Annotated in this window: 48 protein-coding genes and 6 tRNA genes (1 of these 54 running past the window's edge); 16 read left to right on the top strand and 38 right to left on the bottom strand. The window is 58.0% G+C overall.

Annotated elements, in window-relative coordinates; all coding sequences use genetic code 11:
* The 4 genes in view from lpxK to GHN92_RS06395 are tightly spaced (at most 48 nt apart) and all read right to left on the bottom strand, a layout consistent with a single transcriptional unit that may run on beyond the window.
* Nucleotides 1-46, bottom strand: partial view of a tetraacyldisaccharide 4'-kinase gene (lpxK, locus tag GHN92_RS06410; RefSeq protein ID WP_133144876.1) — the beginning only. Its footprint begins 965 nt before the window's first position; only the first 46 of its 1,011 coding nucleotides appear in the window; the start codon lies at nucleotides 44-46; the stop codon falls past the left edge of the window.
* Entirely contained in the window at nucleotides 46-474 is a 429-nt protein-coding gene (locus tag GHN92_RS06405) for a biopolymer transporter ExbD (RefSeq protein ID WP_095003145.1), read from the bottom strand. The genes lpxK and GHN92_RS06405 overlap by 1 nt, the downstream gene beginning before the upstream one ends.
* Entirely contained in the window at nucleotides 471-1,106 is a 636-nt protein-coding gene (locus tag GHN92_RS06400; RefSeq protein ID WP_095003171.1) for a MotA/TolQ/ExbB proton channel family protein, read from the bottom strand. Before GHN92_RS06400 ends, GHN92_RS06405 begins: the two co-directional genes overlap by 4 nt.
* Nucleotides 1,107-1,154: 48 nt before the next feature.
* Nucleotides 1,155-3,371, bottom strand: a complete 2,217-nt coding sequence (locus GHN92_RS06395; protein ID WP_178102604.1) for a DNA internalization-related competence protein ComEC/Rec2 — start codon at nucleotides 3,369-3,371, stop codon at nucleotides 1,155-1,157.
* 133 nt (nucleotides 3,372-3,504) lie between these two features.
* Between GHN92_RS06395 and GHN92_RS06390 the strand changes: the two genes are divergently transcribed.
* Entirely contained in the window at nucleotides 3,505-4,020 is a 516-nt protein-coding gene (locus GHN92_RS06390; protein ID WP_095003143.1) for a DUF2062 domain-containing protein, read from the top strand.
* 46 nt (nucleotides 4,021-4,066) lie between these two features.
* Here GHN92_RS06390 and GHN92_RS06385 read toward each other — a convergent pair whose 3' ends face one another.
* The 3 genes from GHN92_RS06385 to GHN92_RS06375 all read right to left on the bottom strand — a co-directional run bounded on the left by GHN92_RS06385 (nucleotide 4,067) and on the right by GHN92_RS06375 (nucleotide 6,535).
* Nucleotides 4,067-4,846 carry an ABC transporter permease gene (locus GHN92_RS06385; protein WP_095003142.1) on the bottom strand — a complete coding sequence of 260 codons (780 nt, stop codon included), beginning with the start codon at nucleotides 4,844-4,846 and terminating at the stop codon, nucleotides 4,067-4,069.
* Nucleotides 4,843-5,775 carry an ABC transporter ATP-binding protein gene (locus GHN92_RS06380; RefSeq protein WP_095003141.1) on the bottom strand — a complete coding sequence of 311 codons (933 nt, stop codon included), beginning with the start codon at nucleotides 5,773-5,775 and terminating at the stop codon, nucleotides 4,843-4,845. The genes GHN92_RS06385 and GHN92_RS06380 overlap by 4 nt, the downstream gene beginning before the upstream one ends.
* 133 nt (nucleotides 5,776-5,908) lie before the next feature.
* Nucleotides 5,909-6,535: a glutathione S-transferase gene (locus GHN92_RS06375; RefSeq protein ID WP_095003140.1), complete on the bottom strand. Its 627-nt coding sequence runs from the start codon at nucleotides 6,533-6,535 to the stop codon at nucleotides 5,909-5,911.
* A 151-nt stretch (nucleotides 6,536-6,686) separates the two neighbouring features.
* Here GHN92_RS06375 and GHN92_RS06370 point away from each other — a divergent pair, with 151 nt between their 5' ends.
* Nucleotides 6,687-9,134, top strand: a complete 2,448-nt coding sequence (locus GHN92_RS06370) for an acyl-CoA dehydrogenase (RefSeq protein ID WP_095021014.1) — start codon at nucleotides 6,687-6,689, stop codon at nucleotides 9,132-9,134.
* Nucleotides 9,135-9,197: 63 nt separating this feature from the next.
* Entirely contained in the window at nucleotides 9,198-9,614 is a 417-nt protein-coding gene (locus GHN92_RS06365) for a PA2817 family protein (RefSeq protein ID WP_083369822.1), read from the top strand.
* A gap of 114 nt (nucleotides 9,615-9,728) precedes the next feature.
* Here GHN92_RS06365 and GHN92_RS06360 read toward each other — a convergent pair whose 3' ends face one another.
* The gene (locus GHN92_RS06360) at nucleotides 9,729-10,670 is read right to left on the bottom strand and encodes a LysR family transcriptional regulator (protein WP_095019651.1); all 942 of its coding nucleotides are present in this window, start codon (nucleotides 10,668-10,670) and stop codon (nucleotides 9,729-9,731) included.
* Nucleotides 10,671-10,758: 88 nt separating this feature from the next.
* On the opposite strand from GHN92_RS06360, the gene GHN92_RS06355 reads away from it, so the two are divergent.
* Nucleotides 10,759-11,385, top strand: coding sequence for a hypothetical protein (locus GHN92_RS06355; RefSeq protein ID WP_095021013.1), 627 nt, complete (start codon nucleotides 10,759-10,761; stop codon nucleotides 11,383-11,385).
* A gap of 5 nt (nucleotides 11,386-11,390) precedes the next feature.
* Here GHN92_RS06355 and GHN92_RS06350 read toward each other — a convergent pair whose 3' ends face one another.
* From GHN92_RS06350 to GHN92_RS06290, 13 genes are all read right to left on the bottom strand, one after another.
* Nucleotides 11,391-16,115: a dermonecrotic toxin domain-containing protein gene (locus GHN92_RS06350; RefSeq protein WP_130871950.1), complete on the bottom strand. Its 4,725-nt coding sequence runs from the start codon at nucleotides 16,113-16,115 to the stop codon at nucleotides 11,391-11,393.
* Between the two features lie 113 nt (nucleotides 16,116-16,228).
* Complete coding sequence (locus GHN92_RS06345; protein ID WP_095003136.1) at nucleotides 16,229-17,050, bottom strand: glycine betaine/L-proline ABC transporter ATP-binding protein; 822 nt, start codon at nucleotides 17,048-17,050, stop codon at nucleotides 16,229-16,231.
* Nucleotides 17,047-17,898 carry a proline/glycine betaine ABC transporter permease gene (locus GHN92_RS06340; RefSeq protein WP_095003135.1) on the bottom strand — a complete coding sequence of 284 codons (852 nt, stop codon included), beginning with the start codon at nucleotides 17,896-17,898 and terminating at the stop codon, nucleotides 17,047-17,049. Before GHN92_RS06340 ends, GHN92_RS06345 begins: the two co-directional genes overlap by 4 nt.
* A gap of 21 nt (nucleotides 17,899-17,919) precedes the next feature.
* Complete coding sequence (locus GHN92_RS06335; RefSeq protein ID WP_095003134.1) at nucleotides 17,920-18,939, bottom strand: ABC transporter substrate-binding protein; 1,020 nt, start codon at nucleotides 18,937-18,939, stop codon at nucleotides 17,920-17,922.
* A complete protein-coding gene (locus GHN92_RS06330; protein ID WP_095003133.1) occupies nucleotides 18,936-19,484 on the bottom strand; it encodes a sigma-70 family RNA polymerase sigma factor in 549 nt (182 codons plus the stop codon). Before GHN92_RS06330 ends, GHN92_RS06335 begins: the two co-directional genes overlap by 4 nt.
* A gap of 130 nt (nucleotides 19,485-19,614) precedes the next feature.
* Nucleotides 19,615-20,406, bottom strand: coding sequence for a phosphate/phosphite/phosphonate ABC transporter substrate-binding protein (locus GHN92_RS06325; RefSeq protein WP_130871948.1), 792 nt, complete (start codon nucleotides 20,404-20,406; stop codon nucleotides 19,615-19,617).
* 18 nt (nucleotides 20,407-20,424) lie between these two features.
* Nucleotides 20,425-21,366, bottom strand: coding sequence for a fatty acid desaturase (locus GHN92_RS06320; RefSeq protein ID WP_153379716.1), 942 nt, complete (start codon nucleotides 21,364-21,366; stop codon nucleotides 20,425-20,427).
* Between the two features lie 185 nt (nucleotides 21,367-21,551).
* Nucleotides 21,552-21,627: transfer RNA gene (locus tag GHN92_RS06315), tRNA-Gly, on the bottom strand.
* A 5-nt stretch (nucleotides 21,628-21,632) separates the two neighbouring features.
* A tRNA-Glu gene (locus tag GHN92_RS06310) sits at nucleotides 21,633-21,708 on the bottom strand.
* Nucleotides 21,709-21,809: 101 nt separating this feature from the next.
* A tRNA-Gly gene (locus GHN92_RS06305) sits at nucleotides 21,810-21,885 on the bottom strand.
* Between the two features lie 5 nt (nucleotides 21,886-21,890).
* Nucleotides 21,891-21,966 (bottom strand) — tRNA-Glu (locus tag GHN92_RS06300).
* Nucleotides 21,967-22,067: 101 nt separating this feature from the next.
* A tRNA-Gly gene (locus GHN92_RS06295) sits at nucleotides 22,068-22,143 on the bottom strand.
* 2 nt (nucleotides 22,144-22,145) lie between these two features.
* Nucleotides 22,146-22,221 (bottom strand) — tRNA-Glu (locus tag GHN92_RS06290).
* Nucleotides 22,222-22,552: 331 nt separating this feature from the next.
* On the opposite strand from GHN92_RS06290, the gene GHN92_RS06285 reads away from it, so the two are divergent.
* A complete protein-coding gene (locus tag GHN92_RS06285; protein WP_095003130.1) occupies nucleotides 22,553-23,311 on the top strand; it encodes a hypothetical protein in 759 nt (252 codons plus the stop codon).
* Between the two features lie 118 nt (nucleotides 23,312-23,429).
* Here the strand turns inward: GHN92_RS06285 and GHN92_RS06280 are convergent, their stop codons facing one another.
* Nucleotides 23,430-23,774, bottom strand: a complete 345-nt coding sequence (locus GHN92_RS06280; RefSeq protein WP_095003129.1) for a YggL family protein — start codon at nucleotides 23,772-23,774, stop codon at nucleotides 23,430-23,432.
* 233 nt (nucleotides 23,775-24,007) lie between these two features.
* Here GHN92_RS06280 and dacB point away from each other — a divergent pair, with 233 nt between their 5' ends.
* Nucleotides 24,008-25,474 (top strand): D-alanyl-D-alanine carboxypeptidase/D-alanyl-D-alanine-endopeptidase, encoded by a 1,467-nt coding sequence (gene dacB / locus GHN92_RS06275; protein ID WP_095003128.1) that lies wholly within the window; start codon nucleotides 24,008-24,010, stop codon nucleotides 25,472-25,474.
* A gap of 190 nt (nucleotides 25,475-25,664) precedes the next feature.
* On the opposite strand, the gene rlmKL is transcribed toward dacB, so the two are convergent.
* The gene (gene rlmKL, locus GHN92_RS06270) at nucleotides 25,665-27,935 is read right to left on the bottom strand and encodes a bifunctional 23S rRNA (guanine(2069)-N(7))-methyltransferase RlmK/23S rRNA (guanine(2445)-N(2))-methyltransferase RlmL (RefSeq protein WP_095025762.1); all 2,271 of its coding nucleotides are present in this window, start codon (nucleotides 27,933-27,935) and stop codon (nucleotides 25,665-25,667) included.
* A 540-nt stretch (nucleotides 27,936-28,475) separates the two neighbouring features.
* Here rlmKL and rmf point away from each other — a divergent pair.
* Nucleotides 28,476-28,691, top strand: a complete 216-nt coding sequence (gene rmf, locus GHN92_RS06265; protein WP_095003125.1) for a ribosome modulation factor — start codon at nucleotides 28,476-28,478, stop codon at nucleotides 28,689-28,691.
* Between the two features lie 117 nt (nucleotides 28,692-28,808).
* On the opposite strand, the gene GHN92_RS06260 is transcribed toward rmf, so the two are convergent.
* The 9 genes from GHN92_RS06260 to ppsA form a co-directional block, all read right to left on the bottom strand.
* Nucleotides 28,809-29,831 (bottom strand): quinone-dependent dihydroorotate dehydrogenase, encoded by a 1,023-nt coding sequence (locus GHN92_RS06260; protein ID WP_095003124.1) that lies wholly within the window; start codon nucleotides 29,829-29,831, stop codon nucleotides 28,809-28,811.
* Between the two features lie 121 nt (nucleotides 29,832-29,952).
* Complete coding sequence (locus tag GHN92_RS06255; protein ID WP_095003123.1) at nucleotides 29,953-30,927, bottom strand: OmpA family protein; 975 nt, start codon at nucleotides 30,925-30,927, stop codon at nucleotides 29,953-29,955.
* 106 nt (nucleotides 30,928-31,033) lie between these two features.
* The gene (gene sigX / locus GHN92_RS06250; protein ID WP_153379741.1) at nucleotides 31,034-31,624 is read right to left on the bottom strand and encodes an RNA polymerase sigma factor SigX; all 591 of its coding nucleotides are present in this window, start codon (nucleotides 31,622-31,624) and stop codon (nucleotides 31,034-31,036) included.
* 91 nt (nucleotides 31,625-31,715) lie between these two features.
* A complete protein-coding gene (locus tag GHN92_RS06245) occupies nucleotides 31,716-32,540 on the bottom strand; it encodes a mechanosensitive ion channel domain-containing protein (protein ID WP_095003122.1) in 825 nt (274 codons plus the stop codon).
* A 2-nt stretch (nucleotides 32,541-32,542) separates the two neighbouring features.
* On the bottom strand, nucleotides 32,543-32,788 hold the full coding sequence (locus GHN92_RS06240; protein WP_095003121.1) for a CrfX protein: 246 nt from the start codon (nucleotides 32,786-32,788) through the stop codon (nucleotides 32,543-32,545).
* A gap of 62 nt (nucleotides 32,789-32,850) precedes the next feature.
* Nucleotides 32,851-33,846, bottom strand: coding sequence for a CorA family divalent cation transporter (locus tag GHN92_RS06235; protein WP_095021009.1), 996 nt, complete (start codon nucleotides 33,844-33,846; stop codon nucleotides 32,851-32,853).
* Between the two features lie 24 nt (nucleotides 33,847-33,870).
* Nucleotides 33,871-34,362, bottom strand: coding sequence for a ribonuclease E activity regulator RraA (gene rraA, locus GHN92_RS06230; protein ID WP_095019625.1), 492 nt, complete (start codon nucleotides 34,360-34,362; stop codon nucleotides 33,871-33,873).
* 298 nt (nucleotides 34,363-34,660) lie between these two features.
* The gene (locus tag GHN92_RS06225) at nucleotides 34,661-35,620 is read right to left on the bottom strand and encodes an alpha/beta fold hydrolase (RefSeq protein ID WP_095019624.1); all 960 of its coding nucleotides are present in this window, start codon (nucleotides 35,618-35,620) and stop codon (nucleotides 34,661-34,663) included.
* A 104-nt stretch (nucleotides 35,621-35,724) separates the two neighbouring features.
* A complete protein-coding gene (gene ppsA / locus GHN92_RS06220; RefSeq protein ID WP_095003117.1) occupies nucleotides 35,725-38,100 on the bottom strand; it encodes a phosphoenolpyruvate synthase in 2,376 nt (791 codons plus the stop codon).
* Nucleotides 38,101-38,277: 177 nt separating this feature from the next.
* Between ppsA and GHN92_RS06215 the strand changes: the two genes are divergently transcribed.
* Nucleotides 38,278-39,096: a pyruvate, water dikinase regulatory protein gene (locus GHN92_RS06215; RefSeq protein WP_133144872.1), complete on the top strand. Its 819-nt coding sequence runs from the start codon at nucleotides 38,278-38,280 to the stop codon at nucleotides 39,094-39,096.
* Between the two features lie 89 nt (nucleotides 39,097-39,185).
* Here the strand turns inward: GHN92_RS06215 and prpD are convergent, their stop codons facing one another.
* The 6 genes from prpD to GHN92_RS06185 form a co-directional block, all read right to left on the bottom strand.
* Nucleotides 39,186-40,670 carry a 2-methylcitrate dehydratase gene (gene prpD, locus GHN92_RS06210; protein WP_095039430.1) on the bottom strand — a complete coding sequence of 495 codons (1,485 nt, stop codon included), beginning with the start codon at nucleotides 40,668-40,670 and terminating at the stop codon, nucleotides 39,186-39,188.
* A 160-nt stretch (nucleotides 40,671-40,830) separates the two neighbouring features.
* The gene (prpF, locus tag GHN92_RS06205) at nucleotides 40,831-42,021 is read right to left on the bottom strand and encodes a 2-methylaconitate cis-trans isomerase PrpF (RefSeq protein ID WP_133144871.1); all 1,191 of its coding nucleotides are present in this window, start codon (nucleotides 42,019-42,021) and stop codon (nucleotides 40,831-40,833) included.
* Between the two features lie 47 nt (nucleotides 42,022-42,068).
* Entirely contained in the window at nucleotides 42,069-44,660 is a 2,592-nt protein-coding gene (gene acnD, locus GHN92_RS06200; RefSeq protein ID WP_095003114.1) for a Fe/S-dependent 2-methylisocitrate dehydratase AcnD, read from the bottom strand.
* Between the two features lie 75 nt (nucleotides 44,661-44,735).
* Nucleotides 44,736-45,863 carry a 2-methylcitrate synthase gene (gene prpC, locus GHN92_RS06195; protein ID WP_133144870.1) on the bottom strand — a complete coding sequence of 376 codons (1,128 nt, stop codon included), beginning with the start codon at nucleotides 45,861-45,863 and terminating at the stop codon, nucleotides 44,736-44,738.
* Between the two features lie 165 nt (nucleotides 45,864-46,028).
* Nucleotides 46,029-46,916 (bottom strand): methylisocitrate lyase, encoded by an 888-nt coding sequence (prpB, locus tag GHN92_RS06190; protein ID WP_133144869.1) that lies wholly within the window; start codon nucleotides 46,914-46,916, stop codon nucleotides 46,029-46,031.
* Entirely contained in the window at nucleotides 46,913-47,635 is a 723-nt protein-coding gene (locus GHN92_RS06185; RefSeq protein WP_095003169.1) for a GntR family transcriptional regulator, read from the bottom strand. Before GHN92_RS06185 ends, prpB begins: the two co-directional genes overlap by 4 nt.
* A 280-nt stretch (nucleotides 47,636-47,915) precedes the next feature.
* Between GHN92_RS06185 and GHN92_RS06180 the strand changes: the two genes are divergently transcribed.
* The 8 genes from GHN92_RS06180 (at nucleotide 47,916) to GHN92_RS06145 (ending at nucleotide 57,511) form a co-directional block, all read left to right on the top strand.
* Nucleotides 47,916-48,452, top strand: a complete 537-nt coding sequence (locus tag GHN92_RS06180; RefSeq protein WP_095003112.1) for an ATP-dependent zinc protease — start codon at nucleotides 47,916-47,918, stop codon at nucleotides 48,450-48,452.
* Nucleotides 48,453-48,457: 5 nt separating this feature from the next.
* Entirely contained in the window at nucleotides 48,458-49,990 is a 1,533-nt protein-coding gene (locus GHN92_RS06175; RefSeq protein ID WP_095003111.1) for an inactive transglutaminase family protein, read from the top strand.
* Nucleotides 49,990-50,973: an alpha-L-glutamate ligase-like protein gene (locus tag GHN92_RS06170; protein ID WP_095003110.1), complete on the top strand. Its 984-nt coding sequence runs from the start codon at nucleotides 49,990-49,992 to the stop codon at nucleotides 50,971-50,973. Before GHN92_RS06175 ends, GHN92_RS06170 begins: the two co-directional genes overlap by 1 nt.
* Before the next feature lie 191 nt (nucleotides 50,974-51,164).
* The gene (gene pabB, locus GHN92_RS06165; protein ID WP_095021024.1) at nucleotides 51,165-52,508 is read left to right on the top strand and encodes an aminodeoxychorismate synthase component I; all 1,344 of its coding nucleotides are present in this window, start codon (nucleotides 51,165-51,167) and stop codon (nucleotides 52,506-52,508) included.
* 68 nt (nucleotides 52,509-52,576) lie between these two features.
* Nucleotides 52,577-53,311: a phosphoadenylyl-sulfate reductase gene (locus tag GHN92_RS06160; RefSeq protein ID WP_153379714.1), complete on the top strand. Its 735-nt coding sequence runs from the start codon at nucleotides 52,577-52,579 to the stop codon at nucleotides 53,309-53,311.
* A gap of 205 nt (nucleotides 53,312-53,516) precedes the next feature.
* A complete protein-coding gene (locus GHN92_RS06155; protein ID WP_095003108.1) occupies nucleotides 53,517-54,035 on the top strand; it encodes a sigma-70 family RNA polymerase sigma factor in 519 nt (172 codons plus the stop codon).
* Between the two features lie 6 nt (nucleotides 54,036-54,041).
* The gene (locus tag GHN92_RS06150) at nucleotides 54,042-55,028 is read left to right on the top strand and encodes a FecR family protein (protein ID WP_153379712.1); all 987 of its coding nucleotides are present in this window, start codon (nucleotides 54,042-54,044) and stop codon (nucleotides 55,026-55,028) included.
* Nucleotides 55,029-55,105: 77 nt separating this feature from the next.
* Entirely contained in the window at nucleotides 55,106-57,511 is a 2,406-nt protein-coding gene (locus tag GHN92_RS06145; protein ID WP_095039431.1) for a TonB-dependent siderophore receptor, read from the top strand.
* Nucleotides 57,512-57,671: the final 160 nt, after the last annotated feature.

The raw sequence follows: 57,671 nt of genomic DNA, 5'->3' as shown, positions 1-57,671 counted from the left end.
GATGCCCGGCATACCAGGCACGCAGTAAACGATCGGACATGGCCATCAGGGAGTCGTCTGCGCCTCAACCGTGGTCATGCGCAAATGGCTAAAGCCGAGCTTGCCGGCCGCGTCCATCGCGGTGATGACCGCCTGATGTTGCGTTTTGCCATCGGCGCTGATCGACAGCGGCAAACGGGTATCGCCACCGGACTCTTTCTGCAGGGCCTCCATCAGGCTGGCCAGATCATTCTTGGGCAACAACTGGTTATTCACCGAGAAAACCCCGTCTGCGCTGATGGCGATATCCAGTTGCTTGCCATTCTGCTCATCGCTGGGTGAACCGCTGACAGCCTCCGGCAGATCGACGCGCAACTGGGTTTCGCGGGTGAAGGTGGTGGTCACGACAAAAAACAGCAACAGGATAAACACCACGTCAATCAATGACGCGAGGTTGATATCAACTGTTTCCCGTGGCTTGCGGCGAAATTTCACGCTTTGCTCCCGACCATATCGACTTCACGGTCGCCCTGAACCACTTCAACCAGCTTGATTGCCTCCTGCTCCATGCCAACCACCAGGTCGTCAACACGACGCTGCAGGAAACGATGGAAGAATACGGCCGGGATACCCACCATCAGGCCTGCGGCCGTGGTGATCAGCGCCTTGGAAATACCACCCGCCAGCACCGCAGCATTGGAGGTCATTCCCGAGCCCATGAACGAGCTGAAAATATCGATCATGCCCAGCACCGTACCCAGCAGCCCCAGCAAGGGTGCCATTGCGGCAATGGTGCCCAGGGTATTGAGGTAGCGCTCAAGCTCATGAATAACGCGCGCGGCGGCCTCTTCAATGCACTCTTTCATGATTTCGCGACCATGACGGGAGTTGGCCAGGCCCGCGGCAAGAATCTCACCCAGAGGCGAATCGGCACGCAATTGCTTGAGTTTTTCCTTGTCCATTTGCTTGTCTTTGATCCAGACCCAGACCTGACCGAGCAGATGCTCCGGGGTCACGCGACTGGCACGCAGGGTCCACAGACGCTCGACAATAATGCCCAGCGCGGCAACAGAGCTCAGAATGATCGGCAACATCATCCAGCCGCCGGATTTGACCAGTTCCCACACAGTGACAATCCCCTCGAAAAAGTGTGCCACTCTACCACAGGGGCAGCGTCAATCGCGCCAGAACCGGCGTTGGTCGCGCATGCTTTCAGCCTTGCCCGACGCCCCCAGGCGAAACTTCACCGCACCCTGCTCGGCGCTGTCCAGTACCTGCACCCCCAGCGCCAGATACCGGGCCATCACCTGTGGATGGGGATGACCGAAGCTATTGCCATGCCCCCGTGAGATCAGCACGATTTCAGGCGCCAGGGCCTTGAGAAACACCATCGACGACGAGGTCTTGCTGCCGTGATGAGGAGCCTGCAACCAGCGGGTAGGCACGCCCAGCGGGCTTTGCAGCAAGGCACGCTCGGCCCTGGCATCGATATCCCCGGTCAGCAGCAACCGCTCATCACCGGCCTGCACCTGCAACACGCAGGACTTTTGATTACTGTCGCTGGCCCCCGCCCACTGCCAGAGTGAAAAACTCACACCATCCCATTCCCAAGTTTCCCCACTGACACAGGGTTGCGCCCGCAACGGCTCCGCCAGCCCCGGCACATCGCCGCCAATCACCCGTTTCACGCTGACGCCCCGCTGCACCGCCAGCGCCCCACCGGCATGATCCGAATCGGCGTGACTGAGCAGCATCAAATCCAGCTCGGCCACCCCCAATGAACGCAAAACCGGCACCACCACCCGCTCGCCCTGATCCAGATTCCCTGACTTGGGGCCTGCGTCGTACAACAGAGTGTGATTGCGGGTACGCAAGGCAATCGCCAGACCCTGGCCAACATCCAGCTGCAGCACCTCGACCTGACCGCGGGGGATCTGTTCACGGGGCGCAAACAGCGCCAGCAGCACCAGCGGCCAACCCAGCGGCCGCAAGACCATCCCCGCAGGCAACAACAGGATCAGCACTCCGGCCGCACTCAACAGCCAAATGTAAATCGGCACGGATACGGGCAACCACGGCGTAAACACATCGGCCAGCAGGCTCAAGCCCTGGACCAACCCATCGATCAGGCCACCTGACAGCCACAGCAGGTTTTCCCCCAGCCAGGGCACAGGCAACAGCAAGGTCCCCAGCAAAGCTGTTGGCAGCACTGCCAGGCTGATCCAGGGGACGGCTATCAGATTGGCCAGCGGCCCGGTCAGGCTGATGGGCAGATCGAGTATCCACAGCATCGGGAACAAGCCCAGGGCGATCAGGCCGTGAGGGCGCAACCACATGGCCCGCCACCCCCACGCCCCCAAGCGGCCACTGAAGGTAAAGAGAAGCACCGCCACGGCGCTGAATGACAACCAGAACCCAGCCCGCAAACTCGCCAGCGGCTCGACGATCAGCACGGCATTGAGCGCCAGCAAAAAAGGCAGCCACACGCCCAGTTGTCGAAACCACAAACGCCATGCCAGCACCAGCCCGAGCATCATGCACGCGCGCTGCACCGGCACTTCAAAGCCCGCCAGCACGCCGTAACCCGTGGCGCCAATAAACGCCAGGGCACAAGCCCAGGGTAACCACGGCAAACGACGTGGCCACAGCCCATAACGCGCCAGCAAGGCGATAAATCCATAGATCAAGCCGGCAAACAGGCCAATATGCTGGCCCGAGATCACCAGCAGATGCACCGTGCCGGTCGCTTGCAACAACGTCCAGTCATCGCGACTCAGACCCGATCCATCACCCAGTACCAGCGCCGCCAACCACGAAGCCCGGCCCTGGGCATCAACGCGCAGCAGACGCTGACGCAAGCCGTCACGCCAGGCGTGACTGGCAGCCTCCTGTAAATGCCCCTGCTTGACCGTACCGGTCGCACCGATGCGCTGCGCCAGTAACCAGGCCTCAAAATCAAACCCCTGAGGATTGAGCAAGCCTTTGGGTTTCTTGAGTTTGACCGCCAGCCGCCAGCGCTCGCCGCTGTTTACCGCAGGGCCGCCATACCAGCTCAGCCTGATAGTCGCGGGCAAAGCACCGTGGCGCGACTTTGCCCCCTGCAATTCAAAGCGGACGGATGTTCCAGACTGCTGCGGCAAGCCGATCACACGCCCCTCGACCCAGAGCGTACGCCCGTCGAATGATTCAGCCAGACGGTTATCCAGTGCCCTTTGCCCCTGAAAGCAGGCCCAGCACAGCCCAAGCACATAAAGCCCCACCGGCCAGCCCCTGCAGGCCAATAGCAACACCCCCGCCGTCACCATCAGCAGCAACCACCCGGCAGACGGTAAACCAGGTAAAAACCGCAGCGTGATCAGGCCCGCTGCCAGCGCAAACATCCCTGTGTACATGCCTATACTCAACTTATCCCTTTGACTCGGATTAGCTGGAATCCCGGGGCCGCGCTTAAGAAATTGTCACAAAGTCTAAATAGGCATCCTGTCGAATTTGGGCATACTGCCCCCTTGACCTAGGGAGAGGCCCATGCCACGGCGTTTGATCAAACGTTTCATGCCAGATCCGGCCCTGATCAGGGAACACAAGTCCTTACGATTTTTGGGCACCTTGCTCCATGATCCCAACCTCTGGCACCTCAACCGTCACTCCGTGGCCCGGGCAATGGCGGTGGGCATTTTCGCGGCCTTTATTCCCATGCCGTTCCAGATGCTTCTGGCGGCCTTTCTGGCAATAAGGGTTCGCAGCAATATGCCGATCTCCGTGGGCCTGGTATGGCTGACCAACCCCATCACCATGCCCCCGGTGTTTTATTGCACCTACCAGCTGGGCGCCTGGCTGATGAACGTGCCGGCGCGCACCCTGCCCGACGAACTGACCTGGGAATGGATCAGCGGCCAGCTCTCTACTGTGTGGCAGCCATTCTTGCTGGGCTCGGTGGTCTGCGGCGTGGTGCTCGGCGCATTGGCCTATTGCCTGACCATGCTCTATTGGCGCTGGTGGGTCAGCCATAAATGGAAAGCCCGCAAAAACAGGCACCCATAAAAAAGGCCCCGAACAGGGGCCTTTTTTTATCCGCATTTCACAACAACTACTGACGCATCCCGCGCCCGCTGACCAGCAGCCTGGCGCAGCCGAAGTAGAGCACGATGGTCGCCACCACCATAAAGGTCAGCGCGACACTGATCTTGATGTCCGAAACGCCCAGGATGCCGTAGCGAAAGGCGTTGACCATATGCAGCACCGGGTTGGCCAGCGACACGCTCTGCCAGAACGGCGGCAGCAGGGTGATGGAGTAGAAAACCCCGCCCAGATACGTCAGCGGCGTCAGTACGAAGGTCGGAATAATCGAAATATCGTCGAAATTGCGTGCAAAAACGGCGTTGATAAACCCCAGCAACGAGAAAATCGTAGCGGTCAGCACCACCACCACAATGGTCAGGCCCAGGTGATGCACCTGCAGATGGGTAAAGAACAGCGACAGCAGGGTCACGATCAGGCCCACGATCAGGCCGCGCAAGATCCCGCCCACGGTAAAACCGATCAGGATCGTGTGGGGCGACACCGGCGAGACCATCAGCTCTTCAATCGACCGCTGGAACTTGGCGCCAAAGAAGCTCGACACCACGTTACCGTAGGAGTTGGTGATCACCGACATCATGATCAGACCCGGCACAATGTACTCCATATAGGTGAAGCCACCCATATCGCCGATTTGCCGACCAATCAGGTTACCGAAGATCACAAAGTACAAAACCATCGTGATCGCAGGTGGCAGCAGGGTTTGCGGCCAGATCCGCATAAAGCGGCGGACCTCACGGTAAATAATGGTGTTCAACGCAATCAGGTTGGGACGCAGCTCCGAGCTCATACCGCCACCTTTGCCAGGTTTTTCTCGACCAACGACACAAACAACTCCTCAAGGCGATTGGTTTTGTTGCGCAAGCTCACCACTTCAATATTTTGCGCGGCCAATTGAGTGAACAGACCGGTAATGCCCACAACCTTGTCGACCTGGACCTCCAGGGTCGCGGCATCGAGCAACTGGCTCGGATAGCCGATCAACTGAGGGGCAGCCTGCAGCGGTTGCTTCAAGTCGAGCAAAAAGGTCTCGACATGCAACTGCCCAAGCAGTTGGCGCATGCTGGTGTTTTCGACAATGGTGCCGTGATCGATGATCCCGATATTGCGGCACAGCTGCTCAGCCTCTTCCAGATAGTGGGTGGTGAGGATGATGGTGGTGCCCTGCTCGTTCAGCCCGGTGAGGAAGGACCACATCGAGCGGCGCAGCTCAATGTCGACACCGGCTGTAGGCTCATCGAGGATCAACAGACGCGGCTCATGCACCAAAGCCCGGGCAATCATCAGGCGGCGCTTCATGCCACCGGACAACGAACGCGATGGCGTGTCGCGCTTGTCCCAGAGCCCTAACTGCGTCAGGTATTTTTCGGCTCGTTCCTTGGCGATTTTCGCCGGAATACCGTAGTACCCCGCCTGGGTCACGACGATATCGAAGGTCTTTTCAAACTGGTTGAAGTTGAATTCCTGCGGAACCACACCAATCGAACGCTTGAGGGCTGCGGGATTGCGATCAAGATCATGGCCAAAGATATTCACCGTGCCGCCGGTCTTGTTGACCAGGGTCGAGAGAATGCCGATGGTGGTGGATTTGCCGGCACCGTTAGGGCCCAGCAAGGCAAAAAAGTCACCTTCGGCGACATCCAGATCGATACCACTCAGGGCCTGGAAACCGTTGCCGTAGGTTTTGGTTAGCTGCCGTATGGACAGAGCGGAACTCATATCGGATTACGCACCAAGATGGGGGAAAGGGGATTTGTAAATAAGGGCGAACAGCCTGTAGGACAAGTCCGACAAGACCCTATGGTGCTTGGCCTCGCCGCACAAGTACAGTCGCCCGTATTAATAGTGGCTATTAAGTCAACGCGGTCATGACGGCATTTCGATAGGCCGGACGCTGCTTCAAGCGCTCATACCAGGCACTCAGGTGCGGCAGGGGCGGGCGTTCGATGGGCATTTCAAACCAGGCGTAAATGAAGCTACCCAGCGGGATATCACCCATGCCGATTTCATCACCGGACAAGTAGGGTTTTTCAGCCAGGGCCCGATCGGCCACGGCAAGCAATTCGCCGCTGGCCTTGATTGCGGCGTTGATTGCCACCCAGTCCTGCTGCTCGGCCGGCGTGCGCAAGACACCCCAGAACACCGTGCGAAACACCCCGGCAAAGGAAGTGCTGGTCCAGTCCATCCACTTGTCCGCCTGCGCCCGCACACGTGCATCGGTTGGGTACCATGACGTATCCGAGCCATATCTGGCAGAGAGGTAACGCACGATGGTGTTTGACTCCCACAGCACGAAGCCGTCGTCCTCTTCAATCACAGGCACCTGGCCATTAGGGTTCAACGCCCGGTACTCAGGGCTGTTGACCACCCCAAAGGCGCCGCCCGCCTCTACCCGGCTATACGGCAACGCCAGCTCTTCAACACACCACAACGCCTTGCGCACGTTTGACGAATTCTTGCGACCCCACACTTTCAGCATGATCTGGCTCCTGATTGATAGACGCCGAAGGAGTCTACGCCGGGATGACGAACTCCGTCTCCAGCGCGAGGTCACTATCCCTACAACCCTGATCGAAAGTTGCGACTAAGCTCACAAGGGTGCACGCCCCTGATTTCATGGAGGATTGAATATGCTGTTGTTGTGGATACTGGTTCTGATTGTTGGCATCGCCTATATGGCCCATCGCCGCATCGCCCCCCTGACGATCATTGCCGTGGTCGCGGTGTATTTACTGGCCATGGGGGTTATCGGCCATGTACCTGGCGGGTTGCTGGCAATCCTCTGGCTGCTGCTGGCCGCGCCCACGGCCCTGCTGCTGTTGCCCGAGCTTCGTCGCAAAATCTTTACCGCCCCCCTGTTCAACTGGTTCCAGAAGACCCTGCCGCCGATGTCGCAAACCGAACGCGATGCCATCGATGCCGGCACCGTGTGGTGGGACGGCCAGTTGTTTAGTGGCCGCCCCGACTGGAACCAGCTGCTGGCCTACCCCAAGGCCCGGCTGACCGAAGAAGAACAGGCATTTATTGACGGCCCAACCGAAGAGTTGTGCGCAATGGTCAGCGACTGGGAAATCGGCCAGGCCATGGACTTGCCACCCCAGGCCTGGGCGCACATCAAGGAGCATGGCTTCTTCGCCCTGATCATCCCAAAAGCCTACGGCGGTAAAGGGTTCTCGGCCTACGCCCATTCCCAGGTCGCCATGAAACTGGCCACCCGCAGTGGCGATCTGGCTTCCACCGTAATGGTGCCCAATTCCCTGGGCCCCGCTGAACTGCTGCTGCATTACGGTACCGATGAACAACGCGACCACTATCTGCCACGCCTGGCCCGTGGTGATGACATCCCCTGCTTTGCCCTGACCGGGCCACTGGCAGGCTCAGATGCCGGGGCAATGCCCGACACCGGGATCATTTGCAAAGGCCAATGGCAAGGTGAGGAAGTTATCGGCCTGCGCCTGAACTGGGAGAAACGCTATATCACTCTCGGCCCCGTCGCCACGCTGCTGGGCCTGGCGTTCAAGGCCCATGACCCGGACCATCTGCTGGGCGACAAAGAGGACCTGGGCATCAGCCTGGCATTGATCCCTACCGACACCCCCGGCGTCGAGATCGGCCGTCGCCATCTCCCCCTGGGCGCAGCCTTCATGAACGGCCCGAACTCGGGCAAAGATGTGTTTATCCCGCTCGACTACCTGATCGGCGGCCAGGAAATGCTCGGCAAAGGCTGGATGATGCTGATGAATTGCCTGTCGGTGGGACGCTCGATTTCGTTGCCAGCAGTGGGCACCGGCGCGGCCAAGTTCACCAGCCTGGTGACCGGCCAATATGCTCAGGTACGCGAACAGTTCAATGTGCCACTGGCCGCCTTCGAGGGCATTCAGGAGGCGCTGGCGCGTATCGGCGGCAATGCCTGGCTGATGGACAGCGCCCGCATGCTGACCGCCAACGCGGTGGATCTGGGGGAAAAACCCTCGGTTCTTTCGGCCATTCTCAAGTACCACCTTACCGAACGCGGCCGCGAGTGCATCAGCCATGCGATGGACGTGCACGGTGGCAAAGGCATCATCATGGGCCCCAACAACTACCTGGGGCGTAACTGGCAAGGGGCTCCGATCTTCATCACTGTAGAGGGCGCCAATATCCTCTCGCGCAACCTGATGATCTTTGGTCAGGGCGCCATCCGTTGCCATCCCTTTGTGCTGAAGGAAATGGCCTTGGCCGGGCGGGAAGATAAAGATCAAGCCATGCTGGAGTTTGACGCCCTGCTGCTCAAACACATTGGTTTTGCCATCAGCAACGCTTCCAGCACGCTGGTGTTGAACCTGGGCATTGGCCGTTTCGAAGCTGCGCCCGGCAACCCGTTGAGCCAGGGTTACTTCCGCGCGCTCAACCGTCAGGCGGCGGCGTTCGCCCTGCTCGCGGACCTGAGCATGATGCTGCTGGGCGGTGAGCTCAAACGCCGCGAACGCTTGTCTGCGCGCCTGGGCGATGTGCTGAGCCATTTGTATCTGGCGTCGGCCGCCCTCAAGCGTTATCACGACCTCGACTCGCCGCAATACCTTGATCCGCTGTTCAAATGGGCTATGGAAGAAAGCCTGGGCCACGCTGAGCGCGCACTGGATGAACTGTTGAAAAACTTCCCGAGCCGAACGCTGGGCTTTCTGTTGCGCGGCGTGGTATTTCCGTTTGGGCGCCGGCATACCGGTCCGTCGGACGCACTGGATGCCGAGGTCGCTGCAGTATTGGGCCGCGCCAAAGGGGATCCGGCACTTGAAGCCGTGCTCGCTGGCTGCTACCGCCCGCAATCGCCGGATGACGCTGTGGGCGCCCTGCAACATGCCAGCAACCTGCTGAGCGAAGCGCGCCCCCTGCACAAAAAACTCCACGAAGCGCTGAAAAGTGGCCAGGTAAAACCCGCTGCAGGAGAACCGTCCATCGATGCCGCGCTGCAAGCCGGGGTACTGCAACCGGCCGAAGCTGAAACCTTGCGCACCGCCGAAGCCGCACGACGCAAGGTCATCGACGTGGATGACTTCAGCAAGGAAGAACTCAGCCACACAGAAGGAAAGATTCGATAACAGGACAGCGAGCGCGATGAGCTTTATACTCTCGCGCCCGTTTTACCCTAGAGGACACCCGCAATGGCCACCAACGATCTGAACCACAACCTTGTCCTGCTCGACATTCTGCGCAGCATCCTGGTTGCTGTCGGTGACGCTGAGCAGATCCCCGAGGAAAGCCACGCGCTGTTCCTGGAGCGTTTTGACGACATGCGCAGCTCGTTGCCGGTTGACCCGATCAACAGCCAGTACCTGGGCCAGGACATCATGTGCCAGGTAATCGAGCGCTATCCGCAGATCGCCCACCTGGTCCCGCGCGACCTGCTGTGGTACTTCGGCGGCGCCTGCTTCAACTTCCTGTCGGATGAAGAGCTGGACATGTATCAAGCCCTGGAAGAGCGCCGCCACGAAGCCGAACTGAACGATGAGCCGTTTGACTGGAATCAGGAAAAACAACTGATGGCGCTGCCCACGACACAAGACAGCCCGCAGCACTGATCGCAGTCCGACCCAAAAGCCCGCCCGGTTTTGCCTGGCGGGCTTTTTTTAAAGAAGCAAAAGCTCTGTAGCCGTTCCAACGGCTGCGTTCGGCGGCGCAGCCCTCGGCAGCTGCTACGGATTACGCCACATCTCCAGCGTAGGTTCCTGCGCCATCCGCTCCACCAGAAAGTCGATAAACACTCGCAGCTTGGGCGGCAAATACCGGGTGGGCGTTTGTAGCAACCACACGCCGCCGTGGTAGGAAGCAATAAAATTCCACTCGGGCAGCACCTGCACCACCACCCCCTCCTCCAGCGCCTGGCGTGCCGTAAAGTACGGCAAGCTGCCGATCCCGATATGCTGCAACACCGCATCCAGGCGCACGCCCGTATGATTGGCCGCATAACGTCCGCGCACCCCCACCGTTACCGACCTGCCACCCTGCCTGAATTTCCAGCGCGCATCAGCCGGGGTTTCCCCCAGGTAAATGCAACTATGGTCACGCAAGTCCTCAGGCTGCTGCGGTACCCCGTGCCCGGCCAGATACTGCGGTGTGGCGCAGAGTAAATGCTCGATCGGGAACAGTTGGCGCCCCACCAGCCCCGGTGGCGGCTGGTCGGTAATGCGAATGCTCAAGTCAATGTTGTCATCGATCAAATCGACATAACGATCCTCGAGGATCAATTGCACATCAACCTTGGGGTAACGGCGCAGAAACTCGGGCATATGGGGATGTATCACATACCGCCCCACGGCCTTGGGCACGCTCAGGCGAATGAGCCCCTCGGCCTCCCGGGTAAAACGCCCGCTCAGGTCCATCACCGCCTGAGCCGAACAGGCCATTTCATCGCAACGTTTGAAAACCTCTTCACCTGCATCGGTCAGGCCGAGCTTGCGGGTTGTGCGTTGCAGTAAGCGAATGGCCAGGGCTTTTTCCAGTCGGGCAACACTGCGACTGACCGCCGAAGGCGATGTGCCAAGCTGACGAGCGGCTTCAGAGAAGCTGCCTGCCTCGACCACTTTCACAAACACGACCATTTCAGCCAGTAATGACAACGGGAGATTTATGCTCACAGCGCACAGGTCCATTGAAAATTTGATGGATTATCACACTCCTGGCTCCCCCCTATACTAAAAACGAAACCCGCTCAGGAACACCTCCATGACCCAACGCCTGTTTTTCAATGACGACGCCGTGAGCTGCGAGGTCGAAGTCATCCACTGCGCGCCCCAAGAAGACGGGTTTGCCGTCATCCTCTGCGCCACCCCCTTTCATCCCCAGGGCGGCGGGCAACCCAGCGACACGGGCTGGATCGGCGACAGCCAGGTCATCAAGGTTGTGCAGGGACAGGATGCTATCGTGCACCACGTCAGCGTGCCCGTACCGACAGGCCGGGCACAGGCTCAGGTCGACGAAACCCGCCGTCGGTTGCATGCCCGCCTGCATTCGGCCGGGCATTTGATTGGTGTATGCGGCGAGCAACTGGGCTGGGTACCCACCAAAGCCCATCACTGGCCAGGCGAATGCCGGGTAAGCTTTGTAGCCGGCGACAATCCGCAACCCCTTGAGGCCGAGGCCGTACAGCACACCCTGGCACAATGGATCGCTGCCGACCTGCAAAGGCATACCTGCCTGGACTCGGAGCAGCGCGCCATCCGTTTTGGCGAGCTGCCGGGCTATCCATGTGGCGGCACCCATGTGCAATCCCTGGCTGAACTGGGCACCGTCAACGTGTTGTCCGTAAGTCAGAAAAAGGGCGTGCTCTCAGTACGCTACGCTCTGGCCTGACGCAATCAAGGAAGGGATAAAAAAAGCCGCTGCGCCATGGCCCGATCCAGTTTGGCGCGATACACCGCGATATAGTCATGGGAACTCTGTGCCCGGGCGTACAACGCCTGTTCACTCAGGGTGCGCTGTTGGGCCGTTTTCAAGTGGGCCACGTCAAAGTCGGCGGCGAGTGTGTCCATTGCCTTGTAATGAAAATGTGCAAACCACAACTCATTACCCTCCAAAGTGCTAATGGCGTATTCCTCAAGATAATCCTTGCGCTGGCCTTTGGACAAAAACCGCCGCCTCCCCACGCGGGTAATGTTTACCTCGCCCTGGGCCTTTAAATACTCGACGTTGGCACCCGTTGGCGGCAGCCGCTTGATAATGCTGATGCGCAGGCTTCGGCCCTCGGCGCGCAACCTGCCGGCCGCCGCCTTCAGGTCGGTAATTAATGCCAAAGCGCCAGCTCTGCGCTCTTGAGTCAGGGGCTCAACCTCAGGGCTGGATGTGAGCACAATCCGCTCCATCTTCTGCGCCACCTCGTCGAGTGAGCTGGCTTTGAAGCTCAGAATTTCTTCTATTTCGATCGGTATTCTGGATGTTGCAGCGCTTGCCCTGTTCTGTGCAATGACTCCCGAAATCCGCTCCAGCAACGTGCGGGCGTCAGCCTGGAGTCGGGATAACGACTTGGCTTGTGAAGCCTGAAGAGTGGGTGGTCTGCTGCTACCGATTTCTTCCCATTCTCCCGCCTCTGTTTTGCGATAGGAGCGGATATTCATTTGATCGATGCCCTCAGTCACATCGACGATTTCATCTTCAGACTCCGAGGACGGAGGACGACGCTGCCCTACCAGCGTCAGGTTTTTTGTGGTCTTGATTACTTGCTGAGTCCCGCGGGACGATCCTGCCCCGGCTCCTGGCTCATTGATCAGGCGACTGGGGCCTGGCCGGGGCTCTTCTGCTTCAGAAGAGGAGCTTTCGGACTCACGGATAACATTCTGCATCTGGGCTTCTGCAAACGTTCTCAGGCTGCTTAGAACCTCAATAATGTCGGGCAGATATTCATTACGGAAATGCTCGGAGCCAAGACTGACAAGGTTCTGGCAAACGCCTTCCGCTGCGTCGTATTTTTCGATGGTCTTATCGAAGAAATCGAGATGCTCTCCGGGATACTTCGTCTCTTCACGGCGCAAGCTTAATTGCGACCAGGCGGTATCAATCAATGTTCCTTGCCCGAACAGATCAAATGCATATTGCTCTTCAGGTATGAGGTTGACCGCATCACGGCGGATCACCAGTTCGCACAGGGTTTCCAGGTAGGCGGCGGACCAGTGGCGGTCGAAATAATCCCGATTGGGTTGATTGATTATCTCTTCCAGTGCGCTGTATCTGGGCAACGGCCTGGTTCTGACCTCATCAAGGGCATCGCACTCGCGCAGCGAGTTTTTATATAACCGCGCCTCTAGCCGTTCGGCCTGTTTCAAGTTGGTAATCCAGCGCTCATAGGGAGCACTCGAGCCATTGTTTATCTCTGCCAGAACCTCCAGCAGCGAAGCGGTATAAGAGACCCTGGAGTTGGATACCGGCAGTTCACGGAGCGCTTCTTCCAGGTAGTTCTGTAATTTGAACAGCCTCAAGGTCAGCTGTACCCAAGTCTCCTGTGTTCTGGCCTCAAAGCCCTCCAGGGGGATAATTTGGTTCGACCTGGTTTTGACGTTGATCATGTCCAGCACACCCGCGCGCCACGCTTCCAGCTCAGCTTCGTAGCGATCAACAAACGTCGCTCGCCGATCGGGAAATTTAGTCAGCAACTCTTCAGTCAGTTTCAGCACTCGGTCGCGCCTCAGAAGCTCTTCGTCCAGGCGTTCGGCCTCTTGCTGCAACGCGGCCACTTTCTGGGTCTTTTTCTCGCGCAATGCCTGAATGGTTTTTTTGGGACCTCCGCCGCGCAATCCCAAACGCAGATCGAGTTGCCACTGCCCGGCCTCATCCCTTCTCAGGCGCGGGCCAAATCTTTCAGGCTGCCTGTCGTCCTGGATCACCAGCCCATCCGCGTCACGGCCAACGCGATAGGTTTTGGCACCGATCTGCACATATGACTTGCCCTCATGGTTGATAACACCTTTTAAGGGGCCTACTTCGATGCGCGTGCCCTGGCTCAAGTCCAGATCCAGCACAAAAGTGTCCAGGCTTGCCTGCTGCAGCTCTGTCAAACGGGGCTGAGCACTGAACCATGAGAAGTCCAGGGACGAATACTGGCTGGCAGCACGGGGTTCAATATCGGGCTGTTTCTTTTGCGCGATAACGCTAGCGGACACTGGCTCAACCGCCGGGAGGGCCTCAGGTTTATAGATCGTAAACAACGGTTCATCGACAGGGGCACTCAAGCGTAACCGGGCATTGGCTTTTGCCTTGAATCTCAGACCTTCGTGCAGAAGTGCCAGGCTGATATTGAATAAAAGATCGATAACCGTTTGTTGCCCCGCCTCTTTATCGCCATCAATTCGCGCCTGCAAACCGCTATCAAGGCTCAACAGGGTCTGAAAAAGCCAGGCGGCTTTCTGCAAGGGCCCACTGAGGAAAAACGTCAACCCGTTAAACAGGCTCCAGCCATAGTGCTTGAGCAGCATCCAGCGACGCTCAGAGGTCGACACCGTCTGGTTGTCCGCCATGCTCATCAACGCACTGACGTTGGCGTCAAACATCGCCCCGTAGTAGTTGCCCACCAGGCTACGCGTACTCAAGGTCGCCGGGCGACGTGGCAACAGGGCCAAAAAACCCTCCAGCAGTACATTCTCCAGATGCGGTCGCGCAAAACCGCCGTCGGCGTAATAACCACGGGCGTCATCGTCCAGCCAGGTCAATATGCTTTCTTGCAGCTCACCCGGATGCTTGATGGCGTCAAACAATGCGGGCCAGCTGGCATACTCCAACAAGGGTTCAGGGGCAAAAGGCCGGTACAGGATAAAGGGCCCTGTCTGGATATTCAGCGAGCCGAAGACAAACATGTTCGCCGCCGTATCAACTCTGGCCCCTTCATAGGCGTAAAAGCCCAGGGGCCGCACGCACACATAGTCATGGCTGACCGACCGTTGCGCGTCGTGGCGCATGACCTGGGTGACCACATGCAAGCCCTGCGGGGTAAAACCGGCTTGCCCCCTGATTTTTTTCTCCAGGGCCAACAGCGGCAATTGAATTCTCAGTTGGGCCGCATATAACGCCTCGCGCTGCATGACTTGCTTGTCGTCGTCCACCAGGTAACCCTTGAGTAGCGCGATATAGCCCACTCCCACATCCAGCTCATCCACAAGGCTTTTCACGTAGCCACTGGTCAACCAGTCAGGTACTGGGGCGCCTGTGCGATCCTTGACCGCGATCAGGCCGACTGGCCAGCCGCCTCTGTAGCCAAGGACAAACTCGACAAAAGACAGCACATCGTCGCTGAAAACAGGCAGCTGCAAGTTTTCGACCCCCACGTCATGTATCTCAATGTGCGAGATATCGAGGCCTGACCGCGGATGATCGCGCTCGATGCGTTGCCTGATCATTTTCTCGGCGTACACCGGCAATGCATCAATACCGTCCAGAAAGGTGCGGCCCCGGGTCTGGCGCTGCCAGATCACTTCTGCGCTCATCAACCTGCTGTAGTCCAGTTGATCCACGGAGCTGGCCTGCTTGAGCCACTCGGGCAATACGGAGATCACATTCTCCAGGTGCGGGCGTTCCTGCTCGCTGAAAAACGGGAACATCGCAGCCGCTTCGTCCAGCACCTGCTCCAGTCGCCCGACGCTCCATTTGCCTGCCTGAGCGGCTTGCCCCACACGCACCATGTTGCGCAACTGCTGGTCGAGCAAGGTGCGGGCCAGGCCGGTGATAAAGTCCCCCTCGGGCTCATGCAGACTCCAGCTCAACAACCGAACGGGGGCAACCTGCAACACACGAGTCAGCATGCAGGTAGCGAACGCCTGTACCGAGCTGAAGGACTCAACCCCGTGCTCCAGTGAATAACCGAGCACAATCAGGTGATCGGGCATTTGCCGGGTGATCAGCACCACACCCGGCAGTTGAAAGCGCCGCCGAACGTTGTTCTCTGTACCGTCGATATTGACCAGATAGGCGTGCACCGGGGTTTCGAGGGTTCCTCTGGCCCGATTGTCCCTGTCAGGGAAGGATGCAACCACCGCCAGCACGACTGCCTGATCGGCAGGCAAGGCAGGCACGCGGTTTTGCATCAGGGCGGCACCCCCCAGGGCCATCCGTAACACTTCGCTCAACCATTGAAGCGGGGCCAATGAGCCGTTTTGCCTGTCACTCCAGAATTCGGCCAGCGCCTGTTGATAGGCCGCAATCAATAACCCCGAATGGTCGTTGATGATGCTTTGCAGCTCCGCCATGTTCACCGCCAATGGATGCGCAGACAGTTCGTTTTTATCGACGCTCAGGCGGTGAACCCCCTGGATAAGCACCACCGGCGTTGAGTCGATAAAGCACTGAATCATCACATCCGCAACGGCCATGAAACGATAGCGCCTGGGCATGCCCGGTGAGTTCTCATGGCTCAATGGTTCAGCGATAGCGAGCTGCGTAAAATCCACGTTCAGGGCCGGGTATTTATCCTGTAGCGCTTGCTTGAACCAGCTGGCAACGACACCTTGAAACGTCGGGCGCAGGGCAAAACTGTGACCCGCAAAGCTACTCAGGGCCGAGTAGCGGATCATGGCATCAGGGGTGGTCGAAAGTGTTTTCATGACAGTTCATCGCGTTGAATTAGACGAGGGTTACGCCCGCGAGAGGCAGAACCGGATCGGCTGATTAAACGCAATGAATCCGCATTACAGGCGGTATCTGGATATGTACAGAATCAGGCACTGGTGCGCCGGCGCTGGACGAAACGACCGACGTAGTCATCTGCCGGAGCCTGCAGAATCTCTTGCGGGCTGCCGACCTGGATCAACTGCCCGTCCTTGAGTACGGCAATACGATTGCCAATGCGCAACGCTTCGTCCAGGTCATGGGTGATAAACACGATGGTTTTTTGCAAAGTGCGCTGCAATTCCAGCAACTGATCTTGCATCTCTGCACGGATCAAAGGATCCAGGGCACTGAAAGCTTCGTCCATCAGGATGATGTCGGTGTCGGTGGCCAATGCCCGTGCCAGGCCGACGCGCTGACGCATGCCGCCCGACAGTTGATGAATGAACACCTGCTCGTAACCTTGCAGGCCGACCACGGAAATCCAGTGGAGGGCCCGCTGCTGGCATTGCGCAACACTCTCGCCCCGGACTTTCAGGCCATAGGCGACGTTATCCAGTACGTTGCGGTGAGGCAGCAGGCCAAAATTCTGAAACACCATGCTGATCTTGTGCCGACGAAAATGGCGCAAGGCAGGCATGTCGTAATCCAGGATGTCTTCTCCGTCGACCAGGATCTGACCACTGCTGGGGTCGATCAGCCGATTGAGATGACGCACCAGCGTGGACTTGCCTGACCCGGACAAGCCCATGATGACGAAAACCTCTCCCGCCCTGATCGATAGCGAAATGTCATTGATGCCCACCACGCAGCCTGTTTCGGCCAGCACTTGGTCTTTACTCTTGCCCGCGCGGATCATCGCCAGCACGGCCTTTTCGCGATTGCCGAACACCTTGTAAACGTTGCGTACTTCAATTTTGTTGACGGTCATTTCTGATCCCCATGCCGAGGTCGGCCATAAGCCTGGGTAATGCGGTCGATGACCACCGCCAGAATCACGATAGCCAGCCCGGCTTCCAGCCCTTTACCGACGTTGAGGGTCTGAATGCCTACCAGCACGTCTTCGCCAAGACCGCGTGCACCGATCATCGAGGCAATCACCACCATCGACAGGGCCATCATGGTGGTCTGGTTGATACCGGCCATGATGCTGGGCATGGCCAGCGGCAATTGCACACCGAACAACTGCTGCATCGGCGTGGCACCAAAGGCATTGATCGCCTCCATCACCTCGCGGTCGACCTGGCGCAGGCCCAGATCGGTCAGACGGATCAGCGGTGGTACGGCATAAATCACAGTGGCAAAAATCGCTGGCACCTTGCCCAGGCCAAACAGCATCAGCACCGGGATCAGGTACACGAAGCTGGGCATGGTTTGCATGATATCCAGCAGCGGCATCAGCACCGAACGCAGACGGTTGCTGCGGGCGGCCAGAATCCCCAGCGGGATGCCCAGCAGCACAGCAATCACCGTGGCCACCAGCATCAGCGCCAGGGTCTGCATCAGCTTGTCCCACAGGCCAACAGCACCTACCAGGAACAACAGGCCGACAATCAGCAAGGTGCTGAAAATTTTGCGCGTGGCATGCCAGGCAATGGCGCCGACGATGATCAGCATCAGCCACCACGGGGTCAGGCGCAGCAGGTTTTCGAGGTGGATGATGGCCCACAGCAGCGTGTCGGAGATGTGCCGAAACACATCGCCGTAGTTGCTCACCAGCGCATCAACGCCATCATTGACCCATCCTGCGATGGAAAACGTCAGATTTTCAGGAAACATGCGGTGCTCTTGTTCAAGGAATTAATTCGCTTTAAGCGCCGCATCGACCTTGGCCGCCGCTTCAGGAGTAACCCAGGCATGCCAGATCTGCGGTTGCTCGCGCAAAAAGGCCTGCGCCGCCTTACGCGGTTCGGTGCGTTTTTCGCTCATTTGCGCCAGGGTTGTGTTCAGCAGATCGATCGGGAAATCGACCTTCTGGTAGAACTCGACCAGTTGCGGGTATTGCTTGCTGAACGGGGTCGACACGCCGATCGCCAGTTTCGCCGGCAAGGAGCGGGTGCCCTTGGGGTTGGGATTGTTGGCGTCGGCCAGGGTTTTCCAGGCTTCGGCATCGAAGGCAGGCTCTTCGAGTTTTATCAGTTTGTAGCGGCCAATCAGCGGGGTTGGAGACCAGTAGTAAAACAACACCGGTTTGCCACGCTTGATCGATGAGCTGACCTCGGCATCCAGCGCCGCGCCGGAGCCTGTACGAAAGTTCACGAAGTCCTTGTCCAGCCCGTAGGCCTTGAGCTTTTGGCTGTTGACGATTTCAGAGGTCCAGCCGGTAGGGCTATTTAGAAAGCGACCGCGAGAAGGGTCTTCCTGATCGCGGAAAACATCTTTGTAGCGTGCCAGATCGTTGACCGACTTCAAGTCCGGGGCCAGTGCCTTGATGCCTTTTTCAGGGTCGCCCTTGATCACATACTCCGGCACCCACCAGCCCTCGCTGGCGTTCTTGACGATATCGCCCAGCCCCAGCACCTTGCCCTCGGCTTCGGCCTTGATCCACACCGGGCTGCGCCCTGCCCACTCTTCACCAATCACTTGAATATCGTTTTTGGCCAGTGCTGCTTCCAGACTGACTGTGCTGCCGGGCAATGTGTCCGTCGCCACGTCGTAGCCTTTCTCTGTAATCAGGCGCAGCACTTCGGTAATCAGGCTGCCGCTTTCCCAGGTGATATCACCAAAGTGAACCGGTGCCTTCTGCTCGGCCAGCACCGGTTGGGTGATCAATGCACAGGCCAGCAGCGGACCACCGAGCCATTTTTTCAAGTTATTCATGCGGATTCTCTTGTTATGGAGGGGCGGTAGGTGGGTTGCGCGGTGGCGTGCATGGCGCAACGCTTGAGGGCGCGAACCATGTAGTCACTCACGCTGCGCCGGGATATGCCCAGCTGTTGTGCGATTTCGGGATACGTCAGGCCATTGACCCGTGATAGAACGAAGGTTTCCCTTACCTTGTCGGGCAAACCATCGAGCCGGGCATCAATCATCTGCAAGGCTTGAATTGCCTGGGCCAGGGTCTCTGGCGAGGGGAAATGAAGGGGTTCTTGCTGTTGCACGCTCATCAGATAGGCCCGTTCCACATCCCGGCGACGCCACAGTTGAAAGATCAGACGCCGGGCGATAGTCGTCAACAACGCACGCGGCTCGCGGATGACCTGCCCCTGAGGTGCGCTTAAAAGCTGGGCAAACGTGTCGGCCGCGATGTCTTCAGCGTAGCTGCTGGAATCGAGGTAACGGCACAAACGTGCATGCAGCCACAAATAGTGGGTGCGATAAAGCTGGCTCACATGGTCGCGGTGAGCGATGTCGGCGCCGGACATAGGGGCTCCAGGAATTAAACAGAACGGTATGTCCGGTGATCCGGTGCGGCGATCCTAGCAAATGGTTTTATGCAATTTAAATACTAAAAAAACATTTGTTTATTCGTTTCAGCTATTAAGTATGGCTCCACTACTGCAACACGTCATACCCGAACTCAGCCGCTTCCTGCCGATAATCGAGAACCATCTGATAATCCGCTTCACTGGCTGGTAAAACTTCCCGCAGCCCCAAGGTTAGAGCTACTTCGGGTAATTGCTCCAAGGCCGTATTCATTGCCTGGCGAATCTGCCCTGCGCCGTCACGTCCGGCACTGAGCGCAGTGATGTAAGGCAAGGTCGGGCTGGAGGCCGTACGCGCCACAATCCGCAGCCCGGCAACTTCTGCCGGCGCATAGCGGGCCAGGTAGGCATAGGTCACGCTGTCGATGGCGGCAAGGTCGGCCCAACCTTCGCGCACCCAGCGCAGGCTTTGCCGGTGCGCGCCGCTGACGGCCACGGAGGCAAAAAAGCGCCCACCGCGCTGCAGGGGCGCAAGGCGATGGCGCAATAGATTCATGCCGCTGTTGGAGTGCTGATCATTGATCACCCCGCGGCTGCCCTCGAAAGCGCCCAGATCGCGGCGCGGATCTGCATCACGGCTGACAATCACACTGCAATGCTCCCCCCCATTGCTGTCGGGCCATTCGTAATGCGGGCGACCGACCAATTGCACCTGACCGCGCAACTGGGTCAACAGCGGATAACCGCAGGTCTGGCTCAGCAACAACTCGGGGGCCCTGAACAACTCCAGCAGGCCAAGGCCCCGGGCATCGCCACGGGTATGCTGCAAAAGCTCGAGAACACGGGTCAACCAGCGTTCATTGGCTTCGCTGACCTGCTGGGGGGCTACATACATTGCCAATTCGGCATAACGGCCAGACATGGAAGGCACCTTGTGAAATTAACTGAACGGATGCTGCGGGCTATCAATCGCCTGCACCGCGTGACGGCGAATCAGTTCACCGTAGCCTTGCACCAGAAAACCGCCGCTGCGCTGCTGCCACTGCTCTCGTCGCGCACGGTAGACCCTGGGCATGTAAAACCACGGCAAACCCGGTAAATCATGGTGCACCAGATGCAAGTTGAGGTTCAGGAACAGCCAGGTCCAGGGCCAACCGGCTTCATTGAGTACCGTTCGCTGTTCCGGCCGGGCTGCGGGACGGTGCTCATAAAAGGAACGAACCATGCCCACTGACAAAACCGGCACGGTAACCAGAAATACATACTGCCAAACAGCCAGTTCGCTGCAGTACGCGATAAAGGCAAACATCAGCATCGTGAAAAAACCGTGGGTCAGCCACATGCACCAGGCTTTCCGCGCGCCGCTGCGCAGGCGATGCAACTCCTCCCTGGCCATGCCGAACAATGCCAGGGGCGGGCCCAGCAGCAGGCGTCCGGGCACCGTTTTGTTCAGCCAGAGCAAACCACGCAGCAGACTGGAACTGCCCTGCCAGTGAGCCTGGCTTAAATAGCGGCTTTCGGGGTCAATGCCGGGCAAGGTCAGGTCATGATCGCGGTGATGCTGCAAATGGCTGTCCCGATAGAGGGTATAGGGGTACCACAGCGCAAAAGGTGCGTAGCCCAGCACCTTGTTAAGGTTACTGGAACCTGTGGGGTGGCCGTGCAGCAGTTCGTGCTGCACCGACATCCACAGCACCACCACCGGGATCAGCAGCACAATCGTCCAGCCAGCGCCAAGCACCGGGCTGCCCAGCAGCAACGCAAACCAGGCGGTGGGAACGGCAAGCAGCAATAACCAGGTAGGCCACTGGGTTCGACCGGTGAAGGTACGGGACAAGGCCTGGATGTCCCGTTGTTGGGCGCTATCGAAATAATGCGACATCTGATGAACTCAAAACAGGTTTGAATCCTTGTTGCGCCAGTCGCAGTTTTCTTGCAGATCGATTGGTTATGAGCTTAGAGGTGTTTGCGTACGGGTCGAAAAGCAAAACCCGGAAACGCAAAAAGCAGCCCGAAGGCTGCTTTCTGTGTGTTTTTTGAAACTGCGTTGCTCCAAAAAACAAAATTTGGAGCGGGAAACGAGACTCGAACTCGCGACCCCGACCTTGGCAAGGTCGTGCTCTACCAACTGAGCTATTCCCGCAATAATGGCGTCCCCTAGGGGACTCGAACCCCTGTTACCGCCGTGAAAGGGCGGTGTCCTAGGCCACTAGACGAAGGGGACGTTGCCCGAAATGTACACGTACATTTCAGTGCCAGATCACTAACAAACGTTAGTCTCTTGGCTTTCACTCAACTTCGCCCGAAAGCAAAGTTGCTTAAAAATGGAGCGGGAAACGAGACTCGAACTCGCGACCCCGACCTTGGCAAGGTCGTGCTCTACCAACTGAGCTATTCCCGCAATAATGGCGTCCCCTAGGGGACTCGAACCCCTGTTACCGCCGTGAAAGGGCGGTGTCCTAGGCCACTAGACGAAGGGGACGTTGCCCGAAATGCACACGTACATTTCAGTGCCAGATCACTAACAAACGTTAGTCTCTTGGCTTTCACTCAACTTCGCCCGAAAGCAAAGTTGCTTAAAAATGGAGCGGGAAACGAGACTCGAACTCGCGACCCCGACCTTGGCAAGGTCGTGCTCTACCAACTGAGCTATTCCCGCAATGGCGTCCCCTAGGGGACTCGAACCCCTGTTACCGCCGTGAAAGGGCGGTGTCCTAGGCCACTAGACGAAGGGGACACACTACAACTTCACTGGTTACATGCGTTTGGCTGTTCGCTTTACGCTGCAATTGGCGCGCATTCTAGGGATGGATTGGAAGGTCGTCAACCCCAATATGAAAATATATTGAAATCAATGACTTCCCCCCTATTAAGGCGTTTTCCTACAGAGTCTCGAGGCAAGCTCTTGGCGCCTATATTCCGGCACCCTACAAGGAGTTATGATTGCCGAACCTCAGTGATGGCAGTTTGCTGCCCAGTCGATCCTCACCCCCGTCCTAGCCAGGCACTGCGACTTCACCGAGACAGCGCATCTACACCCACAAGAGGTTTTAACGTTGACGCCCACCATGATCGCCCTGCTTGTCGTCGTCGGGATCGCACTGTTGATTGCCATCGTCTACATCAACCATATAGTGGAAAACAACAAACTGGAGAAAGCCCGCCTCAAGGTCGAGCTTAACGACCGCATCCGTCGTTGCAGCGAGGTCAACGAGACCTTCCCCGGCCAGTTGATGTCTCCCGCCCTCAAACTGCTGCTTACCCGCCTTGAGCTCAATGCGACACAGCGCCTATTGCTCCTGGATAAATCCAGCGCGGCATTAAAGGCACAAGTGACCGAGCTCGGCGGCCTGATTGCCAAGGGCGAGTCAATTCCTGTCAACAACCCGCCCAACCCGGTGCTGACCGAAGCCAAAGCCAAGGACGTACGTTTTTTGCTTGAAACACTCCACGGGCAAATCACCCGTGCGGCCAAGGACGGTTTTTTGCCGACCAACGAAGCCAAGCAGTGGCTCACGGAAATTCGCCACTTGCTGGTGGTGTTGCATATCGAGTTCTTCAACAATCTGGGCAAGCTGGCCCTGCAGAAAAATCAGCCCGCACAGGCGCGCCTGGCTTTCGAACGTGCCGTGCAGTACTTGCGCAAACAGCCGGTACCCGCCATGTACAACGCCCAGATCAAGGATTTCGAAGCACAACTGGCACGCGCCAACGCACAAGTGCAGAGCGCACTTGAGCCGACCACGGGTGAAGTCAACGAGCTGACTGAAGGTTTGAAGACAGACGAGGCCGATGCCGACTGGAAGAAGAAGTCGATTTACGACTGACAGACACATGCCACCTGTGCAGCTGTCGGAGGAACCAGGGAATGCGATGTAAAGCCCAGGACGGGCCAGAGGGGTAAAACATATAAAGGCAGCCCTTGGGCTGCCTTTATATTTGACGTCAGGCTACCGGATTGATTGGCTTTTCCGGGTACCACACGTCCAACAGCGGGCTAACTTCAACGGTGGTCAGCTCTGGACGCGCTTTGAGCCAGGCTTCAACAGCAGCACGCTGCTCTTCGCTGACCGAACCGCGCTTCTGCAGGCAAACCAGACCGTAGTCGTCGCCGCCAACATAACCCAAGCCGTTAGCTTCCATGGCTTCTGCCAGGAAAGCTGCCAGGAATGCATCGATAGCCTCTTCCGACAGGTCTTCTTTGAAATCCAGGTTCAGCTCAAAACCCAACTCCTGAAATTCATCAACGCACAGTTTTTTGCGCAGACGCTGGGAACGATTAGTAGCCATTGAACAATCCTCTTAAGTAATAACGGGCGGCACTTTAGCAGCTTCGGCCGCCCGGCGCCCGGTTCCGTGTGAACGGTTCATCGTTTTCTATACTTTATCCGCGAAACCCTGTAACAGGTGGATGCACAACCCCGACAACCTTGGGGCATAATGCCAATACTTTTATGACCATTGAGGGAACTTTTCATCATGCCCTCGTATTTCCCCCCCTCGCCTGCAGGGTTTTACTTAATATGATCAAATCTTTACGGCCACTGTTTCTCGCCAGCTTTTTTCTGCCACTGGCCTTCGGCGCCAACGCCGCCCCTGTCAATACCACCCTCACACCAAAAGTTCAGCAAGCGCTCAAGACCAACAAACTGGGCGACGACGCCCTGTCCCTGGTTCTGCTGCCGCTAAGCGGCCCTGGCATTCCCACTGTCTACAACGCCGATGTATCCATGAACCCGGCCTCCACCATGAAACTGGTGACCACCTACGCCGCCCTGGAAATGCTTGGCCCGACCCATCAATGGAAAACCGAGTTCTACACTGATGGCACGCTGAACAATGGCATTTTGCAAGGCAACCTGTACCTCAAGGGCGGCGGCGACCCCAAGCTCAACATGGAAAAACTCTGGCTGTTGATGCGCGATCTGCGCGCCAATGGTGTGCAACAGATCACCGGCGACCTGGTACTCGATCGCAACTTCTTCAATCAGCCGCAACTGCCGGTATTCAACGACGACGGCAATGACAAGAACAAACCGTTCCTGGTCAAGCCCGACTCGCTGATGGTCAACCTCAAGGCCCTGCGTTTCGTGGCGCGCAACGATGGGGGCAAGGTTCTGATTTCGGTCGAACCACCAATTGCCAGCATCAAGATCGACAACCAGGTCAAGGCCGTCAACACCAAACAATGCACCGGCGACGTGCGCTACAACCCGGTACCGCAAGCCGACGGCTCGGTACTGGTAACCGTCAGCGGGCAACTGGCCGATGGCTGCAACTCGCAGACCTATCTGTCCCTACTGGACCACGCGACCTACACTGCTGGCGCCGTACGCGCTATCTGGAAAGAGCTGGGTGGCAGCATTCAAGGCCAGGACCGCCAGGCCAGCGTACCCAAAAATGCCAAGCTGCTGGCACGCGCGTTCTCGCCCGACCTGGCCGAAATCATTCGTGACATCAACAAATACAGCAACAACACCATGGCCCAGCAACTGTTCCTGAGCCTGGGCGCGCAGTTCCGCAACGATGCTGACGGTGACGACGCCAAGGCCGCACAGCGCGTAGTACGCCAATGGCTGGCGAAAAAAGGCATTACCGCACCCCATTTGATCATGGAGAACGGTTCCGGCCTGTCCCGTGCAGAGCGCGTCAGCGCGCGGGAAATGGCGCAAATGCTACAGGCTGCCTGGAAAAGCCCCTACGCTGCCGAGTTCATCAGTTCCATGCCCATTGCCGGCAAAGACGGCACCATGCGCAAGCGCCTGAAAACCACGGCCATGAACGGCCAGGCCCATATCAAGACCGGCACCCTGAACACCGTGCGGGCCATTTCCGGCTTTAGTCGCGACAGCAACGGCAATACCTGGGCAGTGGTGGCCATCCTTAACGACCCTCGTCCGTGGGGCGCTTCGGCGATTCTGGATCAGGTTCTGCTCGACCTGTATCGTCAGCCGCAAATCCCGAATAGCGCGGTATCCATCGCGCAGTAAGGCGTTGCCCGGGCAATAAAAAACGCCCCTGATCGTGCGATCAGGGGCGTTTTTCATTGTGGGAGCGAGCCTGCTCGCGAAGCAGGCGACCCGCTCAGGCGCAAAACTGCGGTGATGCCATCGCGAGCAGGCTCGCTCCCACTACAGGCCCACCCCTGCAAGAAGCAGGCAGGCCAGTACTCAGCCGCTATTACCGGGCCATGATTTTCCAGGCACGGTGGATTTTGCTGTTGCGGGCAAAGTCCGGATCGATGGTGCTGGCAGTGATTTCTTCGACCGCGTAACGCGCTTCCAGATTTTCATCGAGGATGAATTTGCGGAAGTTGTTGGAGAAATACAGCACGCCACCCGGCGCCAGACGGGCCATGGCCAGATCCAGCAATTGCACGTGGTCGCGCTGCACATCGAAGATGCCTTCCATGCGCTTGGAGTTGGAGAAGGTCGGCGGATCGATAAAGATCAGGTCGTACTCTTCACGACAGGCATCCAGCCACACCATCACATCGCTCTGCTCCAGACGGTTCTTGTCCGAAAAACCGTTCAGGGACAGGTTGCGACGCGCCCAGTCCAGATAGGTTTTCGACAGGTCAACGCTGGTGGTGCTGCGCGCGCCGCCCTTGGCTGCGTGTACGCTGGCAGTTGCGGTGTAGCAATACAGGTTGAGGAAGCGTTTGCCGGCAGCCTCTTTCTGGATACGCATGCGCATCGGGCGATGGTCCAGGAACAGACCCGTGTCCAGATAGTCCGTAAGGTTGACCAGCAGCTTCACGCCGCCTTCATTGACCTCGGTGAACTTGCCCTGGGCACTTTGACGCTCGTACTGCTTGGTACCGCTCTGACGCTCGCGACGCTTGACGATTACCCGGCTCTTGTCGATGTTCAACGCCTGTGGGATGGCCGCCAATGCATCGAACATGCGTTCCGAGGCTTTTACCGGATCAATGGATTTCGGTGCCACGTATTCCTGGACGTGAACCCAGTCGTGGTACAGATCGATCGCCATCGCATATTCCGGCATGTCGGCGTCGTAGACACGGTAGCAGTCGATACCTTCGCGCTTGACCCACTTGCCCAGCGCCTTGAGGTTCTTTTGCAGTCGGTTGGCAAACATCTGCCCGCCTTCGCTCAAGCGTGGCTGCTCGATCACCACCGGAGCCGGTTTGATCGGGTTACCGTTCTTGTTGAACTTCTCGTACTTGGTTGGCGCTTCGATGTTGGAAGGCAGATCGGACTCAGCCTGTTCGCGCTCAGCCTGACGCTGCTCGGGGGTACGGCGCTCGCCGGTAACGAACTGATCTGGCACCACCTTGATCAACAACAGCTTGCACGGCAAGGCGCCGTTCCAGAACGAATACTGCTTGTGGCTACGGATGCCCATACGCTTGCCCAGATCCGGAGCACCGGTAAACACCGCGGCCTCCCAGTTCAAGCAGGCCTGGCGCAGACGCTCGCCGAGGTTCTGATAGAGATAAAGCAAGCTCGCCTCATCACCCAGACGCTCGCCGTACGGCGGGTTGCAGATTACCAGGCCTTTCTGGTTCTGGTCCGGACGCGGCTCGAAGGTCGCCACTTCGCCCTGGTAGATCTTGATCCAGTGACTCAGGCCCGCGCGCTCGATGTTATTGCGCGCTGGCTGGATAAGGCGTGGATCGGCTTCATAGCCACGGATCCACAGCGGCGGCTTGGCCATGCCGATTTCGGCACGCTCGGTGGCTTCGTCGTGAAGTTTTTTCCAGATGGCCGGTATATGACCCAGCCAGGCATCGAAACCCCAGTGAATACGATTGAGGTTTGGCGCCATATCGGCGGCGATCATCGCGCCTTCGACAAGGAACGTACCTACACCACACATCGGGTCAGCCAGAGCAGCACCTTCGGCGGCCATACGTGGCCAGCCCGCACGGATCAGAATGGCCGCCGCGAGGTTTTCCTTCAGCGGAGCAGCACCCTGCTGCAGACGGTAGCCGCGCTGGTGCAGGCTGCTGCCTGACAGATCCAGCGACAGAATGGCTTCGCCACGGTCCAGGCGCAGGTGAATGCGCATGTCGGGGCTGATCTTGTCGATGGAAGGACGCTCACCGCTTGGCGTGCGCAGCTTGTCGACGATGGCGTCTTTTACCTTCAACGCACCAAAGTGGGTGTTGTCGATACCCGAGCCGTGACCGCTGAACTCAACGGCCAGGGTGCCATCCGGCACCATATGGTCTTGCCAGTCAACGTCCAGCACACCGTGGTACAGGTCTTCGGCGTCCTTCATCGGGAAGCGCTTGAGTACCAGCAACACACGGTTGGCAAGGCGCGACCACAGGCACAGGCGGTAGGCCGTCTCCATGGTAGCCATGCCTCGAATGGCCGAGGTGTGCTCGCGGGCTTCCTCAAGACCAAGGCCGGTGGCCTCTTCGAGAAGCAGGCCTTCAAGGCCTTTGGGACAGGTAAGGAAGAGTTCGTAACGATCCGACATGGGATTCCTGGGCTATTAGCTATCAGCGAGAAGGCGACGCATCGCCCGCTCCGTTTTCAATCAAGCGCTTTTCTTGAAGAGCGCTCGCGTGGCACGAAACTGTGCCGTTCCACCGAGGCGATCACTCATGCCCGCAGGCATGAACAGTTTAGACGCCGAGGCAGGTCATTCATCTGGAAACAACAGGTCATATACAGACCCTTCGTCGAATAGTCCCCCAGCAAAAGAGGCGGGTATTCGCGACGGGGAATGAAACGCATCCTCTTTGCAAACACTCGGCCTATCAGGCTTTGGTCGTATTCAGTGGTCAAAAAGCGACCTTACTTATGGCCTTAACACCATTATCGTTACGTCCTTATGACAAAACGATCATTCACACGCCTTGGCGCATTGGTTAGAACTCAACTCAGGTTACGGCCGCACAGGCCCTGACAAAATGCTCGCCACGCCGGCAGCGAGCACACCAACGGCAGAACACTCTGCCCCGGCCTCTGGAAGGCCGACGCTAAATAAACAGTCAACAAGTGAGGGCAATACCCTATGAGAAGACTTAAGCGTGATCCGTTGGAAAAAGCGTTCCTTCGCGGATATCAATACGGTGTTAACGGAAAATCCCGCGAGCTTTGCCCTTTTACTCTACCGTCGGTACGCCAAGCCTGGATTAACGGCTGGCGTGAAGGACGCGGCGACAACTGGGACGGTATGACAGGCACTGCGGGCATCCACAGACTCAACGAACTTCACGCCGTCGGCTAACTCCGGGCAAAATCCGACATCACCTCGAAGCTGTACTGACTCAACCTTGCCGCCCTTTCCAGGCGGCGGGCTACGGCCCAAGGGCTCCTTAGGGGAGCCCTTTTTATTGCCTGCCAATCAGCGCGCCAAGGCCGATATGGCGTCAACCGACTCGCGAATCAAGGCCGGACCCTTGTAGATAAAGCCCGAATAAATCTGCACCAGGCTCGCACCCGCAGTGATTTTTTCAGCTGCGTGTTTGCCCTCGGTAATCCCGCCCGCAGCAATGATCGGCATACGACCTGCCAGCTCACCGGCCAGAACTGACACCGTGTGAGTGCTTTTCTCACGAACCGGTGCTCCAGACAGACCACCCGCCTCGTCGCCATGCTCCATACCTTCAACACCTGTACGACTCAGCGTGGTGTTGGTGGCAATCACTGCGTCCATACCCGTCTCAAGCAGCGCCTGAGCCACAAGCACGGTTTCTTCGTCTGTCATGTCAGGGGCGATCTTGATCGCCAGCGGTACGCGCTTGCCGTGGCGCTGAGTCAGCTCGTTCTGACGCAGCTGCAGGGCCTCGAGCAATTGCTTGAGCGAATCACCGAATTGCAGGCTGCGCAAACCCGGCGTGTTAGGCGAGCTGACGTTTACAGTCACGTAGCTGGCGTGCTCATACACCTTGTCCAGGCAAATCAGGTAATCATCGACCGCTCGCTCAACCGGCGTATCGAAGTTCTTGCCAATGTTGATACCCAGGATACCGCTGTACCTGGCTGCCTGAACCCGTGCAAGCAGGTGATCGACGCCAAGGTTGTTGAACCCCATGCGGTTGATGATCGCTTGCGCTTCAGGCAGTCGGAAAATACGGGGTTTGGGATTGCCCGGCTGAGGTCGCGGCGTCACGGTGCCGATCTCAACGAAGCCAAAACCCAGTTGTGCAAAGCCATCAATGGCCGCACCATTTTTGTCCAGACCTGCGGCCAGGCCGACCGGGTTAGGGAAGTCCAGCCCCATCACCGTCACTGGCAGCCTTGCCGGCGCCTTGCACAACAAACCGTTAAGCCCGAGACGGCCACCTGCGCCGATCAAGTCCAGGGACAGGTCGTGGGAGGTTTCAGGGGAGAGTTTGAAGAGCAACTGGCGGGCCAGGTTATACATGGGCTGATAGGACTCAAAGGGTTGCTTGAAGAGAGCGCGATTATAGCTGCGCGCTTCACTAAATCACAGGCAAAGAAAAACCCGGCCTGAGCCGGGTTTTTCTGAACAGCCTAGCTAAAAATTACTTAGCTTCTGCTTGAACGGTAGCTTCTACGCGACGGTTCAGGGCACGGCCTTCTTCAGTTGCGTTGCTTGCAACTGGGTTGGCTTCGCCGTGGCCAACTGCGTCTACGCGGTTGGCTGCAACACCTTGGTTAACCAGGGCTGCACGAACAGCGTCAGCACGACGCTGCGACAGTTTCTGGTTGTAGGCGTCTGGACCGATGCTGTCAGTGTAACCAGCAACAGTAGTGGTGGTCGCAGGGTACTGCTTCATGAAATCAGCAACGTTGTTGATGTCAGGCATGTACTGCGATTTAACAACCGACTTGTCGAAGTCGAATTTCACGTCAAGTTCAACGCGAACAACTTCAGCGATCGGAGCTTCTGGCTCTGGCTCAACTGGTGCTGGAGCTGGAACTGGAGCAGGAGCGACTTTACCGCCGTTACCGCCGAAGTTCACACCCAGACCAACGGTAGGAGCGTAGTCCCACTTGCCGTTGTCCAGTTTGTAGTCAGCTTCAACGCCAGCACGGGCGAACAGGTTGTCAGTGATGTACCACTTAACACCAGCGCCTGCAGTCAGGAAAGTCGACTTGTCGCGACCGCTGTGGCCGTCAGCCTCAACGTTGGTCATGCTCTTGTGAGCAACACCGCCGGAAACGTATGGACGCAGAGCGTCGCCTACGGTGCCGAAGTGGTACTGAGCGTTCAGACCAAAGTTGTCGCCTTTGATTTTCTGGTGGCCAGTGCCGTCATTCGAACGGGTGTGGTTGGTTTTGTCGTAGGTCAGGTTCAACGAAACGTCGTCGGTCAGGAAGTAACCGATCGATGCGCCTGGGTTGTAACCGTCTTCTACGTGCTTGACGCTGTCGTTGTACTGTTTTTTGTAGAACAGTTCACCCTCGACCGCGCCTTGGCCTTGTGCCAGGGCACCGAACGAAGTTGCGGCTACAAAGGAACCAATGGCAATGCCCAAGGTGTTTTTCAGTTTCATCCGTTAAATCCCCATCTGGTGATTGTAAAGCAGTCCCTCATACCGGGGGACAACTCGGCAGCAAGTCTATCAGACCTTGCCTACACGTAGAGCCATTTGCGCTGAACTAAGTTTCAGCAATGCCTGCAAATTTCTCACGCAATTTATCTAGAGCACGCTTGTAACGCATCTTTGTCGCACTCAAACCCATATGCATTATGTCCGCGATTTCCTGAAATTCCAGTTCTGCGACAAAACGCAGCACAAGAATCTCACGATCAATCGGATTTACATGCACCAGCCAGCGATCAAGTCCGCCCTTTTCCTCAGGTTTCGGCGCCTTTTCTTCGGACGCTTCCTCGAGGGGGTCAATACTTAATGCGTCCATCAAGCGACGCTTTCGCCGTTCCTTTCGATACTGTGTAATGCACTCGTTGTAGGTGATGCTATACAGCCATGTCTTGAATTTCGACTTGCCTTCAAAATTTTTCAAACCGTACAGCACTTTCAGCATGACTTCCTGACGGACATCATCAGCGTCCCTATCGTTCCCTAAATACCTTGAACAAACGTTGAACAAAGTGCGCTGATAGCGCCGCATCAGCTCTTCATAGGCACGTGTCACGTGAAACAACTCATCATGCGAGCGCGCCACCAGCTCCTCATCAGAGAGCTCGCGGGGGTCATAGCGCATGGATAGCGATTGTGCTTTATTCAAAACGAGTTGTGCCAACAGTCAGGTCAATGTCCGCCGCAACCAGTCAATCTTGGCTTTTTTGCGGCGGCGTACATTAGCAGGGTTTGCCGTGTTAGCGGCTGGTTACGTGCTGCTCCAGCAAGATCCGGTTCGAGATGGAGACTAGCTCACCCTCATCGGTCAGCAACGTGGTTTTAACCGTGCCAATTTCTTCGATCTGCCCTTCAACCTCGCCAATCCGCACTTCCTGACCAACCTGATACAGCTCACGCACATAGATCCCGGCCAGTATTTGCCCGGCGATTTCCCGGCTGCCCAGCCCCATTGCCAGTGCAATAGCCAGACCAACGGTAATCAACACAATAACAATCACATGGTTTAGCAGGTCGGTCTTGACCTCCAGCTGGCTGATAGCCACGGAGATGCTGATGATGATGACCAGCCCCTGGGTCACCCTGCCCAGCCCGCCGGCATAATCGAAGCCCACGCTCTCGGCAGCGCCACGCACCAGGCCGTTGAGCACCTGGGCCAGCAACACGCCTGCCAGCAGAACCAGCAGCGCACCAAAGACCTTGGGCAGATACACCGTCAACAGATCCAGCGCGGATGACACACGATCCAGGCCCAGAGACTGCGCTGCAGAAACCAGGAATACCAGCAGCACAAACCAGTAGACGATTTTGCCAATCAGCGTCGAAATGGGCACCTGAATTCCGACCCGGGCCAGAATCTTGGTCAAGCCCGTACCGCCCATCAGGCGGTCAAGGCCCAACTTGGCAAGCAGTTTGGACAGCAAGGCGTCGAGCAGTTTAGCAACCACGAAGCCCAGCAGTACTACCACCAACGCGCCGAAGAGGTTGGGAATAAAGTTGGCAATCTTGGTCCACAAGGCAGTCATTGCCGCGACCAGGCTTTGGGTCCAGACATTCAATTCCATGTTCAATCAGCCTTATCAACAGGGCGAGCAGCAGATTTGCGTCGCGAAACGGGCGCAATATGAGCCGAACCGCTATTCAAAGCAATCATCAGTGCTTGCATCCAGCGGCCCAGCAGGCTGAAAAGGTCTCCCGCACCGACCTGTCGGTTGGCGGTTTTCAGCACGCGACCCAGGCACGCATCGTCATCCCGGTTGGACGGCTCGGCCTTGAGCATTTCACGTAAGGACTGTTCAAACGGATCGTGCATAAGCACCTCTCGGTAAGTCAGTAAAAGACGAAGGGACATTTGCCGGGGTCACATTCACCCGGTCACAGCCACTGCAAACGACGGTAAAACCACCATTGCCCCGCCCCGATAACCAGCATCACGCCGCAGGTTATGGCAAAGCCATAAGAGTCATCGGAGAACGGTACGCCCCCCACATTGATGCCCAGCAAACCGGTAATAAAGGTGATCGGCAGAAAGATCCCCGTCAGCACGCCAAAGCGATACATGATGCGGCTCATACGCACGTTCAAACGCCGGTCTTCAGACTCGAGCACCAGCCCCACGCGCTCGCGGGTCAGTTCGAGCTCCTCCAGATAGCGGGTCAGGCTGTTGTTCAGTTCGTTCCAGTAGTCGGCATCATCGGCACTGAACCAGGGTAATTTGATACGCGTAAGCTGACCGAAAATATCCCGCTGAGGTGCCAGGAATCGACGCAAGGCGGCTGCCCTTCGACGAACCTGCAGGAGGCTGTTGTGATCAGGTGTGTACCGTTCGTCGGCATCTATTTTATCTTCTTCGTCATCGACGATTTCTGACAGTTCGCCGATCAAGTCCTGCACCTTCAATGTCAGGTGCTGGGCCAGGTACAGGATCAATTCAGAGGGATTTTTCGGGCCTTCTCCCTGGGAAAACTCACTGAGCAACTCATCGGTGGCCCGCAATGGTCGCATGCGCAATGAGATCAAGCGCTGCGCACTGCCGAAAATACGCAGTGAAACCATGTCTTCAGGCTCTGCGCCGGGGTTCAGGTTGACCCCGCGCATAAACAGCAGCAGCTCATTGTTGGGGGCAGGCACCAGGCGCGGACGGGTATTTTCTTCAAGCAGCAGATCACAGTTGAAATCACTCAAGCCACTGGAATCACGCAGCCAGCTCTGGGTTTGCGGATGACTGCGATCCCAATGCAGCCAGAGGCTTTCGTGGGCCTGCAACTGAAGGTCGTTCAGCTCGGTGCGCGCAATCGAACGTGCGCCGCCTTCACCATCCAGCACCAGCGCATGCACCAGCCCCCATTGAGCGTTTTCTTCCTCGAACATCCGTGATCCTTAGTGGTAATGCGTTTAGCCCGGCATTTTCAGAGCGGTTGGCGAAATGATAACGCCATTATTGTCGGCATAAATGAATTCACCGGGGCGGAACGTGACACCCGCAAACGTCACGGGCACGTTGACATCGCCCACACCGCGACGGTTGCTCTTGAGCGGATGACTGGCCAAAGCCTGCACGCCGAGATCGGTTTGCGCGAGCACATCGACGTCGCGAATGCAGCCGTAAATAACAATACCTTCCCAGCCATTTTTTGCCGCCCTGTCTGCAATCATGTCGCCCAGCAAGGCATGACGCAGGGAACCGCCCCCATCGACCACCAGCACTTTGCCTTCACCGCTGAGTTCAGCCTGTTCCTTGACCCGGGAGTTGTCCTCGAAGCACTTGATGGTCACGATCTCGCCGCCAAAGGAGTCGCGCCCGCCGAAATTGCTGAACATGGGCTCAAGTACCTGCACCAGCTCAGGGTAGGCATCGCACAGATCGGGGGTGATGTAGTGATTCACGGGAAAGCTCCTGTTCAGGGTGGGCACAACAGTGAAAACAACGATAGCACTATGGGTTATAGACGCTTTGGACAAGCCCGGCTTTAAAAGTCGTCCAAGCCTCGAGCGGCAACCAATATCACATAAAAGAACACGTTATGACCACCTTGCGATATCGGGTCACACGCCATCCGCACCAGCTGCCGTATGAACGAAGCAGCTGCAGAAACACTGCAACTGTGGGAGCGAGCCTGCTCGCGAAGATCGTTCGCGAGCAGGCTCGCTCCCACAATAGAGGGCTTGACCTGCAACAGAGTATCTACAACGATTTCGTCGTGCCTTTTAGTAGCCAATCACGCACCAATGGCCACACTTCCTGCTGCGCAGACTGGCTGACCAGCATTTCAACGTGACTGTAATCAGAGCTGAAGCCATGCTCACGGCCAAGGGACACGAACATGCGCTGTTCTGAGCCCAACTGGTCGAACAGCTTGCGACACGCCCACTCCGGCGTTTGCCGATCACCCACCGCTGCCACCACCAGTGCCGGGACCTGAACCTCGGCCAAACCGGCCCACCAGTCGCGCTCGGCGTCCTTGAAACGCCCCATAAAACCATTCCAGCGCAGGGTTTCCAGGGCGATGCTGACCGGCTCGTCTTCCGGGCCACGCTTGAGTCGCGTCCCCGACAGTTGCTTGAAGCGCTTCAACAACAGATAGGCACCCCACTCAATCGGAGGAATTTTCAGTGACCAGTAACGGCGATTGATCTGACAGCCAAAAAACGCCGCCGACGCCACATCCGGCTCACTCAGATACTTGCCCCCCAAGGCCGCGGCCAAACTGATGGCACCCTGAGAATGGCCGAGCCAGTGCGGAACTTGCCCGCTTTGCTCGCGAACAAATGCCGCTATGGCTGGCAAGTCGTAGCGGGCATAGTCCGCCACGCGATTTTTAGCCCAGCTAATATTTCGTGACGAAAGACCATGGCCACGCATTTCGGGCAGCCACACATCAAACCCGGCACGCGCCAAAAACGCCCCTAGCCCTGCCCCCTTGGGCGAGTACCAAAAACGCCGATTGGAAAAACTGCCATGCAACAGGATGACCGGCACGCCGCGTACCTGGCTGTCGTCGGCCATCCCCAGGCGGGTCACCACCAGCTCAACGGAAATATCCGGGCTGTTGGCCGGTTTCAAGCGATAAACGTCTTCGCTCAGATCGCCCCGACGCTCAGCGCTGATCAGGGCAACGGGAAAAAGGAGACTGCTGCTTTGCATAATGCTCTTGCACAAAAAAGGGCGATTTCACACAGGAACTCGCCCTACCACTGCCTATAAAGAGCAGGGCAGCCCTTTGGCTGCCCTGCTCCACGCTCAACGACTCAAGCCTGCGCCTGACCCTCTGCAAGGAAGAACCAGGTTTCCAGAACGGTGTCCGGGTTCAGGGAAACACTTTCGATACCCTGCTCCATCAGCCATAGCGCCAGATCCGGGTGATCGGACGGGCCCTGGCCGCAAATACCGATGTACTTGCCAGCCTTGTTGCACGCCTGAATGGCGTTGGACAGCAGCTTTTTAACCGCCGGGTTGCGCTCATCAAACAGGTGCGCAATGACACCGGAGTCGCGGTCCAGACCCAGGGTCAGCTGAGTCAGGTCGTTGGAGCCGATGGAGAACCCGTCGAAGAACTCCAGGAACTCTTCAGCCAGGATCGCGTTGGAAGGCAGTTCGCACATCATGATCACGCGCAGACCGTTTTCACCACGCTTGAGGCCGTTTTCCGCCAGCAGATCTATCACCTGGCTCGCTTCACCCAGGGTACGGACGAACGGCACCATGATTTCAACGTTGGTAAAGCCCATTTCGTTACGCACACGCTTGAGCGCACGGCATTCAAGCTCGAAGCAGTCTCGGAAGTTTTCACTGATGTAACGCGAAGCACCGCGGAAGCCCAGCATCGGGTTCTCTTCTTCAGGCTCGTACAGCTTGCCGCCGATCAGGTTGGCGTATTCGTTGGACTTGAAGTCCGACAGGCGCACGATGACTTTTTTCGGTGCAAAAGCGGCGGCCAGGGTGCTGATGCCTTCAACCAGTTTTTCGACGTAGAAGCCCACCGGATCGTTGTAGCCGGCGATGCGCTTGTCGACGCTGTCCTTGATTTCCTGTGGCAGGCCATCGTAGTTCAGCAGGGCTTTGGGGTGTACACCGATCATGCGGTTGATAATGAACTCCAGACGGGCCAGGCCCACACCGGCGTTCGGCAATTGCGCGAAGTCAAAGGCACGGTCCGGGTTGCCGACGTTCATCATGATCTTGAACGGCAGGTCCGGCATGGCGTCCACGGAGTTCTTCTTGATATCGAAGCCCAGTTCGCCTTCAAAGATAAACCCGGTATCGCCTTCAGCGCACGAAACGGTAACGCCCTGGCCGTCTTTCAACAGCTGGGTGGCGTTGCCGCAACCCACCACGGCCGGGATACCCAGCTCGCGAGCGATGATCGCCGCATGACAGGTACGACCGCCGCGGTTGGTGACGATGGCGCTGGCGCGCTTCATCACGGGTTCCCAGTCCGGGTCGGTCATGTCGGAGACCAGTACGTCGCCCGGCTGGACTTTATCCATTTCCGACACGTCCTTGATGATGCGGACCTTGCCTGCACCGATACGCTGGCCAATGGCGCGGCCTTCAGCCAGTACCGTACCGGTTTCCTTGAGCAGGTAGCGCTCCATGACATTGCCGGCGCTGCGGCTTTTCACGGTTTCCGGGCGCGCCTGTACGATGTACAGCTTGCCGTCATCGCCGTCTTTGGCCCACTCGATGTCCATCGGGCACTTGTAGTGCTTCTCGATGATCATGGCTTGCTTGGCCAGTTCGCTGACTTCAGCATCGGTCAGGCAGAAACGCGCGCGATCGGCCTTTTCAACGTCGATCACCTTGACCGACTTGCCGGCCTTGGCTTCGTCGCCGTAGATCATCTTGATGGCTTTGCTGCCCAGGTTACGACGCAGAATCGCAGGGCGACCCGCTTCCAGGGTTTGTTTGTGAACGTAGAATTCGTCCGGGTTTACCGCACCTTGCACGACGGTCTCACCCAGGCCGTAGGCGCCGGTGATAAACACTACATCACGGAAGCCTGATTCAGTGTCCAGGGTAAACATCACGCCCGCGGTGCCGGTTTCGGAGCGCACCATGCGCTGTACGCCTGCAGACAGGGCGACCAGTTTGTGGTCAAAGCCCTGGTGCACGCGGTAAGAAATAGCGCGGTCGTTGAACAGGGAGGCAAATACTTCCTTGGCCGCACGAATGACGTTTTCAACGCCACGGATATTCAGGAAGGTTTCTTGCTGACCGGCAAAGGACGCGTCCGGCAAGTCTTCGGCGGTGGCCGAGGAGCGCACGGCAACGGCCATGTCAGGGTTGCCCTGGGACAAAGCGGCAAAGGCGGTACGAATTTCGGCGTTAAGCTTCTCCGGGAACTCGGCTTCCATGATCCATTGACGGATCTGGGCACCGGTTTTGGCCAGGGCATTGACGTCATCTACATCGAGCGCATCCAGCGCAGCGTGGATCTGGTCGTTCAAACCACTCAGTTCGAGAAAATCACGATATGCCTGAGAAGTCGTGGCGAAGCCACCGGGAACTGAAACACCAGCGCCTGCAAGATTACTGATCATCTCGCCGAGGGATGCGTTCTTGCCCCCCACATGCTCCACGTCATGGGCGCCGAGCTTATCGAGGGAAACTACGTACTCTACCAAGGTGATCTCTCCACTAACGGTGTTGGGAAAAGCTCAGGGCGCTGGATCCTCATCATGAGGCATCACAGCGATTGTGGCCTGGACCTGGAAAATAAGTGACACTGCCTGTCATGTAGCGCGACAAAAGCGCGCCTATCATATCCAAGAATCGTCACCAGCTTAAGGCCCAAGGCGCAAATGAAACGATCTGCTTTCTTTATATCCGATGGCACCGGTATTACTGCCGAAACCCTGGGCCAGAGTTTGCTGGCACAATTCGAAAATGTGACCTTCAGCAAGTTCACGCGCCCCTACATAGACAGCGTGGAAAAAGCGCGGGCAATGGTACAACAAATCGATAACGCCGCCGAAAAAGACGGATTCAGCCCGATAATTTTCGACACTATCGTCAATCAGGACATTCGCGAAATCCTCGCCACGTCCAATGGTTTCATGATCGACATCTTCTCCAGTTTCCTTGCTCCACTGGAGCAGGCGCTGGGTGAACATTCCTCGTATTCGGTGGGTAAGTCCCACTCCATTGGCCACAACTCCAACTATATGGAGCGCATCGAGGCGGTGAACTTTGCCCTCGACAATGATGACGGCGCCCGCACACACAAGTACGACAAGGCCGACCTGATCCTGGTTGGCGTGTCCCGTTGCGGCAAAACCCCGACCTGCCTTTATATGGCGATGCAATTCGGCATCCGCGCTGCCAACTACCCGCTGACCGATGACGACATGGAAAGCCTCAAGCTGCCGGCTGCCCTGCGTGTACACAAACACAAGCTCTTCGGCCTGACCATCGACCCGGACCGCCTGACGGCCATCCGCAACGAACGCAAGCCCAACAGCCGCTACTCAAGCTTTGCCCAGTGCGAATTTGAAGTGCGCGAAGTTGAACGCCTGTTTCAGCGCGAAAACATTCCGCATATCAACTCCACGCATTTCTCGGTGGAAGAAATATCGGCCAAGATCCTGGTCGAAAAAGGCGTGGAGCGGCGGTTCAAATAACAGCCCTGAACACATGAAACCTGTGGGAGCGAGCCTGCTCGCGAAGCCGGTAAAGCCCTTTCGCGAGCAGGCTCGCTCCCACTTCTGGCTCAAATCACCAACAGGTCCACAAACCGGTTAACCGGCGTGGCCTCCAGCGCCTGCTGATCCTTGCACAGGGTAAAAATCTGCGCACACCGCTGGCTCACAAAACGGGTGGCCAGGTTGGCCCTGAACTTGTCCTCCAGCAATGGAATCCCCTCATCACGACGCCGACGATGGCCAATGGGGTATTCCACTTCCACCTGCCCGGTGCTGGTGCCATCGCTGAAAAAAACCTCGATGGCATTGGCAATTGAGCGTTTGTCTGCCTCCAGGTACTCGCGTGTGTAGCGCGGATTTTCGACCACTACCATTTTTTCCCGCAATTGGTCGATGATCGGGTGGGCCGCGTGAAAATCATCTTCGTAGTGTTCTGCTATCAGATTGCCAAACGCCAGCGGTACCGCGGTCATGTATTGAATACAGTGATCACGGTCCGCCGCGTTGGCCAATTTGCCTTGCTTGGAAATGATCCGAATCGCCGATTCGTGGGTTGTAATCACGATTTTCTCGATATCGTGCAAGCGGTCCTTGACCTGGGGATGCAAGGTCACTGCTGCTTCGCACGCAGTCTGCGCATGGAATTCGGCCGGGAAGCTGATCTTGAACAGCACGTTTTCCATTACATAGGTGCCATAGGGCTGGCTCAGGCTGAACTGGCGCTGGTCCTCGGGCTTGAGCGCCAGATCCTTGTTGGTATGGCTGAACAGCACATCGTAGAAGCCCCATTGCGGCGCAGTCAGCACCCCGGGGATGCCCATTTCACCGCGTAACGCAATGTCAGCCAGACGCACCCCGCGACTCGACGCATCCCCGGCAGCCCAGGATTTACGCGATCCGGCGTTCGGCGCATGACGATAGGTGCGCAACGCCTGCCCATCCACAAAAGCATGGGACAGCGCCGACAGCAACTGCTCGCGAGTGGCGCCCATCAGTTTGGCGCACACCGCCGTCGAGGCGACCTTGACCAGCAGAACATGGTCCAGGCCAACACGATTGAAAGAGTTTTCCAGGGCAATCACGCCCTGAATCTCATGGGCCATGATCATTGCTTCGAGCACCGCCCGCATCGTCATCGGCGCTTCGCCATTGGCTACACGTTTTTGCGACAGATGATCGGCTACCGCCAGAATACCGCCCAGATTATCCGAAGGATGGCCCCACTCCGCCGCCAGCCAGGTGTCGTTGTAGTCCAGCCAGCGCACGATACAGCCGATGTCCCATGCCGCCTTGACCGGGTCCAGGCGAAACGAAGTACCTGGGACCCTCGCGCCAAAAGGCACAACCGTGCCCTCGACGAAAGGCCCCAGGTGCTTGCTGCACTCCGGAAAACGCAGCGCCAGCAGGCCGCAGCCCAAGGTATCCATCAGGCAGTTGCGGGCAGTATCGAGGGCTTCGGGGGAGGTGATGGTGTAGGACAGGACATAATCGGCAATGTCCTGCAAAACCTTGTCGTAATCGGGGCGGTTGTTGAGGTCGACGTTGGCGCTCATGGGGCAGTCTCCAAAGAGTGGGTAAGGGTCGTGTCCATCCTCAGGTTCATCGTGATTTTGCGGGTCTAAATGCCCGTTTGATGTATCAGAATCAAAAGCCCCTCACCCTGGCCCTCTCCCGGAGGGAGAGGGTTGGGGTGAGGGCAAAGGGTTCACCCGATCAAAAAGAATCACCCGGCACCCGCACCCAGCCTTCCATCAGTACCCGCGCACTGCGGCTCATGATGGCTTTGGTCACGGTCCATTCGCCGTCAACCTGCCGGGCTTCGGCACCCACGCGCAAGGTGCCCGAGGGATGGCCAAAGCGCACGGCATCGCGCTGTTCACCACCGGCCGCCAGGTTGACCAGCGTGCCCGGGATCGCCGCAGCCGTACCGATGGCCACCGCAGCGGTGCCCATCATGGCGTGGTGCAACTTGCCCATCGACAAGGCCCGCACCAGCAAATCCACACTCTGAGCACTGACCGGCTTGCCGCTGGATGACACGTAGTCCGCAGGCCCGGCAACAAAGGCGACCTTGGGCGTGTGCTGACGCTTGGCCGCGTCTTCAAGCTTGTCTATCAGGCCCATGCGCAACGCACCGTGAGCACGGATAGTTTCGAACATGGCCAGGGCTTTAGGGTCGCTGTTGATGTCGCTCTGCAGCTCTGCACCGCTGTAACCGATATCCCGCGCATTGACGAAAATCGTCGGAATCCCGGCATTGATCATGGTCACGTTCAAGGTGCCGACACCCGGTACTTCGAGGTCGTCCACCAGGTTACCGGTTGGAAACATCGAACCGCCTGCCCCCTCTTCATCCGCTGCCGGGCTGATAAATTCCAACTGCACTTCTGCGGCCGGGAAGGTCACGCCGTCGAGTTCAAAATCGCCGGTTTCCTGTACCGCACCGTCGGTGATCGGCACATGGGCAATGATGGTCTTGCCAATATTGGCCTGCCAGATACGTACCACCGCCGTACCATTGCGGGGGATACGAGCGGTATCCACCAGGCCGCTGCTGACCGCGAACGACCCGACCGCCGCAGACAGGTTGCCGCAGTTGCCGCTCCAGTCCACAAAGGGCTTGTCGATCGCGACCTGACCGAACAGGTAATCGACATCATGATCCGCACGCAGGCTTTTGCTGACGATCACGGTTTTGCTGGTGCTGGAAGTGGCCGCGCCCATGCCGTCGATCTGTTTTTCGTAAGGGTCTGGGCTACCGATCACGCGCAACAACAAGGCATCACGGGCGGCACCCGGTACCTGAGCCACGGCGGGAAGGTCCAGCAGACTGAAGAACACGCCTTTACTGGTGCCGCCACGCATATAGGTCGCGGGAATTCTGATTTGCGCTGCGTAGACCATATCACTGAGTCCTGTAGTAGCCGGGGCTCGTGGCCCCGGCGCTGGGGTTAGGCTGTCGCCGATTCCAGGAAGTCCTGGGCAAAACGCTGCAACACGCCGCCTGCTTCGTAGATCGAGACTTCTTCCGCAGTATCCAGGCGGCAGGTCACCGGCACTTCCAGGCGCTCACCATTTTTGCGGGTGATCACCAGGGTCAGCGTGGCACGCGGGGTGCGTTCGCCGATCACGTCGTAGGTTTCACTGCCGTCGATTTGCAGGGTTTTGCGGTTGGTGCCCGGCAAAAATTCCAGTGGCAACACGCCCATGCCCACCAGGTTGGTACGGTGAATACGCTCAAAGCCCTCGGCCGCAATGGCCTCGACCCCTGCCAGGCGCACCCCTTTGGCCGCCCAGTCACGGGACGAACCCTGACCGTAATCGGCGCCCGCGATAATGATCAACGGCTGCTTGCGTTCCATGTAGGTTTCGATGGCTTCCCACATGCGCATCACCTGCCCTTCGGGCTCAAGGCGAGTCAGGGAGCCCTGTTTGACCTTGCCGTCCTCGATCACCATTTCGTTGAACAGTTTCGGGTTGGCGAAGGTCGCGCGCTGGGCCGTCAGGTGGTCGCCGCGGTGCGTTGCGTATGAGTTGAAGTCGACTTCCGGCAAGCCCATTTTCGCCAGATATTCGCCTGCGGCGCTGTCGAGCATGATGGCGTTGGACGGCGACAAGTGGTCTGTGGTGATGTTGTCCGGCAGTACCGCCAGCGGGCGCATGCCCTTGAGCGGACGAGCCCCGGCCAACGCACCTTCCCAGTACGGCGGACGGCGGATGTACGTGCTCTGCGGGCGCCAGTCATACAGCGGCTCGACTTTCGGGCCGGTGTCTTCATGAATGGCGAACATCGGGATATACACCTGGCGGAACTGCTCCGGCTTCACGGCGGCCTTGACCACAGCGTCGATTTCTTCATCGCTCGGCCAGATGTCTTTCAGGCGGATTTCCTTGCCATTGGCGTCCAGGCCCAATACATCTTTCTCGATATCGAAGCGGATAGTGCCGGCAATCGCGTAGGCCACCACCAGCGGCGGCGAGGCGAGAAACGCCTGTTTGGCGTAAGGGTGAATACGCCCGTCAAAGTTGCGGTTGCCCGACAGTACAGCCGTGGCGTACAGGTCGCGGTCGATGATTTCCTGCTGGATGGCCGGGTCCAGGGCACCGGACATACCGTTGCAGGTGGTGCAGGCAAATGCCACCACGCCAAACCCCAGTTTCTCCAGTTCATGGGTCAAACCGGCTTCGTCCAGATACAGGGCCACGGTTTTGGAGCCCGGCGCCAGCGAGGTTTTGACCCACGGTTTGCGGCTCAGGCCAAGCTGGTTGGCATTGCGCGCCATCAAGCCCGCAGCGATCACGTTGCGCGGGTTGCTGGTATTGGTGCAGCTGGTGATCGCCGCGATGATGACCGCGCCGTCGGGCATTTGCCCCGGCACTTCGTCCCATTGACCGGCGATGCCTTTGGCCGCCAGATCAGTGGTGGCCACACGGGCGTGGGGGTTGCTCGGTCCGGCCATGTTGCGCACTACCGACGACAGGTCAAAGCTCAGGCTGCGCTCGTACTGCGCACCCTTCAGGCTGTCGGCCCAAAGGCCGCTGACCCTGGCGTAGTTCTCCACCAGTTGCACTTGCTGATCTTCACGACCAGTCAGCTTGAGGTAGTCAATGGTTTGCTGGTCGATGTAAAACATCGCAGCCGTGGCGCCGTATTCAGGAGCCATGTTGGAAATGGTGGCACGGTCGCCCAGGGTCAGCGCTGCGGCACCTTCACCGAAGAACTCCAGCCAGGCACCGACCACTTTCTGCTTGCGCAGGAACTCGGTGAGCGCCAGCACCATATCGGTGGCGGTAATGCCCGGTTGCAGCTTGCCGGTCAGTTCGACGCCGACGATTTCCGGCAGGCGCATCCACGAGGCACGGCCAAGCATCACGCTTTCGGCCTCAAGACCACCGACACCAATGGCGATCACGCCCAGCGAATCCACGTGAGGGGTGTGGCTGTCAGTGCCTACGCAGGTATCAGGGAAGGCCACACCGTCGCGCACCTGGATCACCGGAGACATTTTCTCCAGGTTGATCTGGTGCATGATGCCGTTGCCCGGCGGGATCACATCAACGTTTTTAAAGGCTTTTTTGGTCCATTCGATAAAGTGGAAGCGGTCTTCGTTGCGACGGTCCTCGATGGCGCGGTTCTTTTCAAATGCCTCGGGGTCGTAGCCGCCGCATTCCACCGCCAGCGAGTGGTCGACGATCAGTTGGGTCGGCACTACCGGATTGACCTGGGCCGGGTCACCACCCTGCTGGGCGATGGCGTCACGCAGGCCGGCGAGGTCGACCAGCGCGGTCTGGCCGAGAATGTCGTGGCACACCACACGCGCCGGGAACCACGGAAAGTCGAGATCGCGCTTGCGATCGATCAACTGGCTCAGCGATGCATTCAGGGTGGCAGGATCACAGCGGCGTACCAGGTTTTCGGCCAGTACGCGGGAGGTGTAAGGCAATGTGTCGTACGCACCGGGCTTGATCGCATCGACGGCCGCACGGGTGTCGAAATAATCCAGCCGGGTGCCCGGTAATGTTTTGCGAAATTCAGTATTCATTGGCGCAGGACTCGATCACGGTAGTTACAAAAGAGGGAACCGGCTCCCACCTTCAGCGGGAGCCAGTGGCCTCACTCAGCGACGTTCGATTGGCACGAACTTGCGCTGTTCTACGCCGATGTATTCGGCGCTCGGACGGATGATGCGGTTGTTGGCACGCTGCTCGAACACATGCGCCGCCCAGCCGGTCAGGCGTGAGCAGACAAAGATCGGGGTAAACAGCTTGGTCGGGATACCCATGAAGTGATACGCCGAGGCATGGTAGAAATCGGCGTTGGGGAACAGCTTCTTTTGTTCCCACATGGTTTTGTCGATCGCTTCGGAGACCGGGAACAACACGGTGTCGCCCACTTCGTCGGCGAGTTTTTTCGACCAGCCCTTGATCACTTCGTTACGCGGGTCGCTGTCTTTGTAGATCGCATGGCCAAAGCCCATGATCTTGTCCTTGCGCGCCAGCATGCCGAGGGTGCCTTGCACCGCCTCTTCTGCCGAGTCGAAGCGTTCGATCATTTCCATCGCCGCCTCGTTGGCGCCGCCGTGCAGCGGGCCGCGCAGCGAGCCGATCGCTGCAGTGATGCATGAATACAGGTCGGACAAGGTCGAGGCACAAACACGGGCAGTAAAGGTCGAAGCGTTGAACTCGTGCTCGGCGTAAAGGATCAGTGACACGTTCATCACCTTGACGTGCAACTCGCTCGGTTTTTTGTCGTGCAGCAAGTGCAGGAAGTGGCCGCCGATCGACTCTTCGTCGGTTACGCAGTGAATGCGCTTGCCGTCATGGCTGAAGCGATACCAGTAGCACATGATCGCCGGGAAGGCGGCCAGCAGGCGGTCGGTCTTGTCCTGTTGCTCGGCGAAGTCTTTCTCCGGCTCGATATTGCCCAGGAACGAGCAACCGGTGCGCATCACGTCCATCGGGTGGGCGTCGGCGGGAATGCGCTCCAGCACTTCTTTCAATGCCTGGGGCAGATCGCGCAGCTTTTGCAGCTTGGCCGTGTAGGCAGCCAGTTGGGTCTTGGTCGGCAGTTCGCCATATAACAGCAGGTAAGCCACTTCTTCAAAGCGTGCTTCGGCCGCCAGTTCACGTACGTCATAACCACGATAAGTGAGGCCTGCGCCTTCCTGGCCTACGGTGGACAGGGCCGTTTGCCCGGCCACCTGGCCGCGTAGTCCGGCACCACTCAATACTTTTGCTTCGGCCATTGCGCTTCTCCAATCTTGAATTTGTTAGGGATTCGGCAACTACTGGGTTCAATACATACCTGTGTGGGAGCGAGCCTGCTCGCGATTCAGGCAACACGGTTTGCCTGAATCACTGCGGTGACCCTATCGCGAGCAAGCCCGCGCCCACAGAGTCACAGTGTTCTGTTACTTCTTCGCGGCAAACAACGCATCGAGCTTCTGCTCGAACTCGTGGTAGTTGATGGCATCGTAAAGTTCCATGCGGGTTTGCATGCTGTCGATCACGTTTTGCTGGGTGCCGTCGCGGCGGATCGCGGTGTAGACGTTTTCGGCCGCCTTGTTCATGGCCCGGAATGCCGACAGCGGATACAGCACCAGCGATACGTCAGCACCGGCCAGTTGCTCGGTGGTGTACAGCGGCGTGGCACCGAATTCGGTGATATTGGCCAGGATCGGGGCTTTGACCCGGTTGGCAAACAGTTTGTACATCTCAAGCTCGGTAATGGCTTCCGGGAACACCATGTCAGCCCCCGCTTCAACACAGGCCGCGGCACGTTCCAGGGCTGACTCAAGCCCTTCCACCGCCAGCGCATCGGTTCGCGCCATGATCACGAAGCTGTCATCGGTACGCGCATCGACGGCGGCCTTGATGCGGTCGACCATTTCCTGCAGCGAAACGATTTCCTTGTTCGGGCGATGACCGCAACGCTTGGCGCCTACCTGGTCTTCAATGTGAATCGCCGCAGCGCCGAACTTGATCATCGACTTGACCGTGCGGGACACGTTGAAAAACGAAGAGCCGAAGCCGGTATCCACGTCCACCAGCAATGGCAGATCACATACATCGGTAATGCGTCGTACATCAGTCAGTACATCGTCCAGACCCGTAATACCCAGATCAGGTACGCCCAGCGACCCGGCTGCGACGCCTCCACCCGATAGATAGATGGCCTTGAAACCCGCACGCTTGGCCAGCAGCGCATGATTGGCGTTGATCGCACCCACCACTTGCAAAGGATGTTCGCTTGCAACTGCATCACGGAAACGCTGGCCTGGACTGTTCTTATTGCTCATGACTCACCTCGTGGAGTGGCTGTCTGCTGGGCACCGTCTTGGTAATGACGGGCAATATTGCGTTTAGATGCGCCGATATGTCGGCGCATCAACAATTCGGCCAGTTCGCCGTCGCGATCGGCAATGGCATCGAGAATCCGGTGATGCTCGGCAAACGCCTGATGTGGGCGGTTGGGCGTGGCGGAAAACTGGATGCGGTACATGCGCACCAACTGGTACAACTCGCCACAGAGCATTTGCGTCAGGGTGCGATTGCCACTGCCCTGAATAATTTTGTAATGAAAATCGAAGTCGCCTTCTTGCTGGTAGTAACCGACGCCCGCCTGAAACGCCTCATCGCGCTCATGGGTTTCGAGCACCTGGCGTAGCTCGGCGATGTCTTCGTCACTCATGCGTTCGGCGGCCAGGCGGCAGGCCATGCCTTCCAGGGACTCGCGAATTTCGTAGAGTTCGATCAGCTCGGCATGGCTCAGCGACACGACCCGCGCCCCGACATGGGGGACGCGCACCAACAAACGCTGGCCTTCAAGGCGATGGATGGCTTCGCGCAATGGCCCGCGGCTGATGCCGTAGGTGCGCGCCAGTTCGGGCTCGGAGATCTTGCTTCCCGGGGCGATTTCGCCTTTGACAATAGCCGCCTGAATGCGCCGAAAAACGTTCTCGGAAAGGGTTTCCGAGTCGTCCTGGGCGATCGTGGCAGGTTCCAGTGCTTGCAGCATATTGTCGACACCTTGAAAATCAATAGTGCTGAAATTAGCTATTTCAGCCCTGATAGTCAAAGAATAAATCGACATTGTCGACAATCCAATAATACGACCTTGGTTGTATCGACAGGGTTGATCGCCGCTTGCAAGCGCCTCGGCGCTGGCGCCATAAAACCATCATGTTAGAATGCCGACCGCATCCGCCCTGCCCTCATCCATAGGGCAGCCGCACGAGGAAACTTGCGCTCCTGCCAGTCGCCTTGAACTGAAGATTGCAAGAGACGTGCTTCGATTTATGAAATTGCTTCCCCTCTATATCCTCGCCTTCCTGCTGTGCATACCCGGCCTGAGCCTGGCTGGCGAAAAAACCGTGTACGGCCTCAACGAATACGCTGAACTGGCAGGTATCGACCTGCAGGTGGCGGCCAAACTCGACACCGGCGCCAAGACCGCCTCGCTCAGCGCCCGAGATATCAAGCGCTTCAAGCGTGATGGCGAGAGCTGGGTACGCTTTTACCTGGCCATCGATGATGCCCACTCGCACCCCATCGAACGCCCGCTGGCCCGTGTCAGCAAGATCAAGCGACGCTCGGGTGATTACGATCCTGAGTCCGACAAAAACTACACCTCGCGCCCGGTTATTTCCCTGGAAATCTGCATGGGCAAGGCTTTACGCACCATCGAAGTGAACTTGACCGATAGAAGTGCGTTCCAATACCCGCTGTTGATTGGCTCCGAAGCGCTCAAACGCTTTGATGCGCTGGTCGACCCAAGCCTTAAATACGCTGCTGGCAAACCTGCCTGCGTCGCCAACGCTCAAACCGCAGAGTAATTGAAATGCGCGCTCTTACCCTTCACCTGAAAATATTGATCACCATCCTTGTGGTGCTGGGCATTTCGATTACGGCCTATCAGATTTTCGTCCTCGGCATTCCTGTGACCGAAGACGCCACGGACGACTTGTGGAATATCGACGCCAAGGTCGAGTTCGTCGCCAGCTCCAAAGACCCGGTCAAGATCCAGATGTTCGTGCCGCCGCTTAACCGCGACTACGTCAGCCTCAACGAGAGCTTTATCTCCAACAACTACGGGGTGAGCGTCAACCGGGTTGACGGCAACCGCAAGGTCACCTGGTCGGCACGCCGGGTCAGTGGCAAGCAAACCCTGTACTACCGCCTGGTGTTGACCAAGCGCTACTCGGGCGACAAGACCAAGGTCAAAGGCCCGGTGTTCCGCGACAGCATCGCCGTGGAAGGCCCGGAAAAAATCGCCGCCGAAGCCTTGCTTGCACCTATCCGCCAGCACTCGGCCGATGTCGAAACCTTTATCAGCGAAACCATCAAGCGCGTCAGCAATGCCAATGATGACAACGTGAAACTGCTGCTGGCGGGTGATCCTTCGACTGCGCACAAGGCACAAATCATCGAGCTGCTGCTGTCGATTGCCCACGTTCCAATGGAAAAAGTCCACACCATCCGCCTGGTAGCCGATCAGCCGCAAACCCCGGAACTGTGGCTGCGCAGCTTTAACGGCAACGACTGGCTGTACTTCAACCCGGAAACCGGCGAACAGGGCCTGCCATCCGACCGCCTGCTGTGGTGGATCGGCGACGAACCGATGGTAACCGTCGATGGCGGCAAAAAAGCCAACGTTACCTTCAGCCTGAACAACAGCGAAATGAACGCCATTCGCCTGGCCAAGCTGACCGACGAAAACACCGACGCCAACTTCCTCGAATACTCACTGTACGGCTTGCCGCTGCAGACCCAGCAAACCTTCATGATCATGGTCATGATCCCGATCGGGGTACTGGTGATCCTGATTCTGCGCAACCTGATCGGCCTGCAAACCCTGGGCACATTCACCCCGGTACTGATTGCCCTGGCCTTCCGTGAGACCCAACTGGGCTTCGGCATCATCCTCTTTACGGTGATCACCGCACTTGGGCTGACGCTACGTTCCTACCTTGAACACTTGAAGCTGCAGATGCTGCCACGCCTGTCTGTAGTACTGACCTTTGTCGTTATCCTGATCGCGGCCATCAGCCTGTTCAGCCACAAGCTGGGTCTGGAGCGCGGGCTTTCAGTCGCCTTGTTCCCGATGGTGATTCTGACGATGACCATCGAGCGCCTGTCGATCACCTGGGAAGAGCGCGGTGGCGGGCATGCCATGAAGGTCGCGATCGGCACCCTGTTCGCAGCCACCCTGGCGTATCTGGTCATGAGCGTGCCGGAACTGGTGTACTTCGTGTTCACCTTCCCGGCGATCCTGCTGATCATGGTGGGCTTCATGCTGGCAATGGGTCGCTATCGTGGCTACCGCCTGACCGAACTGGTGCGTTTCAAAGCATTCTTGAAGGCTGACTCCTGATGTTCGGCTTCTGGAAGACCTGGAAGGCCCTGGAAGCCCGGGGCATCATGGGCATTAATCGGCGCAATGCGGACTACGTACTCAAGTACAACAAACGCAGCCTGTATCCGATTGTGGATGACAAGATCATCACCAAGGAACGTGCAATCAAAGCGGGTATTCACGTACCTGAGATGTACGGCGTGATTTCCACCGAGAAAGAAATCGAAAAGCTGGATGACATCATCGGTGACCGCAACGACTTCGTGATCAAGCCCGCACAAGGCGCGGGCGGTGACGGCATTCTGGTGATCGCGGACCGCTTCGAAGACCGCTTCCGTACCGTCTCGGGCAAGATCATCAGCCATGAAGAGATCGAACATCAGATTTCCAGCATCCTCACCGGCCTGTACTCCCTGGGTGGTCACCGGGACCGGGCATTGATCGAATACCGGGTAACCCCGGACCAGATCTTCAAAAGCATCAGCTACGAAGGCGTGCCGGATATCCGCATCATCGTGCTGATGGGTTACCCGGTAATGGCCATGCTGCGCCTGCCTACCCGGCAATCGGGCGGCAAGGCCAACCTGCACCAGGGCGCCATCGGTGTTGGCGTCGACCTGGCCACCGGCCTGACCCTGCGTGGCACCTGGCTGAACAACATCATCAGCAAGCACCCCGACACCACCAACGCGGTGGACGGCGTGCAACTGCCCAACTGGGACGGTTTCATGAAGCTGGCGGCCGGTTGCTACGAGTTATGCGGCCTGGGCTACATAGGCGTGGACATGGTTCTCGATCAGGATAAAGGCCCGCTGATTCTGGAACTCAACGCCCGTCCGGGCCTGAATATCCAGATTGCCAACGATTGCGGCCTGACCCTGCGCACCCACGCAGTCGAGGCCCACCTCGAAGAACTGGCCGCCAAAGGCATCAAGGAAACACCGGAAGAGCGCGTGCGCTTTGCCCAGGAACTATTCGGCCATATTCACCCGCCCGAATAAGCGTTTTCACACCTTTGGGAGCGGGCTTGCTCGCGATGCTATCAACGCGTTTTACCTGCTAAACCGCGTCGCTTCTATCGCGAGCAAGCCCGCTCCCACAGTTCTCGCAGTCCCCACAAGCCGCATAGATTTGCAACCCTGCACAGGACTACAATCAGCCCCCCCCCGCTCCGATGGCTGATTTGCTGCGCATGTTGACCTGCTCCGTACACCCGCTGCCTTACCTCGCCAACCCTGCCGACTATTTTTCGGCCATTCGCAATGCACCCGGCGCCGTGCTGCTCGACAGTGGCCGCCCCACTGCAGACCGTGGTCGCTTTGACCTGATGAGCGCATGGCCTGAGGCAGAACTGACCCTGCAGCCAGACGAGTCGGGGCGCGACTTTCTGCAACGCCTGCGTGAAGGCCTCAAGCAACTGGGCGCTGCCAGCCTCCCGGACGAATACGAACTGCCGTTTGCTGGCGGTCTGATCGGTTACCTGAGTTACGACTTTGGCCGACAACTCGAACAGCTGCCCGCCAACGCCCGGGATGACCTGCACCTGCCCGAAGCGCAATTGGGCCTGTATGCCTGGGCGCTGATCAGTGACCATTATGCAGCCACCAGCCAGCTTGTATTTCACCCAAGCCTCGAAACAGCAGAGCGCCAGCGCCTGATCCAGTTGTTCAGCCAGCCTGCCCCGTCGCACAACAAGCCATTCAATCTCAAGCAACCGATGCAACCGGATATCAGCGCCAGCCAGTACCAGCAGGCTCTGGAACAGATCCATCGGTATATCCAGGCGGGCGACTGCTATCAGGTCAATTACACCCAGCGCTTCAGCGGCCAGTGCGAGGGCGATGCCTGGAGTGCCTATGGCGCATTGCGCGCGGCCTGCCCCACACCTTTTTCCGGCTTTATGAGCCTGGCGGGCGACAACGCGATCCTGAGCCTCTCTCCTGAGCGCTTTGTACGGATAAGTCAGAATCAAGTGGAAACCCGACCGATCAAAGGCACCCGCCCAAGGGGCAAAGACAGCCGCGAAGATGCAGCCAACGCCGCCGAACTGCTGGCCAGCCCCAAGGATCGCGCAGAAAACCTGATGATCGTCGATTTGCTGCGCAACGACCTGGGGCGCACCTGCCGCACCGGTTCGGTGAGCGTGCCGCAGTTGTTTACACTCGAAAGCTATCCCAACGTCCATCACCTGGTGAGCAGCGTGATCGGCGAACTGGCCGATGGCAAAGACGCCCTGGACCTGATTGGCGACAGCTTTCCGGGCGGCTCGATTACCGGCGCCCCGAAAATCCGCGCCATGCAGATCATCGACGAGCTGGAACCCACCCGACGCAGCATTTACTGCGGCTCTCTGCTGTACCTCGACGTGCGTGGCGAAATGGACAGCTCCATCGCCATCCGCAGCCTGCTGGTCAAGGACGGGCGCATCAGTTGCTGGGGCGGCGGCGGCATTGTGGCCGACTCCGACTGGCAGGATGAATACCAGGAATCCATCACCAAAGTGAAGGTACTGCTCGATACGCTGCAAACCCTGTAGCCCGCGCTTTTTGATAAGATCACGAGACTAGAGAGCGCCCAGCGCCATTCACTGCAGGAAGCCGCCTGATGAGCCATCCGTTTGACGTCGCCGAACTCGCCGCGACATACGCCAGCAAGTCCCCGCAAGATATTCTCAAACTTGCCTTTGAACATTTTGGCGACGAACTCTGGATCTCCTTCAGCGGCGCCGAAGACGTGGTGCTGGTGGACATGGCCTGGAAGCTCAACAAGAACGTCAAGGTGTTCAGCCTCGACACCGGCCGCCTGCACCCCGAGACCTACCGGTTTATCGAACAGGTACGTGAACATTACAAGATCCAGATCGAGCTGATCTCGCCGGATCAAAGCAAGCTCGAACCCTTCGTCAAAGAGAAAGGCCTGTTCAGCTTCTATAAAGACGGCCATGGCGAATGCTGCGGCATACGCAAGATCGAGCCGCTGCGACGCAAGCTGTCGACGGTCAAGGCCTGGGCCACCGGCCAGCGCCGCGACCAGAGCCCCGGCACCCGCAGCCAGGTTGCCGCCCTGGAAATTGACGGCGCGTTCTCTACACCCGAGCGCACGCTGTACAAGTTCAACCCGTTGGCACAAATGACCAGCGAGGAAGTCTGGGGCTATATCCGCATGCTGGAGCTGCCTTACAACAGCCTGCATGAACGCGGCTTTATCAGCATCGGCTGCGAGCCCTGCACCCGTCCGGTACTGCCCAACCAGCACGAGCGCGAAGGCCGCTGGTGGTGGGAAGACGCCACGCAAAAAGAATGCGGGCTGCATGCCGGCAATTTGATCGCGAAGAACTAAAACACCCGCCTCCACACTCTGTGGGAGCGGGCTTGCTCGCGATGGATACAACGCGGTGTACCTGCCACACCGAGGCGATCCCATCGCGAGCAAGCCCGCTCCCACAGTTGCAAGTGACCGTTACATTTCATCGCCCGCCTTGCGTTTACCCCGGACTTTCGTTGAGAATTGGTAATTATTCTCAATAACATTTAGGCAGCGTCCTATGTCTTCGGGTGAACCGTCCTACCAGAGCGCTATTACCGAACTGTACTGCGAGCATCACGGCTGGCTGTTTGGCTGGCTACGCAGAAAGCTCGGTTGCGCGCAAAATGCCGCCGATCTGGCCCAGGACACCTTCGCCCGAATTCTCAATGCCCGCGAGTCGGTAGCCACCCTGCGCGAGCCCCGGGCCTTTTTGAGCACCACGGCACGCCGCCTGATCATCGATCAGGTGCGCCGCAAACAGATAGAAAACGCCTACTTGCAAGAACTTGCGCTGACCGCCGAGGCACTCGAAGGCTATCAATCACCCGAGCAAATTCTTACCACCCTGGAAGCCCTGGAGCAGATCGCCTTTATTCTCGAAGGCATGCAGGACAAAGCCCGCCAGGCCTTTGTGCTGTATTACCTGGACGGCCTGACCCAGTGCCAAATCGCCCGGCAACTGGGCCTGTCTGACCGCACCGTGCGCAAGTACCTTATCCAGGCCCTGCTGCATTGCAGCCACAGCCTGAACACCTGAGCCCGCATGCCCGAACAGCCCGATTCAATAGACGAACAAGCCGCCGAATGGATCCTTCGCCTGCACGAGGAAGGCTTCAGCGAGGGCTTGCGCCTGGAATTCGAGCGCTGGAAACAGCAAAGCCCGCAAAACGCCGCCGCAGCCCGGCGCATGCAAGATGTCATCAACCGCCTACAGGCGTTGCGCCAGCAGTCGACGCCAGCCAAGGCAGCGCTCAATGCCGCATTTGCCGGGCGCAAGGCAGTCACCCGACGCAAACATGCCTTGCGCGCCCTGCTGATTGCCGGCTGCCTGGCCCTGCCGGCCACCCTGCTGGTGCAAAGCCATTATCCCGAGCAATGGCTGGCCGATATCAGCACCGGCCCCAATGACTGGAAAACACAGCGCCTGGCCGACAACTCGAGCATTACCCTCAGCGGCACCAGCGCGCTCAATGTACATTTTGACGGCCAGGCGCGGCGCATTGAACTACTGCAAGGTGAAGTACTGGTCGACGTCGCCCATGACAGCGCCCGGCCATTTTTCGTGGAAACAGCCCAAGGCAGCATGCGCGCCATGGGCACCCGCTTTGTAGTCAAGCGCCAGGGTGACACCACCGTATTGAGCATGTTGCAGTCTCGCGTCGCCGCGCAAAGCGCGAACGAGCAGCAAACCCTGGAGGTGAGTGCAGGCTCCCGGGCGCTGATTCGCCAGGGCTCGGTCGAACTGGCTGGCAGCATCTCCCCGGCCAGCATCGATCAGGCTTGGGAGCGCCATCAACTGGTGGTTGAAGATCAGCCGCTGCCTCAGGTGCTTGATGAAATTTCCCGCCATCGACGCGGGCACCTGCAGTTTGATCGCAACACCCTGGCCGGCCTGCGCGTCTCGGCTGTACTGCCTCTGGACGATACCGACCGGGCGTTGCAACTGATCGCCGACACCTTGCCCCTGCAGATCAAAACCTACACACCCTGGCTGGTTGTGATCAGCCAGTTGCACACCCCTGAAAAATAATAATTCCCATTCGTTCCGCTTTTGTCGAGTCAGCCGTCAAGGTAGGTAACAACGACTCATAAAGGACTACGTCTTCCATGCTGACCTCCTACAAACCCCTTGCGCTGGCGATTCACTTGATCGTTGCGTCGGCGGCTGGCGTGGCATACGCCGCCACTGCCCAGGCACAAACTGCAGCCGTACAGAGCTACGACATACCCGCAGGTCCGCTGAGCAACGCACTGAACCGCTTCGCGCAACAAGCCGGCGTGGCGATCATTTTTCAGTCGAGCAACCTGGAAGGCCTGTCGACTCCGGGCCTGCAGGGTGCCTACAACGAACATGACGGATTCGAAGCCTTGTTGCGGGGCAGCGGCTATACCATGGTCAAAGGCGCCAACGGCTACAGGCTCGACGCCCTGCCCGCGGCAGGCGGCGCACTGGAGTTGGGCGCCACCCAGGTCAGCGCCAACCAGCTCGGGACTATCACCGAAGGCACCGGCTCCTACACCCCCGGCTCCATCGCGACAGCAACACGCATGGTACTGACGCCAAGGGAAACCCCCCAGTCCATTTCCGTGGTGACCCGCCAGGCCATGGACGATTTCGGCATGAACTCCATCGATGACGTGATGCGCCACACCCCCGGCATCACCGTGGCCACCTATGACAGCGATCGCACCAGCTATTACTCCCGTGGTTTTGCGATCAAGAACTTCCAGTACGACGGCATCCCCATCTTGCAAGACCCGCAGTACTCGGCCGGGCACACCCTGACTGACACCGCCATCTATGACCGGGTCGAAATCCTGAAAGGCGCAACCGGCCTGCTCACCGGCGCTGGCGGACCGGGCGGTACCATCAATATGGTGCGCAAAAAACCGACCCGCGAATTCAAGGCCCATATCGATGTGGGCGCAGGCTCCTGGGAAAACTACCGCTCCGAAATCGATGTCAGCGGGCCATTAACCGAGAGCGGCAATGTGCGTGGCCGGGCCGTGGCGGCTTACCAGGACAAGCACTCATTCATGGATCACTACAAGCGTGACAGCGAGGTTTACTACGGCATTCTTGAAGTGGATCTGAGCCCCGACACCCTGCTGACCCTGGGTGCCGATTATCAGGACAACAACCCCAAAGGTTCCAGCTGGTCAGGCAGCGCATCACTGTTCAATTCCAAAGGTGACCGGATCAGCACCCCGCGCTCATTCAACAATGGCGCCAAATGGAGCAGTTGGGAGCAATACACCCGCACGGTGTTCTCAACCCTGGAACACAACTTTGCCAACGGCTGGGTAGTCAAAGGCCAGTACAACCACCAGATCAACGGCTATAACGCCCCGCTGGGCGCCCTGCTTGACCCGGACGCCACTACCGGGCTGGCAAAAATGCTCGCCCGCAAATACACCGGCGAATATGTCAGCGACAGCGGTGACCTGTTTGCCACCGGTCCGTTCAGCCTGCTGGGGCGCGAACATGAACTGGTCGTCGGTGGCTCGGTGTCCAAATCGCACTGGACTGGCAAGGACTATACCAATGCCAATATGGTCAACAACGCCTACGACTACTACAACTGGAAAGGCAACAGCCTTGAGCCGGACTGGGGCAATGTCACTTCATACAACGATGAAACAACACGCCAGACCGGTACCTACGTGACCGGCCGCTTCAGCCTGACCGACGACCTCAAACTGATGCTGGGCACCCGGGTGGCCAATTACACCCTGACCGGCACCAGCCAGGCCAAGGACACGGGCAAAGTGCTGCCCTACGCAGCCCTGATCTACGACATCAATGACAATATTTCGGCCTATACCAGCTACACAGAGATTTTCCTGCCGCAGTCGTATTACCGCGATCGCGACAACAAGATGCTTGAGCCGGATGAAGGCACCAACTACGAGCTGGGGCTGAAAGGCGAGTTCTTTGATGGCCGCCTGAATTCAAGCCTGGCCTACTTTGAAGTGCATCAGGACAACCGTCCTGAAGCAGACATGGCCTACAACGGCAATCCGACCAACCCGGACATCGACTACGCCTACAAAGGTATCAAGGCCACGACCAAGGGTTACGAAGCAGAGATCTCCGGTGAGCTGATGCCAGGCTGGCAATTGCAGGCGGGGTACACCCACAAGGTCAGCCGTGACCAGGGCGGCACAAAGGTCTCGACCTGGGAACCGGAAGACCAGATCAACCTGTACACCAGCTACAAGCTGACCGGCGATCTGGACAAACTGACCCTGGGCGGCGGCGTTCGCTGGCAGAGCACCGGCTGGCAGATGCTGACCAACTGGAACAAGGGCGGCACCGTGGAAAAATTCTCCCAGGACCCATACTGGCTGGTTGATCTGATGGCGCGCTATCAGATTTCGAAAAACCTGTCGGCCACGGTCAATCTGAACAACGCATTCGACAAGTCGTATTACACCAATATCGGTTTTTATAACTCGTCGTACTACGGTGACCCTCGCAATGTGATGGTGACCACGCGCTGGGATTTCTAAACCCCACACACCACAAAACACCCGCGCACAAAAAATCCTGCACTAAGCAGGCTTTTTTGTTGATCACAAGCGTTCAAGGGGCCTGTGTTCAGAATATGGCGCAGCGGACGGGACTCGAACCCGCGACCCCCGGCGTGACAGGCCGGTATTCTAACCGACT

Origin of the sequence: Pseudomonas sp. FSL R10-2964 (assembly GCF_009600035.1) — a bacterium.
Taxonomy (GTDB): domain Bacteria; phylum Pseudomonadota; class Gammaproteobacteria; order Pseudomonadales; family Pseudomonadaceae; genus Aquipseudomonas; species Aquipseudomonas bubulae.
The sequence above is the reverse complement of the archived record's forward strand: the minus strand, read 5'-3'. Positions and strand labels throughout refer to the sequence as shown.

Excerpts from the sequence above, each read along its gene's own strand:
- GHN92_RS06150 (WP_153379712.1), top strand. The coding sequence starts at position 54,042 with ATGCCCGAACAGCCCGATTCAATAGACGAACAAGCCGCCGAATGGATC.
- GHN92_RS06340 (WP_095003135.1), bottom strand. The coding sequence starts at position 17,898 with ATGTTTCCTGAAAATCTGACGTTTTCCATCGCAGGATGGGTCAATGAT.
- prpB (WP_133144869.1), bottom strand. The coding sequence starts at position 46,916 with ATGAGCAATAAGAACAGTCCAGGCCAGCGTTTCCGTGATGCAGTTGCA.
- GHN92_RS06245 (WP_095003122.1), bottom strand. The coding sequence starts at position 32,540 with ATGGAATTGAATGTCTGGACCCAAAGCCTGGTCGCGGCAATGACTGCC.
- GHN92_RS06225 (WP_095019624.1), bottom strand. The coding sequence starts at position 35,620 with ATGCAAAGCAGCAGTCTCCTTTTTCCCGTTGCCCTGATCAGCGCTGAG.
- GHN92_RS06335 (WP_095003134.1), bottom strand. The coding sequence starts at position 18,939 with ATGAATAACTTGAAAAAATGGCTCGGTGGTCCGCTGCTGGCCTGTGCA.
- GHN92_RS06175 (WP_095003111.1), top strand. The coding sequence starts at position 48,458 with ATGCGCGCTCTTACCCTTCACCTGAAAATATTGATCACCATCCTTGTG.
- GHN92_RS06180 (WP_095003112.1), top strand. The coding sequence starts at position 47,916 with ATGAAATTGCTTCCCCTCTATATCCTCGCCTTCCTGCTGTGCATACCC.
- GHN92_RS06325 (WP_130871948.1), bottom strand. The coding sequence starts at position 20,406 with ATGTCTGGCCGTTATGCCGAATTGGCAATGTATGTAGCCCCCCAGCAG.
- GHN92_RS06355 (WP_095021013.1), top strand. The coding sequence starts at position 10,759 with ATGACCCAACGCCTGTTTTTCAATGACGACGCCGTGAGCTGCGAGGTC.
- GHN92_RS06365 (WP_083369822.1), top strand. The coding sequence starts at position 9,198 with ATGGCCACCAACGATCTGAACCACAACCTTGTCCTGCTCGACATTCTG.
- prpC (WP_133144870.1), bottom strand. The coding sequence starts at position 45,863 with ATGGCCGAAGCAAAAGTATTGAGTGGTGCCGGACTACGCGGCCAGGTG.
- acnD (WP_095003114.1), bottom strand. The coding sequence starts at position 44,660 with ATGAATACTGAATTTCGCAAAACATTACCGGGCACCCGGCTGGATTAT.
- GHN92_RS06260 (WP_095003124.1), bottom strand. The coding sequence starts at position 29,831 with ATGTATAACCTGGCCCGCCAGTTGCTCTTCAAACTCTCCCCTGAAACC.
- GHN92_RS06285 (WP_095003130.1), top strand. The coding sequence starts at position 22,553 with ATGATCGCCCTGCTTGTCGTCGTCGGGATCGCACTGTTGATTGCCATC.
- GHN92_RS06370 (WP_095021014.1), top strand. The coding sequence starts at position 6,687 with ATGCTGTTGTTGTGGATACTGGTTCTGATTGTTGGCATCGCCTATATG.
- GHN92_RS06215 (WP_133144872.1), top strand. The coding sequence starts at position 38,278 with ATGAAACGATCTGCTTTCTTTATATCCGATGGCACCGGTATTACTGCC.
- rmf (WP_095003125.1), top strand. The coding sequence starts at position 28,476 with ATGAGAAGACTTAAGCGTGATCCGTTGGAAAAAGCGTTCCTTCGCGGA.
- GHN92_RS06320 (WP_153379716.1), bottom strand. The coding sequence starts at position 21,366 with ATGTCGCATTATTTCGATAGCGCCCAACAACGGGACATCCAGGCCTTG.
- GHN92_RS06380 (WP_095003141.1), bottom strand. The coding sequence starts at position 5,775 with ATGAGTTCCGCTCTGTCCATACGGCAGCTAACCAAAACCTACGGCAAC.
- GHN92_RS06170 (WP_095003110.1), top strand. The coding sequence starts at position 49,990 with ATGTTCGGCTTCTGGAAGACCTGGAAGGCCCTGGAAGCCCGGGGCATC.
- GHN92_RS06240 (WP_095003121.1), bottom strand. The coding sequence starts at position 32,788 with ATGCACGATCCGTTTGAACAGTCCTTACGTGAAATGCTCAAGGCCGAG.
- GHN92_RS06160 (WP_153379714.1), top strand. The coding sequence starts at position 52,577 with ATGAGCCATCCGTTTGACGTCGCCGAACTCGCCGCGACATACGCCAGC.
- GHN92_RS06385 (WP_095003142.1), bottom strand. The coding sequence starts at position 4,846 with ATGAGCTCGGAGCTGCGTCCCAACCTGATTGCGTTGAACACCATTATT.
- prpD (WP_095039430.1), bottom strand. The coding sequence starts at position 40,670 with ATGAGCGCCAACGTCGACCTCAACAACCGCCCCGATTACGACAAGGTT.
- GHN92_RS06255 (WP_095003123.1), bottom strand. The coding sequence starts at position 30,927 with ATGAAACTGAAAAACACCTTGGGCATTGCCATTGGTTCCTTTGTAGCC.
- GHN92_RS06330 (WP_095003133.1), bottom strand. The coding sequence starts at position 19,484 with ATGTCCGGCGCCGACATCGCTCACCGCGACCATGTGAGCCAGCTTTAT.
- pabB (WP_095021024.1), top strand. The coding sequence starts at position 51,165 with ATGTTGACCTGCTCCGTACACCCGCTGCCTTACCTCGCCAACCCTGCC.
- GHN92_RS06280 (WP_095003129.1), bottom strand. The coding sequence starts at position 23,774 with ATGGCTACTAATCGTTCCCAGCGTCTGCGCAAAAAACTGTGCGTTGAT.
- prpF (WP_133144871.1), bottom strand. The coding sequence starts at position 42,021 with ATGGTCTACGCAGCGCAAATCAGAATTCCCGCGACCTATATGCGTGGC.
- GHN92_RS06345 (WP_095003136.1), bottom strand. The coding sequence starts at position 17,050 with ATGACCGTCAACAAAATTGAAGTACGCAACGTTTACAAGGTGTTCGGC.
- GHN92_RS06395 (WP_178102604.1), bottom strand. The coding sequence starts at position 3,371 with ATGTACACAGGGATGTTTGCGCTGGCAGCGGGCCTGATCACGCTGCGG.
- GHN92_RS06375 (WP_095003140.1), bottom strand. The coding sequence starts at position 6,535 with ATGCTGAAAGTGTGGGGTCGCAAGAATTCGTCAAACGTGCGCAAGGCG.
- GHN92_RS06350 (WP_130871950.1), bottom strand. The coding sequence starts at position 16,115 with ATGAAAACACTTTCGACCACCCCTGATGCCATGATCCGCTACTCGGCC.
- GHN92_RS06185 (WP_095003169.1), bottom strand. The coding sequence starts at position 47,635 with ATGCTGCAAGCACTGGAACCTGCCACGATCGCCCAGGACGACTCGGAA.
- GHN92_RS06390 (WP_095003143.1), top strand. The coding sequence starts at position 3,505 with ATGCCACGGCGTTTGATCAAACGTTTCATGCCAGATCCGGCCCTGATC.
- GHN92_RS06145 (WP_095039431.1), top strand. The coding sequence starts at position 55,106 with ATGCTGACCTCCTACAAACCCCTTGCGCTGGCGATTCACTTGATCGTT.
- GHN92_RS06235 (WP_095021009.1), bottom strand. The coding sequence starts at position 33,846 with ATGTTCGAGGAAGAAAACGCTCAATGGGGGCTGGTGCATGCGCTGGTG.
- rlmKL (WP_095025762.1), bottom strand. The coding sequence starts at position 27,935 with ATGTCGGATCGTTACGAACTCTTCCTTACCTGTCCCAAAGGCCTTGAA.
- GHN92_RS06155 (WP_095003108.1), top strand. The coding sequence starts at position 53,517 with ATGTCTTCGGGTGAACCGTCCTACCAGAGCGCTATTACCGAACTGTAC.
- dacB (WP_095003128.1), top strand. The coding sequence starts at position 24,008 with ATGATCAAATCTTTACGGCCACTGTTTCTCGCCAGCTTTTTTCTGCCA.